This is a genomic window from Pseudomonas sp. G11-1 (assembly GCF_024031555.1).
In the GTDB taxonomy this organism is placed as follows: Bacteria; Pseudomonadota; Gammaproteobacteria; order Pseudomonadales; family Pseudomonadaceae; genus Halopseudomonas; species Halopseudomonas bauzanensis.
In genome coordinates this window covers 56,591-110,469 of the sequence record NZ_QEYQ01000004.1, presented here as the reverse complement: position 1 = coordinate 110,469, position 53,879 = coordinate 56,591, and the positions used below count along the sequence as shown (strand labels likewise).

At 60.5% G+C, this 53,879-nt stretch carries 64 protein-coding genes and 1 pseudogene (2 of these 65 running past the window's edge); 46 read left to right on the top strand and 19 right to left on the bottom strand.

Annotated features, from left to right (window positions below; genetic code table 11):
* A protein-coding gene (locus tag DHB74_RS12850) for a bifunctional 2-methylcitrate dehydratase/aconitate hydratase (RefSeq protein ID WP_499161642.1) crosses the window boundary here: on the top strand, positions 1-1,204 show its 3' portion. Its footprint begins 245 nt before the window's first position; the window shows 1,204 of its 1,449 coding nt (coding positions 246-1,449); its start codon lies beyond the left edge, outside the window; the stop codon is at positions 1,202-1,204.
* An 81-nt stretch (positions 1,205-1,285) separates the two neighbouring features.
* Here DHB74_RS12850 and DHB74_RS12845 read toward each other — a convergent pair whose 3' ends face one another.
* The 5 genes from DHB74_RS12845 to queC form a co-directional block, all read right to left on the bottom strand.
* Positions 1,286-2,047 (bottom strand): slipin family protein, encoded by a 762-nt coding sequence (locus DHB74_RS12845; RefSeq protein WP_499161641.1) that lies wholly within the window; start codon positions 2,045-2,047, stop codon positions 1,286-1,288.
* A 17-nt stretch (positions 2,048-2,064) separates the two neighbouring features.
* Positions 2,065-3,498: an NfeD family protein gene (locus DHB74_RS12840; RefSeq protein ID WP_499161640.1), complete on the bottom strand. Its 1,434-nt coding sequence runs from the start codon at positions 3,496-3,498 to the stop codon at positions 2,065-2,067.
* 109 nt (positions 3,499-3,607) lie between these two features.
* Positions 3,608-4,324 (bottom strand): 7-carboxy-7-deazaguanine synthase QueE, encoded by a 717-nt coding sequence (gene queE / locus DHB74_RS12835; RefSeq protein ID WP_499161639.1) that lies wholly within the window; start codon positions 4,322-4,324, stop codon positions 3,608-3,610.
* The gene (locus tag DHB74_RS12830) at positions 4,321-4,677 is read right to left on the bottom strand and encodes a 6-pyruvoyl trahydropterin synthase family protein (RefSeq protein WP_036991070.1); all 357 of its coding nucleotides are present in this window, start codon (positions 4,675-4,677) and stop codon (positions 4,321-4,323) included. Before DHB74_RS12830 ends, queE begins: the two co-directional genes overlap by 4 nt.
* Positions 4,665-5,372 (bottom strand): 7-cyano-7-deazaguanine synthase QueC, encoded by a 708-nt coding sequence (queC, locus tag DHB74_RS12825; RefSeq protein WP_499161638.1) that lies wholly within the window; start codon positions 5,370-5,372, stop codon positions 4,665-4,667. Before queC ends, DHB74_RS12830 begins: the two co-directional genes overlap by 13 nt.
* 209 nt (positions 5,373-5,581) lie before the next feature.
* Between queC and DHB74_RS12820 the strand changes: the two genes are divergently transcribed.
* The 5 genes from DHB74_RS12820 to DHB74_RS12800 are packed head-to-tail and all read left to right on the top strand — an operon-like array spanning position 5,582 to position 8,393.
* A complete protein-coding gene (locus DHB74_RS12820; RefSeq protein ID WP_499161637.1) occupies positions 5,582-6,007 on the top strand; it encodes a VOC family protein in 426 nt (141 codons plus the stop codon).
* A gap of 60 nt (positions 6,008-6,067) precedes the next feature.
* On the top strand, positions 6,068-6,460 hold the full coding sequence (locus tag DHB74_RS12815; RefSeq protein WP_036991064.1) for a VOC family protein: 393 nt from the start codon (positions 6,068-6,070) through the stop codon (positions 6,458-6,460).
* A gap of 38 nt (positions 6,461-6,498) precedes the next feature.
* Positions 6,499-6,894 carry a DUF1801 domain-containing protein gene (locus DHB74_RS12810; protein WP_036991062.1) on the top strand — a complete coding sequence of 132 codons (396 nt, stop codon included), beginning with the start codon at positions 6,499-6,501 and terminating at the stop codon, positions 6,892-6,894.
* Positions 6,895-6,912: 18 nt separating this feature from the next.
* Positions 6,913-7,569 (top strand): Vat family streptogramin A O-acetyltransferase, encoded by a 657-nt coding sequence (locus DHB74_RS12805; protein WP_499161636.1) that lies wholly within the window; start codon positions 6,913-6,915, stop codon positions 7,567-7,569.
* Positions 7,566-8,393, top strand: coding sequence for an AadA family aminoglycoside 3''-O-nucleotidyltransferase (locus DHB74_RS12800; RefSeq protein WP_074781095.1), 828 nt, complete (start codon positions 7,566-7,568; stop codon positions 8,391-8,393). Before DHB74_RS12805 ends, DHB74_RS12800 begins: the two co-directional genes overlap by 4 nt.
* A 141-nt stretch (positions 8,394-8,534) precedes the next feature.
* On the opposite strand, the gene DHB74_RS12795 is transcribed toward DHB74_RS12800, so the two are convergent.
* A complete protein-coding gene (locus DHB74_RS12795) occupies positions 8,535-10,391 on the bottom strand; it encodes a carboxylesterase/lipase family protein (protein WP_499161635.1) in 1,857 nt (618 codons plus the stop codon).
* Between the two features lie 567 nt (positions 10,392-10,958).
* On the opposite strand from DHB74_RS12795, the pseudogene DHB74_RS12790 reads away from it, so the two are divergent.
* The 4 genes and pseudogenes from DHB74_RS12790 to DHB74_RS12775 all read left to right on the top strand — a co-directional run.
* Positions 10,959-12,668, top strand: a pseudogene (locus DHB74_RS12790) (ribonucleoside triphosphate reductase); the annotation flags it as partial.
* Positions 12,665-12,838, top strand: a complete 174-nt coding sequence (gene nrdD, locus DHB74_RS12785) for an anaerobic ribonucleoside-triphosphate reductase (RefSeq protein WP_074781088.1) — start codon at positions 12,665-12,667, stop codon at positions 12,836-12,838. The pseudogene DHB74_RS12790 and the gene nrdD, both read left to right, overlap by 4 nt.
* A complete protein-coding gene (locus DHB74_RS12780; protein ID WP_499161634.1) occupies positions 12,828-13,433 on the top strand; it encodes an anaerobic ribonucleoside-triphosphate reductase activating protein in 606 nt (201 codons plus the stop codon). Before nrdD ends, DHB74_RS12780 begins: the two co-directional genes overlap by 11 nt.
* Before the next feature lie 313 nt (positions 13,434-13,746).
* Positions 13,747-14,337, top strand: coding sequence for an anti-virulence regulator CigR family protein (locus tag DHB74_RS12775; RefSeq protein WP_499161633.1), 591 nt, complete (start codon positions 13,747-13,749; stop codon positions 14,335-14,337).
* A gap of 15 nt (positions 14,338-14,352) precedes the next feature.
* Here the strand turns inward: DHB74_RS12775 and DHB74_RS12770 are convergent, their stop codons facing one another.
* Together DHB74_RS12770 and DHB74_RS12765 are read right to left on the bottom strand one after the other, a co-directional pair.
* Complete coding sequence (locus DHB74_RS12770) at positions 14,353-14,526, bottom strand: hypothetical protein (protein ID WP_499161632.1); 174 nt, start codon at positions 14,524-14,526, stop codon at positions 14,353-14,355.
* Positions 14,527-14,816: 290 nt separating this feature from the next.
* On the bottom strand, positions 14,817-15,743 hold the full coding sequence (locus DHB74_RS12765; protein ID WP_499161631.1) for a 5'-nucleotidase: 927 nt from the start codon (positions 15,741-15,743) through the stop codon (positions 14,817-14,819).
* Between the two features lie 153 nt (positions 15,744-15,896).
* Here DHB74_RS12765 and DHB74_RS12760 point away from each other — a divergent pair, with 153 nt between their 5' ends.
* Together DHB74_RS12760 and DHB74_RS12755 are read left to right on the top strand one after the other, a co-directional pair.
* Positions 15,897-16,628: a glucose 1-dehydrogenase gene (locus DHB74_RS12760; RefSeq protein ID WP_499161630.1), complete on the top strand. Its 732-nt coding sequence runs from the start codon at positions 15,897-15,899 to the stop codon at positions 16,626-16,628.
* 42 nt (positions 16,629-16,670) lie between these two features.
* Positions 16,671-17,165, top strand: a complete 495-nt coding sequence (locus DHB74_RS12755) for a GNAT family N-acetyltransferase (protein WP_499161629.1) — start codon at positions 16,671-16,673, stop codon at positions 17,163-17,165.
* 50 nt (positions 17,166-17,215) lie between these two features.
* Here DHB74_RS12755 and DHB74_RS12750 read toward each other — a convergent pair whose 3' ends face one another.
* Positions 17,216-17,764 (bottom strand): glutathione peroxidase, encoded by a 549-nt coding sequence (locus tag DHB74_RS12750; RefSeq protein ID WP_499161628.1) that lies wholly within the window; start codon positions 17,762-17,764, stop codon positions 17,216-17,218.
* A 131-nt stretch (positions 17,765-17,895) separates the two neighbouring features.
* Here DHB74_RS12750 and DHB74_RS12745 point away from each other — a divergent pair, with 131 nt between their 5' ends.
* Both DHB74_RS12745 and DHB74_RS12740 read left to right on the top strand, forming a co-directional pair.
* Positions 17,896-18,294, top strand: a complete 399-nt coding sequence (locus tag DHB74_RS12745; protein WP_499161627.1) for a GFA family protein — start codon at positions 17,896-17,898, stop codon at positions 18,292-18,294.
* A gap of 75 nt (positions 18,295-18,369) precedes the next feature.
* Complete coding sequence (locus DHB74_RS12740) at positions 18,370-18,702, top strand: DMT family transporter (protein WP_036991265.1); 333 nt, start codon at positions 18,370-18,372, stop codon at positions 18,700-18,702.
* Positions 18,703-18,717: 15 nt separating this feature from the next.
* Here DHB74_RS12740 and DHB74_RS12735 read toward each other — a convergent pair whose 3' ends face one another.
* Positions 18,718-18,942, bottom strand: a complete 225-nt coding sequence (locus DHB74_RS12735; protein WP_499161626.1) for a DUF2798 domain-containing protein — start codon at positions 18,940-18,942, stop codon at positions 18,718-18,720.
* Between the two features lie 130 nt (positions 18,943-19,072).
* Here DHB74_RS12735 and DHB74_RS12730 point away from each other — a divergent pair, with 130 nt between their 5' ends.
* The 5 genes from DHB74_RS12730 (at position 19,073) to DHB74_RS12710 (ending at position 23,083) form a co-directional block, all read left to right on the top strand.
* Positions 19,073-19,663: a PadR family transcriptional regulator gene (locus DHB74_RS12730; protein WP_499161625.1), complete on the top strand. Its 591-nt coding sequence runs from the start codon at positions 19,073-19,075 to the stop codon at positions 19,661-19,663.
* Positions 19,653-20,465, top strand: a complete 813-nt coding sequence (locus tag DHB74_RS12725; RefSeq protein WP_499161624.1) for a siderophore-interacting protein — start codon at positions 19,653-19,655, stop codon at positions 20,463-20,465. The genes DHB74_RS12730 and DHB74_RS12725 overlap by 11 nt, the downstream gene beginning before the upstream one ends.
* A gap of 12 nt (positions 20,466-20,477) precedes the next feature.
* Complete coding sequence (locus tag DHB74_RS12720; protein ID WP_280165256.1) at positions 20,478-21,803, top strand: MATE family efflux transporter; 1,326 nt, start codon at positions 20,478-20,480, stop codon at positions 21,801-21,803.
* Between the two features lie 175 nt (positions 21,804-21,978).
* Positions 21,979-22,296 (top strand): quaternary ammonium compound efflux SMR transporter SugE, encoded by a 318-nt coding sequence (sugE, locus tag DHB74_RS12715; protein ID WP_499161623.1) that lies wholly within the window; start codon positions 21,979-21,981, stop codon positions 22,294-22,296.
* 43 nt (positions 22,297-22,339) lie between these two features.
* Positions 22,340-23,083, top strand: a complete 744-nt coding sequence (locus DHB74_RS12710) for a pseudouridine synthase (protein WP_499161622.1) — start codon at positions 22,340-22,342, stop codon at positions 23,081-23,083.
* Here DHB74_RS12710 and DHB74_RS12705 read toward each other — a convergent pair.
* On the bottom strand, positions 23,080-24,183 hold the full coding sequence (locus tag DHB74_RS12705; protein ID WP_036991037.1) for a DUF2855 family protein: 1,104 nt from the start codon (positions 24,181-24,183) through the stop codon (positions 23,080-23,082). The genes DHB74_RS12710 and DHB74_RS12705 overlap by 4 nt on opposite strands.
* Before the next feature lie 73 nt (positions 24,184-24,256).
* Here DHB74_RS12705 and DHB74_RS12700 point away from each other — a divergent pair, with 73 nt between their 5' ends.
* The gene (locus DHB74_RS12700; protein ID WP_036991036.1) at positions 24,257-24,910 is read left to right on the top strand and encodes a TetR/AcrR family transcriptional regulator; all 654 of its coding nucleotides are present in this window, start codon (positions 24,257-24,259) and stop codon (positions 24,908-24,910) included.
* Here DHB74_RS12700 and DHB74_RS12695 read toward each other — a convergent pair.
* On the bottom strand, positions 24,889-25,476 hold the full coding sequence (locus tag DHB74_RS12695; protein WP_499161621.1) for a DUF488 domain-containing protein: 588 nt from the start codon (positions 25,474-25,476) through the stop codon (positions 24,889-24,891). The genes DHB74_RS12700 and DHB74_RS12695 overlap by 22 nt on opposite strands.
* A 1-nt stretch (position 25,477) precedes the next feature.
* Entirely contained in the window at positions 25,478-25,690 is a 213-nt protein-coding gene (locus DHB74_RS12690) for a hypervirulence associated TUDOR domain-containing protein (protein WP_499161620.1), read from the bottom strand.
* Positions 25,691-25,838: 148 nt separating this feature from the next.
* Between DHB74_RS12690 and DHB74_RS12685 the strand changes: the two genes are divergently transcribed.
* From DHB74_RS12685 to DHB74_RS12655, 7 genes are all read left to right on the top strand, one after another.
* On the top strand, positions 25,839-26,276 hold the full coding sequence (locus DHB74_RS12685) for a VOC family protein (RefSeq protein ID WP_074781062.1): 438 nt from the start codon (positions 25,839-25,841) through the stop codon (positions 26,274-26,276).
* Positions 26,277-26,291: 15 nt separating this feature from the next.
* Positions 26,292-26,696, top strand: a complete 405-nt coding sequence (locus tag DHB74_RS12680) for a putative signal transducing protein (protein ID WP_036991031.1) — start codon at positions 26,292-26,294, stop codon at positions 26,694-26,696.
* A gap of 42 nt (positions 26,697-26,738) precedes the next feature.
* Positions 26,739-27,917, top strand: a complete 1,179-nt coding sequence (locus DHB74_RS12675) for an efflux RND transporter periplasmic adaptor subunit (protein WP_036991028.1) — start codon at positions 26,739-26,741, stop codon at positions 27,915-27,917.
* Between the two features lie 5 nt (positions 27,918-27,922).
* A complete protein-coding gene (locus DHB74_RS12670) occupies positions 27,923-29,146 on the top strand; it encodes an ABC transporter permease (protein ID WP_036991026.1) in 1,224 nt (407 codons plus the stop codon).
* The gene (locus DHB74_RS12665) at positions 29,139-29,849 is read left to right on the top strand and encodes an ABC transporter ATP-binding protein (RefSeq protein ID WP_036991025.1); all 711 of its coding nucleotides are present in this window, start codon (positions 29,139-29,141) and stop codon (positions 29,847-29,849) included. Before DHB74_RS12670 ends, DHB74_RS12665 begins: the two co-directional genes overlap by 8 nt.
* Before the next feature lie 90 nt (positions 29,850-29,939).
* Positions 29,940-31,970, top strand: a complete 2,031-nt coding sequence (locus tag DHB74_RS12660) for a TonB-dependent receptor (RefSeq protein ID WP_499161619.1) — start codon at positions 29,940-29,942, stop codon at positions 31,968-31,970.
* Positions 31,971-32,036: 66 nt separating this feature from the next.
* The gene (locus DHB74_RS12655) at positions 32,037-32,348 is read left to right on the top strand and encodes a YqfO family protein (protein WP_036991022.1); all 312 of its coding nucleotides are present in this window, start codon (positions 32,037-32,039) and stop codon (positions 32,346-32,348) included.
* 57 nt (positions 32,349-32,405) lie between these two features.
* On the opposite strand, the gene DHB74_RS12650 is transcribed toward DHB74_RS12655, so the two are convergent.
* The 3 genes from DHB74_RS12650 to DHB74_RS12640 all read right to left on the bottom strand — a co-directional run bounded on the left by DHB74_RS12650 (position 32,406) and on the right by DHB74_RS12640 (position 34,561).
* Positions 32,406-33,365: a cytochrome-c peroxidase gene (locus DHB74_RS12650; RefSeq protein WP_051611137.1), complete on the bottom strand. Its 960-nt coding sequence runs from the start codon at positions 33,363-33,365 to the stop codon at positions 32,406-32,408.
* A 150-nt stretch (positions 33,366-33,515) separates the two neighbouring features.
* The gene (locus tag DHB74_RS12645) at positions 33,516-34,004 is read right to left on the bottom strand and encodes a L,D-transpeptidase family protein (RefSeq protein WP_136869097.1); all 489 of its coding nucleotides are present in this window, start codon (positions 34,002-34,004) and stop codon (positions 33,516-33,518) included.
* A complete protein-coding gene (locus DHB74_RS12640) occupies positions 34,001-34,561 on the bottom strand; it encodes an NUDIX hydrolase (RefSeq protein ID WP_051611098.1) in 561 nt (186 codons plus the stop codon). The genes DHB74_RS12645 and DHB74_RS12640 overlap by 4 nt, the downstream gene beginning before the upstream one ends.
* 177 nt (positions 34,562-34,738) lie before the next feature.
* On the opposite strand from DHB74_RS12640, the gene DHB74_RS12635 reads away from it, so the two are divergent.
* The 4 genes from DHB74_RS12635 to purT are packed head-to-tail and all read left to right on the top strand — an operon-like array spanning position 34,739 to position 37,270.
* Positions 34,739-35,347 carry an NUDIX hydrolase gene (locus tag DHB74_RS12635; protein ID WP_285259272.1) on the top strand — a complete coding sequence of 203 codons (609 nt, stop codon included), beginning with the start codon at positions 34,739-34,741 and terminating at the stop codon, positions 35,345-35,347.
* Positions 35,347-35,871: a gamma carbonic anhydrase family protein gene (locus DHB74_RS12630; protein ID WP_036991019.1), complete on the top strand. Its 525-nt coding sequence runs from the start codon at positions 35,347-35,349 to the stop codon at positions 35,869-35,871. The genes DHB74_RS12635 and DHB74_RS12630 overlap by 1 nt, the downstream gene beginning before the upstream one ends.
* Positions 35,871-36,083: a DUF1289 domain-containing protein gene (locus DHB74_RS12625; protein WP_074781051.1), complete on the top strand. Its 213-nt coding sequence runs from the start codon at positions 35,871-35,873 to the stop codon at positions 36,081-36,083. The genes DHB74_RS12630 and DHB74_RS12625 overlap by 1 nt, the downstream gene beginning before the upstream one ends.
* A gap of 5 nt (positions 36,084-36,088) precedes the next feature.
* Positions 36,089-37,270, top strand: coding sequence for a formate-dependent phosphoribosylglycinamide formyltransferase (gene purT, locus DHB74_RS12620; protein ID WP_074781049.1), 1,182 nt, complete (start codon positions 36,089-36,091; stop codon positions 37,268-37,270).
* 99 nt (positions 37,271-37,369) lie between these two features.
* Here the strand turns inward: purT and DHB74_RS12615 are convergent, their stop codons facing one another.
* The gene (locus DHB74_RS12615; protein WP_036991015.1) at positions 37,370-38,653 is read right to left on the bottom strand and encodes an HlyC/CorC family transporter; all 1,284 of its coding nucleotides are present in this window, start codon (positions 38,651-38,653) and stop codon (positions 37,370-37,372) included.
* Positions 38,654-38,686: 33 nt separating this feature from the next.
* On the bottom strand, positions 38,687-39,487 hold the full coding sequence (locus DHB74_RS12610) for a cytochrome C assembly family protein (RefSeq protein WP_036991014.1): 801 nt from the start codon (positions 39,485-39,487) through the stop codon (positions 38,687-38,689).
* A gap of 156 nt (positions 39,488-39,643) precedes the next feature.
* On the opposite strand from DHB74_RS12610, the gene ffh reads away from it, so the two are divergent.
* From ffh to DHB74_RS12560, 10 genes are all read left to right on the top strand, one after another.
* Complete coding sequence (ffh, locus tag DHB74_RS12605; RefSeq protein ID WP_036991012.1) at positions 39,644-41,053, top strand: signal recognition particle protein; 1,410 nt, start codon at positions 39,644-39,646, stop codon at positions 41,051-41,053.
* Positions 41,054-41,225: 172 nt separating this feature from the next.
* Positions 41,226-41,474 carry a 30S ribosomal protein S16 gene (gene rpsP / locus DHB74_RS12600; protein ID WP_036991011.1) on the top strand — a complete coding sequence of 83 codons (249 nt, stop codon included), beginning with the start codon at positions 41,226-41,228 and terminating at the stop codon, positions 41,472-41,474.
* Between the two features lies 1 nt (position 41,475).
* On the top strand, positions 41,476-42,018 hold the full coding sequence (gene rimM, locus DHB74_RS12595; RefSeq protein ID WP_036991010.1) for a ribosome maturation factor RimM: 543 nt from the start codon (positions 41,476-41,478) through the stop codon (positions 42,016-42,018).
* Positions 42,019-42,021: 3 nt separating this feature from the next.
* Positions 42,022-42,771, top strand: coding sequence for a tRNA (guanosine(37)-N1)-methyltransferase TrmD (gene trmD, locus DHB74_RS12590; RefSeq protein WP_036991009.1), 750 nt, complete (start codon positions 42,022-42,024; stop codon positions 42,769-42,771).
* A 32-nt stretch (positions 42,772-42,803) separates the two neighbouring features.
* A complete protein-coding gene (gene rplS, locus DHB74_RS12585) occupies positions 42,804-43,151 on the top strand; it encodes a 50S ribosomal protein L19 (protein ID WP_036991008.1) in 348 nt (115 codons plus the stop codon).
* Positions 43,152-43,251: 100 nt separating this feature from the next.
* The gene (xerD, locus tag DHB74_RS12580) at positions 43,252-44,169 is read left to right on the top strand and encodes a site-specific tyrosine recombinase XerD (protein ID WP_499161618.1); all 918 of its coding nucleotides are present in this window, start codon (positions 43,252-43,254) and stop codon (positions 44,167-44,169) included.
* A 47-nt stretch (positions 44,170-44,216) separates the two neighbouring features.
* A complete protein-coding gene (gene dsbC, locus DHB74_RS12575) occupies positions 44,217-44,936 on the top strand; it encodes a bifunctional protein-disulfide isomerase/oxidoreductase DsbC (protein WP_036991006.1) in 720 nt (239 codons plus the stop codon).
* 64 nt (positions 44,937-45,000) lie between these two features.
* Positions 45,001-46,308, top strand: coding sequence for a homoserine dehydrogenase (locus DHB74_RS12570; RefSeq protein WP_136869101.1), 1,308 nt, complete (start codon positions 45,001-45,003; stop codon positions 46,306-46,308).
* A 77-nt stretch (positions 46,309-46,385) separates the two neighbouring features.
* Positions 46,386-47,792 (top strand): threonine synthase, encoded by a 1,407-nt coding sequence (thrC, locus tag DHB74_RS12565; protein WP_074781001.1) that lies wholly within the window; start codon positions 46,386-46,388, stop codon positions 47,790-47,792.
* A gap of 416 nt (positions 47,793-48,208) precedes the next feature.
* A complete protein-coding gene (locus DHB74_RS12560; protein WP_074780998.1) occupies positions 48,209-48,643 on the top strand; it encodes a CopD family protein in 435 nt (144 codons plus the stop codon).
* Between the two features lie 26 nt (positions 48,644-48,669).
* Here the strand turns inward: DHB74_RS12560 and DHB74_RS12555 are convergent, their stop codons facing one another.
* Entirely contained in the window at positions 48,670-49,149 is a 480-nt protein-coding gene (locus DHB74_RS12555) for a DUF2231 domain-containing protein (protein WP_074780995.1), read from the bottom strand.
* 168 nt (positions 49,150-49,317) lie between these two features.
* Between DHB74_RS12555 and coxB the strand changes: the two genes are divergently transcribed.
* The 5 genes in view from coxB to DHB74_RS12530 are tightly spaced (at most 9 nt apart) and all read left to right on the top strand, a layout consistent with a single transcriptional unit that may run on beyond the window.
* Complete coding sequence (gene coxB / locus DHB74_RS12550; protein WP_235833896.1) at positions 49,318-49,893, top strand: cytochrome c oxidase subunit II; 576 nt, start codon at positions 49,318-49,320, stop codon at positions 49,891-49,893.
* The gene (ctaD, locus tag DHB74_RS12545; RefSeq protein WP_074780992.1) at positions 49,886-52,390 is read left to right on the top strand and encodes a cytochrome c oxidase subunit I; all 2,505 of its coding nucleotides are present in this window, start codon (positions 49,886-49,888) and stop codon (positions 52,388-52,390) included. Before coxB ends, ctaD begins: the two co-directional genes overlap by 8 nt.
* Positions 52,391-52,399: 9 nt before the next feature.
* Positions 52,400-52,744 (top strand): hypothetical protein, encoded by a 345-nt coding sequence (locus DHB74_RS12540; protein ID WP_036990993.1) that lies wholly within the window; start codon positions 52,400-52,402, stop codon positions 52,742-52,744.
* Positions 52,735-53,571 (top strand): cytochrome c oxidase assembly protein, encoded by an 837-nt coding sequence (locus DHB74_RS12535; protein WP_036990992.1) that lies wholly within the window; start codon positions 52,735-52,737, stop codon positions 53,569-53,571. The genes DHB74_RS12540 and DHB74_RS12535 overlap by 10 nt, the downstream gene beginning before the upstream one ends.
* Positions 53,568-53,879, top strand: the 5' portion of a protein-coding gene (locus DHB74_RS12530; RefSeq protein ID WP_499161617.1) for an exopolysaccharide biosynthesis protein. 273 nt of this gene lie beyond the right edge of the window; the window shows 312 of its 585 coding nt (coding positions 1-312); it begins with the start codon at positions 53,568-53,570; the stop codon falls past the right edge of the window. The genes DHB74_RS12535 and DHB74_RS12530 overlap by 4 nt, the downstream gene beginning before the upstream one ends.

Sequence of the window (53,879 nt, the reverse complement as noted above, 5' to 3'; positions counted from 1 at the left end):
TTACCAGCTTGAGCCGGTCCAGGCAGCCTGGAACATCGGCGCCATGATTCGCTGGCTGGACTTCAACGATACCTGGCTGGCCGCCGAGTGGGGGCATCCATCCGATAACCTGGGCGGCATTCTGGCGCTGGCGGATTACCTGTCCCGTCAGGCTGTACTCCAGGGCAAAGCGCCACTGAAGATGCGCGATGTTCTTACCGCCATGATCAAGGCCCACGAGATTCAGGGCGTGATTGCGCTGGAAAACGCCTTCAACCGAGTCGGCCTGGATCATGTGATGCTGGTGCGCATCGCGTCTGCCGCTGTATGCGCTGCGTTGCTCGGCGGGACCGAAGAGGAGGTGCTTGGCGCGGTTTCCCACGCCTGGATTGATGGCTCGGCGCTGCGTGCCTATCGTCATGCGCCGCAGGCTGGGCCGCGCAAGAGTTGGGCGGCCGGTGACGCGACCAGCCGGGGGCTGCGGCTGGCCTTGATCGCCCTCAAGGGCGAGATTGGCTATCCGGCGGCTTTGTCGGCCCCGGTCTGGGGGTTCGAGGATGTGCTGTTCAAGGGCAACAAGCTGCAGTTCACGCAGGGCTACGGCAACTATGTGATGGAGAACATCCTGTTCAAGATTGCGTTTCCAGCGGAATTTCATGCCCAAACCGCGGTTGAATGTGCCTTGGCCTTGTATCCCAAAGTGCGTGATCGGCTCGATCAGATTGATCGGATCAGGGTCGAAACCCAGGAATCTGGCATGCGCATCATCAACAAGACCGGACCGCTGGACAACCCCGCCGACCGGGATCACTGCCTGCAATACATGATTGCCATTCCGCTGATGTACGGTGAGTTGACGGCGAAGCACTATGAGGACGCCGTGGCTGTCGATCCGCGCATCGATATACTGCGCGGCAAGATGGAGGTGGTTGAGAACGCAGCTTTCAGCAAGGATTACTTCGATCCGGCCAAGCGCTCCATCGGCAACGCCATCCAGGTTTACTTCAAGGACGGCGGCAAGACCGAGCGGGTGGCGGTCGAATATCCGCTTGGCCACCGCCGCCGCCGGGCAGAGGGTATTCCGCTATTGCTGGAGAAGTGCGAGGCGGCCATCGCCGGTCATTTCGGGCCGAAGCAGGCGGCGGCGATCCTTGCCGCCTGCGATAGCCAGCAGGCGCTGGAAGAGATGCCGGTGAACGAGTTCATGGATTTGTGGTACCTGTGACCAGGTTTGATGGAGTAAGGACAACGAACCGGGGTCAGATGAAGCAACAGCACGGGATAAGACCCGCGCCATTGCCGTTCCTCAGGAGCCGCGCTCATGGCTCTTGATCAGGTTGTGAATCAGATCTATCGGCAACGGGAAAATGATCGTGGAGGCGTTGTCGGTACTCATGTCTGCCAAGGTCTGTAAATAGCGCAACTGCATCGCTCCCGGCTCACTGGACATGACCCGCGCGGCTTCGACCAGCTTCTCCGATGCCTGCAATTCACCTTCAGCATGAATCACCTTGGCGCGGCGCTCCCGCTCAGCTTCGGCCTGACGGGCAATGGCGCGTACCATCGATTCGTTAAGATCCACATGCTTGATCTCGACGTTCGCCACCTTGATGCCCCATTCGTCAGTCTGGGCATCCAGAATCTCCTGGATATCCGAGTTGAGCTTGTCCCGTTCGGAGAGCATTTCGTCCAGGTCGTGCTTGCCGAGCACCGAGCGCAGTGTGGTTTGCGCCAACTGGCTGGTCGCCTCGGCGAAATTTTCGACCTGAATGATCGCCCGCTCCGGATCTACCACGCGATAGTAGAGAACGGCGTTGACCCGCACGGTCACGTTGTCCTTGGATATGACGTCCTGGGCGGGAATATCCAGCGCAACCACCCGAAGATCTACCCGAACCATTTGCTGGATGCCGGGAAGAATGAAGATCAGACCGGGGCCCTTGACGCCTTGGAAACGACCGAGGAAGAACACGACCCCGCGCTGGTATTCAGGGAGGATGCGGATGGCTGATGCCAGAATGGCAAGCAGTACGATGAGTGGGGCTAGATAGGGTGCAAGTTCGAACATGATGGATTCTCCCGAGGTTATGGGACGCGTTGGTCATTGGTGGGCTTGAGATGCAATGTCAAACCCTCCACTTTCTCGATAAGGACCGGTTGCCCAGCCTGGATCGGCTGATCAGACACGGCATTCCAGCGTTCGCCGCTGACCTGCACATGGCCACGGTAGTACCCAGGCGGAGCGCCTGCCCACGGCTGGAAGTTGTCGGCAGCGATACCGCCTCGTCCTACCATTGTGTCGATGCCACTGGTTGCCGGTAGGCGCCGGAAACGGGCAAGTCGGGTCAGGATCCACAGCATGAAGCCAGCAGCGACGGCAGCGATGCCCCCGATCATCGGCAGCGACACCTGCTGGTGCGTACCGTCCATCAGGATCACCGAGCCGATAATGAACGCAACGATCCCGCCAACACCGAGAATACCGAAGCTGGGGGCGAATGCTTCAGCCATGATCAGTGCTAGCCCGAGTATGATCAGCGCCAACCCGGCGTAGTTGACCGACAGAACCTGGAACGCGAACAGCGCGAGAATGAGACATACCGCGCCGAGAATACCGGGGAACAATTGGCCGGGGTTCGACAGCTCGAAGATGATCCCGTAGAAACCGATGATCATCAGAAAGAAGGCGATGTTGGGGTTGGTGATGACCGACAGCAGCCGGGTCCGCCAGTTCGGGTCCACCTGCTTGATCACCAGATTGGCGGTCTCAAGGGTCTGGCTACCCGACACCATCACGACACTACGGCCGTTTATCTGTTGCAGCAGGTCGTCGACATCGGTGGCGACGATATCCACGACGTTGCGCTCCAGCGCCTGCTGCGCGTTCAGGTTGACTGCTTCGCGTACCGCTTCCTCCGCCCAGTCGGCGTTGCGACCATGGCGTTCAGCCAGGCTGCGGATGTAGGCTACCGAGTCCTCCAGTACCTTGCGCTCCATCGCAGTGCTACCCCGCCGGGGTTCGTCTTCACTCTCCTTGGCATCTGATTCAGTTGCTGGCTCCGGTTTGTCGGCGTTTGGCATCGGGCTCATCTGCACGGGCGTAGCCGATCCCAGATGCGTAGCCGGCGTCATTGCCGCAATGTGGCTGCCATACAGGATATAGGTGCCAGCACTGGCCGCACGAGCACCGGCGGGCGTCACGTACGTGGCCACTGGCACGGGTGAGGCCAGGATGTCACGGATGATCATGCGCATGGATTCCATGAGGCCTCCCGGGGTATCCATGCGGATGACCACCAACCCTGCCTGCTCTTCTTCCGCCTGTTCGATACCCCGTGCCACATAGTCCATCGTTGCCGGGCCGATAGCGCCTTCAACCGTGAGCACGATGGCACTGCGTTGGCTCTGCTGGGCCTGCGTGCTGGTCATCAGGCTGGCCAGCAGAAAGAGCATGCCCACACCGATAAGACTGGCGGCAAAGGCAAGCATGGCGCGATTGTCAGGGAGGTGGGTAGGCATGGCAGTAGCTCCCCGCTGAGCAGTGGGAGGTATTCATGTCAGCCTAGCAGATCATCCGGGGTATGCTCGAAAACGACCGCAAGCCCGGCCTGGTTTTCGACGAGGGGCGTCATACCCCCCGTTCGTTATTCCAGATCAACACATGCAACTGTGGCAGTACCCGGGGCCGATACCAGTGGTCAGTGGTTACCCGCTCCACCAACCAGCGCAACTGGGTGTTCAGCGCATCCAAATCAGTTTCGCGTTCCGGTTGCTCGGGGGTAGCCGGAGCGGTATTGCATGGCTGCAGATACAGCGGCAGGTGCGGATAGTCGGCTGCCAGCGCTCTCGCCCATTGGTAATCCACCTCATCGGCTATCACCAGTTTGAGACTGACATTGGTATCGGCTCCGGCAGCCGCCAGACAGGACTCGAAGCGCTCTCGGCGAAAGGGCATATCGGAGGAGGGCGGTTTGGGGCTGAGGGTGAGGTGATCGAGCTGGTTGAACCAGGTCTGGGCCTTGCTGCCCTGGGTTTCCATGGCGAAGCGGTGGCCTTGCCGATGGCCGAGTTGTAGCAGTTCCTCGAGCGGCTGCAGCGCTGGATTGCCACCGGAGAGAGTTACCAATATCGGCTCGCCGCCACTCAGCTGGTTCACCTCTGTGAGGATTGCTTCGGCATCCATGCTCTGCCAATCCTTCTTGAAGCGAGGCTCCACCGCGTAGAGCGTATCGCACCAGCTGCAACGAAAATCGCAGCCGCCGGTGCGCACGAAAACGGTGGGCAAGCCGATCAGGGCTCCCTCGCCCTGAATCGTGGGCCCGAAGATTTCACTGACCGTGATCATGGCCGATACTCCGCCCAGGTCTTGGGCGTTTCCGAGACGGCCGCTGCAGTCACTTCAGGCCAGCGAGCCTGAGCCCATTCGCACAGGTGCCGAGCCAGACGCTCGGCCGTGGTGCATTCATCTCCCAGCACGTCGTTCAGGTGGCGGTGATCCAGCTCGGCGTCGATGTACTCCTTGAACGCCTTGAGTTCCAGGTAATCCCGGACGAAGCCGTATTGATCAAGGGTCTTGCTCTGCAGCTCAAGCACTACCACGTAGTTGTGGCCATGCAAGCGGGCGCAGGGGTGCCAGTCGGGCATCTGCTTGAGCTGATGGGAGGCGGAGAAGTGAAACTCTTTCTTTATGGTGTACATGACTTCACCCTCGCTACCGCTTCCTGCCAGTACTGCTTGTCTTGATAAGGCGTGAGGTCGGCCATGCCGGCCAGAGCCATGGCTTCGATACGCTCGACGCAGGTGCCGCAGCGGCCGCAATGCAACTCACCCCCTTCGTAGCAGGACCAGGTATCGGCGACCGGTACCGCATAGCGCGCCGTATCACGGGCGATCTCGGTCTTGTCGGTAGTGACATAGGGAGCAAGCAATGCCACTTCTGCCACGCCATCCAGCGCTTTGGTTTGCATCTCGCTGAACAGGCGGATGAAGTCGGGGCGGCAGTCAGGGTAGATGAAATGATCACCGCCGTGGACCGCCAGGGCCACGGTGTCATGCCCGCGGGCGGCGGCCACGCCGAAGGCGATGGTTAGCATGATGGCGTTGCGGTTGGGCACCACAGTCACCTTCATGTTCTCTTCGCTGTAATGCCCGTGGGGCACGGCGATGTCATCGGTCAGGGCCGAGCCAGACAGTTGGCGGCCGATATGGCCGATGTCCATTATCAGGTGGGGTACCGCGAGTCGCTCGGCGGCGAGGCGGGCGGCATCGATTTCCTTGCGGTGGCGCTGACCATAGTCGAAGGTCAGCAGGGTGCCGAGGGATTGCTCCGCCGCCAGCCGATAGGCGAGCGTCACGGAATCGAATCCGCCGGAGCAGATCAGTAATGCGTTCATCAGGTTTCCTTGTTTTGTCCGGGTAGGCTGCGACCGGGTAAAGCGGGGGCCATTGTAACGTCCGGATCGATCTTGTCCAACGTAATAGCAACCGCCAATCCGAGGTGCGGCTCGCTGAGCTGCGGGGTTGTTGTGCAGCACGCGCAGCATTAAGCTCGAGCAAAGGTTATGCGCGGCAACTGCATCGTTAATCTCCAGAGACCTCTGATATGAAAGCTCGAGTCACCGTTATCACGCTTGGCGTGACTGATCTGGACCGCGCGCTTGCGTTCTACCGCGACGGCCTGGGGCTCCATACGGATGGCGTCATCGGCCAGGAATTCGAGCATGGCGCTGTTGCGTTCTTTGACCTTCAGCCGGGGCTGAAATTGGCGGTTTGGCCTCGCAAGAGTATTGCCCATGACACTGGCCTGCCGCTGGAGGGCCCCAGCGCTACCGATATGACGCTCGGTCATAACGTCGCCTCCCGAGCAGAAGTCGATACCGTGATGCAGCAAGCGGAAGCGGCGGGGGCTGCGATCATCAAACCAGCCCAAGACACTTTCTGGGGTGGTTATGCGGGGTATTTCCAGGATCTCGATAGCCATCTTTGGGAGGTGGTATGGAATCCCGAATTACTGCCTGACGGCGACTGACCAGTTATTACCGCCGCTGCATCGGGCGGGCACTCGACTATTCCGTCTGGGAGCTGAGTCATGAGAATCATCATAAACATCGATGTTCCGGAGCTTGAGCCCGCCATCGCATTCTACTGTGGCGCCTTGGGGCTAGCGCACGAGCGTACGCTGGAGAACAGTGTGGCGGAGCTAACGGGTGGATCTTCGATCATCTATCTTCTGCACAATCCCCCTGGCTCAGATGCGACATCCAGCACATCGGAGGTGCGTCGGTATTCCAGGCATTGGACGCCAGTCCATCTGGATTTCGTTGTAGACGATCTCGCTCAAGCAACAGAACGGGCGCTGAAGGCGGGTGCGAAGCAGGAAAGCGAATGCATCGAGTGGAAGCATTCCAGGTGTATCACTTTCTCTGACCCATTCGGTCATGGGTTTTGTCTTATCGAGTTTGACGGAGAAACTTACAGTTAGATTGCATGCGGTTGGATACGGCAAGAGGAGGATATGCCATGGCGATTTCACCCAAACCAAAATCGACGCGCAAGCCACCCGTACCCGCGGACAGTCACGCTGATATCGAAGACTGGATTGAGCAGGTGATGCCGAGGCTGCATCCCATTGTCAGGTATCTGGATGAATTGATCCGCGAGGCAATCCCCGGTCTGCAGTATGCCGTGAAGTGGAGGGAGGCCTACTACGGATTGCCGGAACGCGGGTGGATCATCCAGATGGTTGCCTACGATGTTTCCGTCAATGTGGTGTTCTTCGGTGGCGCCGAGTTTGATGCGCCTCCCCCGCAGGGCGAAGGCTCCCGCTACGTGAAGGTAAGAAGTCTGGAGGAAGCGCAGGTGCCAGAGATGCGCCAGTGGATCCAGCAGGCAGCAAATGTGGCTGGTTGGAAATGACAATATAGCCAGTGGCTATTGAGGAAAAAAAGCGTGCAAGGTCCTGATCCAGATAATAAACATCCGATGCCAGGCTTTCCGCAGGTCTGCTTCATCAAGAACACCATCAGCAACCCGAACATCCTCGTCGGGGACTACACCTATTACGATGATCCGGATGACTCGGAAGATTTTGAGCGGAATGTGCTTTATCACTATCCGTTCATCGGCGACAAACTGATCATCGGCAAATTCTGCGCTATCGCACGTGGCACCCAATTCATCATGAATGGCGCCAACCACAAGCTGTCCGGTATCTCCACTTATCCGTTTCAGATCTTCGGTAATGGGTGGGAAAAGGTCATGCCCAAACCGGAAGAGCTGCCGTACAAGGGCGACACGGTAATCGGCAATGATGTCTGGATAGGCTACGACGCGCTCATCATGCCCGGTGTGCATATTGGCAATGGCGCTATCGTTTCTTCTCGCTCGGTTGTCGTTGCGGATGTGCCTGCCTATACCGTCGTGGGCGGCAACCCGGCCAAACCGCTCAAGCAGCGGTTCGATCCGGAGGTGGTCGCACGCCTGGAATCATTGGCATGGTGGGATTGGCCAATAGAAACGATCACGCAGCATCTTGAGTTGATCGTCTCTGGAAATATAGATGCACTGGCTGACGTTGCGCCCCGCCAATGAAGAACGTGCTCCCTGCCGAAGTTTCAACGCAACTGTCGCAGGTGCTTGATATGGTCGAGCATCACTTGGCGTCTGCGTTCGTGGCTGCGCATCTGTACGGCTCTGCGCTGGATGGCGGTTTGAAACCATACAGCGATATCGATGTGCTGGTTACCGCAGATAGGCGACTTGATGACGCCGTACGGCAGGCGCTGCTGCTTGATTTGCTGACTGTCTCGGCACCGCCCGGCCAAAGCGAAGCTCTCCGTGCGATGGAAGTGACAGTTGTTGTACGTAGCGATGTTGTGCCGTGGCGTTATCCGCCCAGGCGGGAACTGCAGTTCGGCGAATGGCTGCGCGCGGATCTTCTTTCTGGCATTTTTGAACCCGCTGGCGTTGATCCTGACCTGGCCATCCTCCTGACGCAAGCAAGGCGGCACAGCATGGCGCTGATCGGCCCAGCGGCAAAGGAGCTGTTTGATCCGGTGCCGGAAGATGATCTGTATAGAGTATTGCTCGACACTCTGAAATTATGGAATTCCTTCCCGGACTGGGAAGGTGATGAGCGAAATGTCGTGCTTACCTTGGCTCGCATCTGGTTCAGCGCAGCGACCGGAAAGATCATGCCGAAAAATATCGCTGCTGATTGGGTGATGGAGCGTCTGCCCATTGAACACCAGCCGGTACTGCGTGAGGCGCGGCAGGCCTATCTAGGGCAAACTGAGGATCGTTTGGCCTGTCGTGCGGATGAGGTGGCAGAGTTTATTCTGTTCGTAAAGCATAAGGTTATCGAGCTGCTCGGCACCAATGCGAACGCCTCAACCACCGATGGTAATAGCCCATAACGGTACATAGGTGGCACTGGATCTGTATTTTTCCGGTGCCCGGAGGAGTAGGTGCGCGAGTTTGATTGCGGAGTCGCTGCATCGGTATTGTTTCCCCAGCTGCTGTTACACAGCCGGGGAAGTTCTACTCTCCAAGGGATGTTACGGGGTGGAATAGTTCGCGGATTGGCCAAAGATCACCGGCAAGGTGCCGATCTCCAATGGCGTCAAGCCTGCCTCCGCAAGGGCTGCGGCCCAGGCGGCATTGACGCTGGCTAGCGTCAGCTCCTCGGCGGACATACTGACATCGGCCTCTTCTGCGGTGGCGTCAAATACGATGACCTTATTTTGGCCAGGTGCGAGCGTCCAACGACTCCATTCGGGCTGCGATTCGCTGTAGCTGCCGTTGGGATCACCGTCGCGGGCAAAATCTGCCAGATAATTTATCATCGACTCCTGCAGGGCGACCCGCCCTGGCTGGTTCTGCTCGGTAAAGGGCAATTCGAACAGACCTTCACCCGTGCCAAAGAAGAACGAGATATCCGCCGCGTGTCCTGCGCCGTAGATAAAGTTGAAGGGCGAGGGGCCTGATTGGGTGCCCCAACGGAAATCGTAGGCGTAGGTGGCGGGCTGATGCTCGCTGATCACGCGAGCCAGTTGGTCCACATATTTAGCGCGCCAGGCACGACCGCCATGGTAGCCGGTGAGTTCGTAGGTGTCCTTGTCTTTCTGGGTGGGCAGCACCTCGTCCAGGGTTTGGCTGCCTTCGAAGGCGACATCCAGCAAATCCAGCCAGGTCTTGTCCGGCGGCGAGGGCACGTCAGGCAGCGCACCTTTCACGGCAGCGCCGTACAGCGGCATGAAAGACTTCTGTTCGTACTCGTTGGCGCCCAGGATCAGTGGCACATTGTTGAAATCACCACTGGTAAAGCTGGGAATCCAGCCGCCAGCGGGGATCACCGTACCGTCTTCAATGGCACCATAAGCGCTGAGGGAGCTGTAGTTGAAAACGGCCTGGTACAGATCTCTGCCTTCGGCCGCGCGAAGGTACTCGCCCAGTGTGCCGGTGGCTTCCATCTCTTCACGCAACTGCCTGGCCTGGTCACTGGTTATGGGGGAGTCCGGCGTTTGACGGTCCTCCAGCAGGCGGATCAGCCATTCGATATGACTGTTGGCCGAACTGCGAGCGGCAGCGGGGCTGCGGGTGTTCATCGATCCGCTCTGTGACATGGCGCGGTGGAAGAGCCCGGTTGCCTCCGGTGAGGCCATCAGGTTGAGCACGTTGTGAGCGCCGGCGGATTCGCCAGTGATAGTGACGTTACTCGGATCGCCGCCAAAATCAGCGATATTGGTCTGCACCCATTCCAGTGCGCGAATGGTATCCAGAGTGCCGAAGTTGCCGGAGTCGGAGAGCGGGTCGGCGCCATCGGTCTGCACGTCAGGATGGAAGAACCAGCCCAACGGCCCCAGACGGTATTGGACGATCACAACGACCACGTCCGAATGATTGGCCAAAGTGCTGCCGTCATACTGCTTGGCGGTGCCGAAGTTATTTGAGCCGCCATGGATCCAGACGTAGACGGGCAGTGCTTCATCCTCAAAGCCGCTGCGGTTGGGACGATAAATGTCGACAGTCAGGCAGTCCTCATCACCGACCATGTTTGAGGTGCGCTGCCATTGGGTGGTGGTTTCAGCTTGCACGCATTCGGGGCCGCGCTCGCGCGCATCCAGCGTGCCGCTCCAGTTTTGCGGCGGCAGCGGCGCTCGCCAGCGTAGCTCGTCGAGGGGTGGTTGGGCGTAGGGAATGCCGTGCCAAATCAGCGTATCGTCTGTGGCAAGGCCGATAACCTCACCATTGGCGAGCGTCAGTTTGGCGCGATCGCTTGGCTTGTCAGATGAGCTGCCACCACCGCCGAGACAGCCGGCCAACAGTAACGAGCCGGCAGCCAGGGCGACGGCGGTAGCCAGTAGTTGGCGTTGTGGCGAGGTGGAGCGGGCACTACTTGTGCGACTAAACATCATGCTTCTCCTGGATATTATTTTTATGGACAGAAGGCAAGACAGTCCTTGGGATGTGGCTTTTTCAACTAAGCCAGAATCAAGGTAGACGCGAATGATTGTTCATGAAGCTGGATAAGCGAGGGATATAAGGCCACTGATTGATTGGCTATGCTGGACAGGGAATGTCACATCGGGGGATATCGATGGACCACTATAAGAATCTGAGCGGAGATTCGGGTGTGATCGCCTACGAACTCTCACCAGACGCCATTGTTGTGCAATTCAACAATGGTTGGAAATACGAATACACCAGTCATAGTGCTGGCGCCTCCGCCATTGCTACGATGCACCGTCTCGCGCAGGCGGGTAGAGGGCTCAGCGGCTTTATATCCGCCAATGTACGGGATGCTTACGCACGCAAGTTTCGGTAACTGAACACCAATTGACTCGCTGATGCTGTCCGCCCGGTTCTGAGATGAGGCCGGCTTACCCTGCCGGTAGAATTGATCAATATCAAAGTCATCCCCGTATTTGTGCATATATAGTGCGATTCACTCTTGTATGCACAATATGTGGTGGTTTATGAAGACCTTTCTTGACGTTTCAAGCACCATCGACGAATACCTGAATCGCCAGGATTGGCGGGTCAACGCCAATGCCAACCAGGGCTATTCACTGGGTGGATTGATCCTCAATAGTGCCGGCAAGATCATCGCCAACTACTGGCTCAGCCATGTATACCCGGCGGCGATCGGCCACGCCCACCGCGAAGGCGATATTCATATCCATGACCTGGATATGCTCAGCGGCTATTGCGCCGGCTGGTCGCTGCGCACCTTGCTTAACGAAGGACTCAATGGGATACCGGGGCAGATCGAATCGGCGCCGCCAAAACACATGTCCAGTGCAGTGGGGCAGATCGTCAACTTCCTCGGCACCTTGCAGAACGAATGGGCCGGAGCCCAGGCCTTCAGCTCCTTCGATACCTATATGGCGCCATTTGTGCGCAAGGATCGACTCAGTTATGAGCAGGTCCGCCAGTACATGCAGGAGCTTATCTACAACCTGAATGTGCCGTCACGCTGGGGCACCCAGACGCCCTTCACCAACCTGACGTTCGACTGGGTCTGCCCTGAGGACCTGCGCGAGCAAGTGCCGGTGATCGGTGGAGAGGAAATGCCGTTCCGCTACGGCGAGCTGCAGGCGGAAATGGACCTGATCAACCGTGCCTATATCGAGGTGATGAGCCAGGGCGATGCGAAAGGTCGGGTGTTCACCTTCCCGATCCCGACCTACAACATTACCCATGACTTTCCCTGGCACAGCGAGAACGCCGAGCGGCTGTTCGCCATGACCGCCAGGTATGGTCTGCCTTACTTCCAGAACTTCCTCAACTCGGAGCTGCAACCGAATATGGTGCGCTCCATGTGCTGTCGCCTGCAGCTGGATCTGCGCGAGTTGCTCAAGCGAGGCAACGGCCTGTTCGGCTCGGCTGAACAGACCGGATCGCTGGGCGTGGTGACAGTCAACTGTGCCCGTTTGGGCTATCTGCACCGGGGTGACGAGGCGGGGCTTCTGCTAGCACTGGACAGGCTGCTGGAGCTGGGGCGTGACAGCCTGGAGATCAAGCGCCAGGTGATCCAGCAGCATATGGATGCGGGGCTGTTTCCTTATACCAAGCGCTATCTGGGCACCCTGCGCAATCATTTCTCCACCTTGGGCGTCAACGGCATCAACGAGATGATCCGTAATTTCACCGACGATGCTCAGGATATTACCCATCCTGAGGGGCATGCCATGGCCATCCGCTTGCTGGACCATGTGCGTCGGCGGATGACCGAATTCCAGGAGCAGACGGGGCATATGTACAACCTGGAGGCCACGCCGGCCGAGGGCACCACCTACCGCTTTGCCAAGGAGGATCGCAAACGGTTTCCGGAAATCCTGCAAGCCGGCTCGGCTGACCAACCCTATTACACCAACTCGTCACAATTACCGGTTGGTTTCACCAGTGATCCATTCGAGGCACTGCAGCGCCAGGAGCCGTTGCAGCAGAAATATACCGGCGGCACGGTGCTGCACCTGTACATGGCCGAACCATTGGCCAGCGCCGACGCTTGCCGCCGGCTGGTGCAACGGGCGCTGGCCAACTATCGGCTGCCGTACCTGACCATAACCCCGACCTTTTCCATCTGTCCGCATCACGGTTACCTGAGCGGTGAGCATGAGTTCTGCCCACGCTGCGATGAGGACATCCTGCTGAAAAAGCAAGCAACCCAAGGAGCAACAGCATGAACCAGCAAGCCATTACCACATTGCAAAACCACGAACGCGTACGTTGTGAAGTCTGGACTCGGGTCATGGGATACCACCGCCCGGTATCCTCCTGGAACCTCGGCAAGCAGTCCGAACACCAGGAGCGGCAGTTCTTCCATCCACAGGATGCCGCCGCCGGTGGCTGCTGAGTCACTGCGGGTGGGGGGCCTGGTGCCCCTCACCAGCATCGACTATCCCGGTGAGTTGGCTGCAGTGGTATTCACCCAGGGCTGTCCGTGGCGCTGTGTCTATTGTCATAACCCCGAGCTGCTGCCGGCGCGGGGTGATGTTGAAATACCCTGGAGCCAGATAGTCGAGTTTCTCGACAGCCGCCGTGGGCTGCTGGATGCGGTGGTGTTTTCCGGTGGCGAGCCGACCTCGCAGCCAGCGCTGCCGCAGGCCATCAAGCAGGTGCGGGCAATGGGTTTCAAGGTCGGATTGCATAGCGCCGGCAGCTATCCGCGCAAGCTGGAGAAGCTGCTGCCGCTGCTCGACTGGATAGGTCTGGATGTGAAGGCGAAACAGGCGGGGTACGACCTGATTACACGGACCCGCGATAGCGGCGAAGCGGCCTGGCGTAGTGTCGAACTGGTACTGGCCAGCGGGGTAGACCATCAATTTCGCATCACTGCCCACCCCAGTTGGCTGGAGAGCAGCGACGCCCAGTGGGTTCGTGATCGGTTGCGCGCCATGGGGGCTACATCGGTGGTGATTCAGCAGGGGCGGCCACAGACATCAGCTTGAGGCTCGCAGGGCTTTGCGTGCCATCGACCAGGCGAGTCCCAACCCAACCATCAGTCCGGCCAGCATGATCTGTCCCATCGCGATCACCAGTCCTATGGCGGCATTATTCCCATGCACATTGCCAGCGATGCACCCGATCAGTAACAGCCGGTTTGCCCACAGCAGCGGGACCGAGGTGAGGGACAAACCGAAGTATGTTGTTGTTGTCGGTCACAAAGCGCGACGAGGAGGGCTGGAACGAAGCGCTGGTTGGCAGGTCTGATAATCCGAATGGTGCTTGCAGTGTTATAACCAGCTGGAATGAGGATCTGAAATGAAAAGCCGTATCGCGATAGCCGCATTCCTGGCGGCCGGTTTGCTGGGGGCTACGGCTTATGCTGGGCCGCCTGAAGGAAAAGGCCCTGGGCATAACCGGGGCGAGCACGCCGGACAGGCGGGTAAAGGCAACCAAGGGCAGGGGCGAGGCAATCAGGGCAATCGGGGCAATTCTGACCGCCACTCATCCCGCGAAAGCCGCAAGTATCACGATGACCGTGGGCGCTATTCCGGTTACTTCGATGATCGCCGAGACCGCCAGGGGCATTATCGGGACAGGAACAGGGACAGGGACAGGGAAATCATTGGCGATTTGATCGACGCTGGCATTACCGCGGCGCTCGCCAGGCAATATGCACACAGCGCCGGCTTCGATGGCTACTCCTCGCTACCTCCGGGTATCCGCAAGAACCTCATGCGGGGTAAGCCGCTGCCACCGGGAATCGCCAAGAAGGTGCGATCCGGTGCATTTCTTGAGCGCCTGCCACGGTATTCGGGGTATGAGTGGCAGACGGCCGGAACGGATCTGATCCTGGTGTCCATCGCCACTGGGGTAATTGCCGATATTCTCTACGACGTCTTCGACTGACCATCAACCGGCTGTTCAGGGAATGAACAGCCGGTTGATGGTCACTGTCGGTGGGCCGCACATCACCGAGTTCGAGGAACACTTTGCGAGGTGATTGCCGGTAGCGCTATTGACCTCTACCGCCGCCACCAGGGTGATCAGCGAGACCATGGCAAATACTGGCCAGAACGGCCATCTTTTCATTTTCATGGTTGGCCCCTTTATTGTCGGGTGTTATTTGGCACCATGCCGGATTTCTCCATTGCTTCGGAGCTTAGGCGCCCGGTCCAGACCCGGCCTCGTCCATTTGAGGTAGGCGTCGGTCAAAGCCGACCAGCGGTATCAGTGGGGCTGCCCGGCCGATGGCGGCAGTCGCCAGGGGCAGGAACAGGGGAAGGTCGAGGGTCAGAAGTTGGGTGGCAATCTCAAGATCCGGAGCCAGTTAATCCCACGCGGATCGGCTGACCGCGGTGCCACCGGTATCAGTGGCATAGGGCGAATCACCCCAGATTCGCCACTCCAAAGGGAATATGCACCATTGGGATATCCCCCGCTTCCGATTCCAGATGTGAGCGCTGGTCATCGAAGAACATGTGGGGCTTGAGCACGCTGAGTATCCGGTCCTTTCTCATGCCGCCCAGAAAGAACACCTCGTTCGCATTCACGCCCCAATGTTCCAGCGTGGTAATCACGCGTTCGTGGGAAGGCGCATTGCGAGCGGTGACGATGGCGGTGCGCAGGACGCGCTTGTAGTCAGGGGCCGCTTCCACGGCCTGATCTTCCAGGCGCTGCAGGTGCGACAGTTTGCGAAACAGATCCGCCAAGGGCCCTGGAGTGTGGGGAATGTGCGAGTAGGAGGTCTCATGGGCCTGGAAATCCGCCAGTGAACCCGTCTTGAATACCCGCTCCGACGCATCATCGGCAATCACGCCATCGAAGTCGAAGGCGATACGCAACTCCACATCGTCTACATCATCCACCACATGGCTGGGCAGGACAGTGCCGGCCGGGTGGTCATAATCGATGGCTTCCTGGACATCCGCTTCGTTGGCGCTGAGAAACAACGAGGCATTGAAGGCCGGGATATAGGCATAGGGCGACTTGCCTTCCAGGAAGGCGGCGCGGGTGATGTTCAGCCCATGGTGCACGATGGAGTTGAATACCCGCTTGCCAGTAATGGCCGAGTTGCGGGACAGCAGTACCACCTCAACCGGGCATTGCTCCGGGAATTTCTGATTGATACTCAGAAAGCGCCGCACAAAGGGAAAGGCCACGCCTTTGCCCAGCGGAATATGCAAATGCTCTTGCTGGTACGCCCGGTAGGCTTTTTCCCCTTGCTCGCGAAATACCTGATCGGATTCGGATAGATCGAACAACGCGCTGGATGCGACGGCGATCACCAGTTTCTGTTCGATGGGGTAGGACATAGAGGCGATATACCGTCGGCTTGCAAGGGAAGACCATGGTAGCCGATCTGTATCCATTATCAGTAGGTGCTGGAGAAATCTGGCCGTTTTGCTTGACCAGCTTGGGCAAAGCAGCCACAACAACAGGAAGACTCCGATTCAGGTGAAGGAACCATGGATAACGTTGTGATCGTGACGGGTGCGGGGCGGGGCATCGGCGCTGCTACCGCGAGATTGTTGGCGTCCCGAGGGTATGCGGTATGCGTCAATTACCGTTCCGACAATGCAAGCGCGGAGGCCGTGGTGGCGGCCATCAGCGCAACGGGCGGTCGGGCCTTTGCCTGTCAGGCTGATGTCTCGGTCGAGAGCGAGGTGCGTGCGCTATTCGATGCTGCGGAGCAGCGTTTCGGCCCAGTAACGCATCTGGTGAATAACGCCGGCGTGTTGTTCTGCCAATCACCGCTGGCCGAGATGAGCGTCGAGCGTTTTAACAAGGTGCTGACGACCAACGTGACCAGTTGCTTTCTGTGCTCGCGGGAATTCGTGCAAAGGGCGAAATATCCGGGCGCTATCGTCAATGTCTCATCGGTGGCAGCAAGAACCGGCTCACCCTTTGAGTATGTGGATTATGCCGCCTCCAAAGGTGCTGTCGACACGCTGACCAAGGGCTTGTCACTGGAGCTGGCTGCACGAGGTATCCGGGTAAATGGGGTGAGGCCGGGATTCATTCATACCGACATGCATGCCGATGGCGGCGAGCCGGAGCGTGTTGAGCGGCTGGCGCCCCAGATTCCCCTGCAGCGAGGAGGGGAGCCGGAAGAGGTGGCCAATGCCATTGCCTGGCTGTTGTCTGACGAGGCGTCCTATGTGACGGGCTCGTTTATGGACCTGGCCGGCGGTAAGTAGTAAAAAGCAGGCCTTATCAGTGCGCAGGAGCAACTCAGCGTTATGAATATCAGAGAAGCCACGAAGGATGACTTCGATAGCATCTGGCCGATTTTCCACGAGGTCGCTGCGGCTGGCGATACCTATGCATATCCGCGTGATACCACTCGGGAGCAGGCGTTCGCGCTGTGGATGGATTACCCGCGAAAGACCTTCGTCTGCGAAGAAGACGGGCAGATTCTGGGCACCTATTACATCAAGACCAATCAGGCGGGCCCCGGCGATCATGTCTGCAATTGCGGGTACATGGTGTCCTCGGCAGCGCGGGGGCGCGGCTTGGCTTCGGCCATGTGCGAGCATTCCCAGGAAGTTGCCGTCCAGCTCGGCTATCAGGCCATGCAATTCAATTTCGTCGCCTCCAGCAACGGGGGCGCGGTGCGGCTGTGGAACAAGCTTGGTTTCGCTACCGTGGGGCGTTTACCCAAGGCGTTCAACCACCCGTCCCTGGGCTATGTGGACGCGCTGGTCATGTACAAGTGGTTGGATGCACCCCAGTAAGGGCTGATCCGCGGGCGGCGGCAGATCACCACCCGCGGTAGTCGGTCGGCTCAGGCGCCTTTGGCCAGCTCCTGCTCGATCGCAGTGACCAGCCGCGGATCGTCCGCCGCCGTATCCGGTGCGAAGCGTGCAACGACTTCACCGTTACGGTTGATCAGGAATTTCTCGAAATTCCACAACACGTCCGCGGGGTTTTCCGGGTTGACGCCGAAGCCCTTCAGGCGCTCACGGAACGGACCATCACCGATCGCCTGCGGCTGCTGAGCGGTCAACTGGGTGTACAGGGGATGCTGGTCATCACCCAGCACCGAGATCTTCGAAAACAGCGGAAAGTGCACATCATAGGTGGTGGAGCAGAAGTCGCGGATCTCTTCTTCCGTGCCGGGTTCCTGCCCCTTGAAATTGTTGGCTGGAAAGCCGAGCACCTCCAGACCCTGCTCGCGCTTGGCCTGATACAGCGCTTCGAGTCCTTCGTACTGAGGCGTCAGCCCGCATTTGGAGGCAACGTTGACTACCAGCAATACCTTGCCGCGGTAATCGGCCAGGCTGCCGGGCGTGCCATCGATCTTGTTCAGTGGAATGTCATACAGAGCAGTCATTTGTTTTCTCGTTTCTGGTTAGCAATCAGATATCGAAGGTAGCAGAACTTGTCGACGAGCAGCAGCTCACCGTGAAAATAGGCGTGCCGCTTTTGCACTAAGCTCAATGCATCAACAACGGGAGGTGGATCATGGCCTTATCAGGAAGCTGTCTATGCCAGGGGGTGCGCTATGAGATTCAGGGTGAGCTGAAGAATGTATACAACTGCCACTGTTCGATGTGCCGCAAGCTGCATGCGGCGGCGTTCCGGACCAGCGCCAAGATCCGCTCAGCGGACTGGAAAACCCTGCAGGGTCAGGAGTTGATCAGGTTCTACGAGTCGTCGCCGGGTGAGCACAAGGCGTTCTGTTCGGTCTGCAGCTCCGGCCTGTTCACCCGGTTCGATGCCCAGCCTGACGTATACGGCTTTCCGCTGGGCACCCTGGATACCGACCCCGGCGTACAGCCGCAACGCCACGTGTTTGTCGGTAGCAAGGCGCCCTGGTTCGAGATTACCGATGACTTGCCGCAGCATCTCGAACTGGACTGATCAGGGCATCCGGCCCGGGCGGGTCCGTTTATCTGCTGCTATTATCCGGGGCCGATAACGAGAGAGCGCTGGGTGATGAAACACTGGATATTCCTGTCCGTGGCGATTGTCGCCGAGGTGATTGCCACCTCGGCATTGAAAGCCAGTGAGGGGTTCACCAAACCGCTGCCGACTATCGTGATGGCTGTCGGTTACGGCATTGCGTTCTACCTGCTGGCGTTGACGCTACGCACCATTCCGGTGGGCATTGCCTACGCCATCTGGTCCGGTGCGGGCATCGTGCTGATTACGGCAGCGGCATGGTTTCTGTACGGCCAGAAGCTGGATGCGCCCGCGATTATCGGCATGGGCCTGATTGTCGCCGGGGTGGTGGTGTTGAACGTGTTTTCCAAGGCGGTAGCGCACTGACCGGCTGGCTCTGCTTCACTTCTTCTGCAGGCTGATGGCAAAGCGGCTGATTCTGGGTGCGCCAATGATGATCAGGGTGAATGCGATCGGCCAGGCAATATAGGCGGCGCGCCACCAGCGCGACAGGAAGTTTTCGGTGAAGCCCGTGTTTGCCCAGGTGATAATGAAAGTCATGATCGAGACCATATAGATCGACATCAATATCGATGAAACCAGGGGTACGTAACGCGCATTGATCATTTTGCTCTCCACCACAAAAAAGCCCGAAAGTGTAAGCCATGCCGACCGACATTGACATACGCTGACTCGAGATATATCTTACGACTCATATTTGTATCGTAAGATATATTCTGTGTCGAGAGAGAAGGCTATGCAGAAAGAGACCGGCCGGCAAGCACGCCAGCGTGGCAATCCACTCACGCGCGGGCGAAAATTCAGCGCCGATGAGCTGCAATTGACGCTGTTGTGGTTTCTGCGCGATGCACCAGCTCATGGCTATCAACTGATCAAGGGCTTGAGCGAACTGTCCCAGGGGTATTACAGCCCCAGTCCCGGCGTGGTGTACCCAGCGTTGACCCAGTTGCAGGAACGGGGCCTGGCTGAGGTGGAGCAGCAAGGCAAGCGCAAGAGCTACCGCATTTCTCCAGCCGGTCTCGACTATCTGCAGACGCACCACGAGCGGGGTGCGCTGTTGATCGCTACCCTGCGCCATGCGGCGAAAAAGATGCAATGGCTGACCCTGTCCGGCGAAAGCGAGGCCCAGGCGAGCGCCGCTACCGGCTGGTTGCCGGAGTTCATTCAGGCTCGCAGGGCGCTGCGTACCGCGCTGTTGGCCGGCGACGATGCCGACCATACCCAACAGCGCCGCATGGCTGAGATCCTGCAGCGCGCCGCAGCAGACATCCTGAGCGTTTCAGGCAATCCTGATTTCATCCGAGGCGAGGACCACCATGACCAATGACCTGCTGGCGGTACAGAAAGTACGGCACCCGATCAAGATACGTATGCTGGAAGTCAAACGTGTCACCGAATTGAGCCCCGCCATGCGCCGTATCACCCTGACCGGCGAGGATCTCCTCGGATTTCATTCCGCTTCCTTCGATGACCATGTGAAGCTGTTGGTACCGGAGCAGGCAGGCGTCAGCCCCCATATGCCCACCCTGGGCGACAAGGGCCTGGAGTTTGCCGAGGGCGTACCCAGGCCGGAGCTGCGCGACTACACGCCACGCCGCTACGATCCGGTCAGCAACGAGCTGGATATCGACTTCGTGCTGCATCACCAGGGGCCCGCAACGGACTGGGCAACCCATGCCGAACCCGGCCACCTGTTAGGCATTGCCGGGCCGCGGGGCTCCTTCGTCATTCCAACGGCCTTTGACTGGCACCTGCTGGTCGGTGACGAGACCGCCATTCCGGCGATCGGCCGTCGTCTGGAAGAGTTGCCAGCTACGGCCAAGGCGGTGGTGATCATCAAGACGACAACCGAGCAGGCCAGAATCGACTTCGCCTGCGAGTGCGCACTCGATGTGCGCTGGGTAACCGAATCGGGCCCCACAGAGGCCGGAATGGGCGCGCTGGAAGCCGCCGTGCGTGAGTTGACCCTGCCGGAAGGCGAGGGGTATGCATGGGCGGCGGGGGAATACAGTGACATCCGCGCGGTACGCCAGTATCTGTCCGAGGGGTTAGGGCTGGACAAGGGCCGCATTCGCGCCGCGAGCTATTGGCGCCAGTCGCAGGCCAACAGCCACGAGCACTTCGACTGACGTGGCCAGCCATTGAAGAACTTCACTGAAGGCTCCATCGCCAGACACCTGGGACGGTTTTCCCTGCCCATCGTTGTCTCCAGCCTGTTGCAGGTATCCATCCAGCTGATCAATGGCCTCTGGGTAGGTAACCTGCTGGGCAGTGCGGCCTTTGGTGCGGTGACGGTTGGCACCATCCTGATGATGGTGGTGTTTGCCTTTGTCATGGGCGTCAACCAGGCGACCCTGACAATCTTCGCCCAGCTGCGTGGTCGGGGGGATACGGAGGCGGTCCACGCTTACCTGAGCACCTTTGCCATTATTCTCGTGCTGTTGTCGGCGCTGATCGGCATTGCTGGCTATGTGTTTGCCGATGCGCTATTGGCGCTGCTCAATACGCCCCCGGCGATTATCGATGAAGCACGGCTATATCTGCAGATCACCTTCGCCGGCACCCTGCTGTTGGTGGGCTACAACTTCATCAGTACGGTCTTGCGCGCCTTCGGCGATAGCCGTACGCCGCTGTACTTCGTGCTGTTGGCCACGCTGTTGATTATCGTGCTGTCGCCCCTGTTTATCGGTGTGTTCCAGTGGGGCATTGCCGGGGCGGCCAGCGCGGTGATTGCGGCCCAGGGCGGCGCTTTCCTGTATAGCCTGGTGCATCTGGCGCGCAAATTTCCCGGCCATGGTTTCCACCTGCGGCTACCGCAGTGGCTGGAGGTACGAACCATCCTGCGACTGGGTATCCCATCCGGCGCGCAGATGGTGGTGATCCACGCTGGGACCACGGTGATTCTGTCGCTGGTGAACAGCCTCGGCGCCCATGCGGTCGCAGGCTTCGGTGCTGCCCAGCGGCTGGATCACCTCATCTTGCTGCCGGCGGTCGCATTGGGTACGGCGGTCACCGCAATGGCCGGGCAGAATATCGGCGCGCGGCACTGGCCGCGGGTAGCGCAGATCACCCGGGCCGGCATCGTCTACAACACGAGCATCATGTTGCTGTTGGCCAGCGTGCTGTATATCTGGGCGCAGCCGCTGGTCAGGCTATTCATCCAGGACGAGGCCAGCGTGGCCTTTGGCACCCACTATCTGAAGACCATCGCCTTCTTCTACCCCTTTATCGGGCTGAATTTTGTCTTCAATAGCGTGGTGCGCGGGGCGGGGGCGATGTTCCAGGTGCTGGCGCTGAATATCATCTCCCTGTGGATACTGCGGGTGCCGCTGGCTTACTGGGCTACCTCGGTCTACGGCGAAACCGGCGTGGCGCTGGGTATTGGTCTCAGTTTCATGCTCAGTGCGGGCTTTTCCTTCGCCTACTATCGGTGGGGACGCTGGCGGGACAAGCGACTGTTCAAGTGAGACTTGCACCGGTCAAACGGCCCTTGGTCCGCAGCTGCTAGCTGCCGGTGACCAGTGGTGTATAATCGCCCCAGCGCGGCGGCTATCGGCTTGCAGCGCTCTGCTATTCAAAGCGTGAGGACGACCTCACCGCTACTGTTCAAACGGGGACGGCCCCAGTCAGGAGATCTATCTGATGAATTGGGCCATCCTTGTTGTTGCTGGTCTGTTTGAAATTGGTTGGGCCGTGGGCTTGAAGTACACCGAAGGCTTCACCCGTCTGTGGCCGACGCTGGGTACGGTTGCTTCCATGGCGGTCAGTGTCTGGTTGCTGGGTATAGCCATGAAGGCGTTGCCGATAGGTACGGCCTATGCGGTGTGGGTCGGCATCGGCGCGGTGGGTACGGTAATGCTGGGTATCCTGCTGTTCGATGAGCCGGCGAATCCCATGCGGCTGATCAGCCTGGTATTGATCGGCGCCGGTATCCTGGGGTTGAAGTTGGCCACCGCCTGAGTGCATCTACCTTGCTGTCGCCATGTCATGAGCGCCTTTGCCATTGAGTCTGTCTACCGATAATCCGCTCACTGAAATCTACCGCGACTCGTGGTTGTTGGCAGTGCACAAGCCGGCTGGACTGCTGGTGCACCGCAGCCCGATTGATCGCCACGAAACGGAGTTCGCGCTGCAATATGCTCGCCGCCTCAATGGTGGCGAGCATGTCTATCCGGTGCATCGGCTGGATCGGCCAACCTCCGGTCTGCTGGTGTTTGCCCGTGATGCGGCAACGGCCAGTGTGCTGGGCAAGGCGCTGATGGCTGGCCAGGTGAGCAAAACGTATCTGGCCATGGTGCGCGGCTGGGCGCCGGAGCTGGGGCTGATCGACCATCCGTTGCGTGAACACGCTACTGATCGGCGCTGCAAGGATGAGCCGCAGCCACTGCGTGAGGCGTCGACGCGCTATCGGCGTCTGGCCACCACCGAGATTCCAGTCGAGATCGAAGGGTATCCCAGCAGTCGTTACAGCCTGCTGGCGCTGTATCCCGAAACCGGGCGCAAGCATCAGCTGCGCCGGCATATGCAACACATCAGCCATCCCATTCTTGGCGATACCAATTACGGGCGCACCCGCCACAACCACTACTTCGCCGAACGTTTCGGTTACAGCCGGCTGATGCTGGCTGCCACCGCAATGGCCTTTGTGCACCCGGTTACCGGCGCGCCGCTGGAGCTGCGCTGCCCGCCGGAGCCGAGTTTCCTGCAGGTGCTATCGCTCTTCGGTGAGGATGTTCCGCTGGCTTAGTCCAGGGTCACCACGTGCCCGTCAATCGGTGCGATGCGGCCATTGACCAGGGTATCGATCAGCGGTTGTGCTGCCTCCAGGCCATGATGGGTTTCCAGCCGCAGCCAGGGTGACTGGCTGTCGCTGACTCGCTTGATGAAGCTCAACTGCGCTTCATTGAAACGCCGGGTCACTTCTGCCGGGCCCCAGTCAGCATTGCGCTTGCGAATCTGGTTCGGGGCGAAGTAGCTCTGCGGTTGCGGGCCCTTGAGAACCAGCTTCTGCTCGCTGATATGATCCTGGCTGTGCGCCGAGCCGGCGTAGCAGTCATGTACCAGCGATTGTTCAAAGTGTGCATGCACGCGCTGGCGCAGCTCGGCATTGCCGGAAAAATCCACATACAGCGTCGGGATCGACGCATCCAGTGACTCCAGCTGGTCGTAGGTGACGCTCTGCTGATAACAGCCGAGGCCATCCACGTAGGCCTGGTTGCTGGCCGAGGTGATGCCCACCACTTCAATGTCCTTGCCCTCCAGGCAGAACACGGTGCCAAAGGCGGTCTTGCTGGAGGCGCTGGACACCAGTACGCGTTTGGCGCCGAAGAAACCGTTGTCTTCCAGGTAGTCGGCCAGCATGAACGAGGTGATGAACAGTGGCCGCAGCAGCATCTGATAGTCTTCGTTCTCCGGGCGGTAGGCCGCATCGGTGCGGTTACGCTGGTACTGGTTGTAGGCCGAGGTCAGCTCCAGGCGATGGGCGCTGCCATCATAGAAGCCGCGCTCGGTGACGCGCACCGGTTCGACCACCAGGTGCGTCGCGATTGGCCAGTAGCCGTAAAAACGCTCACCAATCTCCAGACCTTCCACGGTGGTGCTGACCACCTCGGCAAAGCCCCAGGCGGGCATGTGTCCCCAGGCTGCATCATCGGTAGGGAAGAAGTCCCAGTAACGCAGGTGCGGCGTATCACCGAAGGCGGCATAGGTGATGTTGTTGGTGGTCAACGCCAGGCGGTCGATCTTCAGCAGCGCCTGCCCGGCTTGCAGTTCACCGAGGGTTTGGGTGACGATGCGGGTACGCGCGAGATCGCTCTTGTCTGTTTGCAGGCTATGGATCTGGGTCATGATGAACTCCGGTAGACATAATGTGGATAGATAAACTGTACGCCAGCCAACGACTGGCCTGGTTCGGATAAGCATGAGCAACAAGACACCCCCGGTAAGCCGCAGTAAACCGCTGAAACGGCCCACTCAGGCCCGCGCACGCTTCACCGTGCAGGCGATATTCGATACCTATGTTCGGATTTGGCAGCGCGACGGCTGGGACAACCTGACCACCCGGGCGGTGGCGCTGGAAGCCGGCGTGGCCATCGGCACGCTGTATGACTACTTCCCGAGCAAGGAAGCGTTGCACTCAGCCTATGTGCGCCACTGCATCGAGACGCTGATCCAGGCGGTGGAGCAACAGGTGGTGCAACCGGCTGAGCTGGGCTGGCAACAGCGGATACGCCTGTTGATTCAGTTGCTCAGCGGTATGCATGAACTGTCCTGGTTCCATCCGGATATGCTGGCGCTGGAGCCCCGGGTCGCCGAGCAGAAACACCAGCAGCGCGCCTGCGCCGAGTTTCTCGCCATGTGGCGCCGGGTGTTCGACGCCTGTACCGATCTGCCACAGCAGCCCGCCGACAGCCTGGTCGAAGCCCTGCATCTGGCGGTGTGGGGTGGCCGCCGCTATGCCATGCAGTTGCGGCTGGACGAGATGCAGATGCGAACCTGGGCCGGAGAAATGGAGGCCATCTGCATCGCGCGACTCGCCCAGGAGCAAGCAAATCAGAATTCCAACTGCTGCTGAATGCCCTGGCTCCGTTCCCTGGCATTGAGTGGCTCGCCCCGGGTGGCATCGTAGGTCAGTCGACCTTGATATAGGCGAGCTGGGCGAGTGTATGGGTGTTCATCGCAGTGCTGTTCGTCCTGGATATGCATGACCCGGGTGCCGCCCACCATCAGTACATCGGATACCAGCGAACGGTGGCAGCGCCACCAGAGCACTTCCGCGCACATCATGCTGGTCCGGCGGCGTACCGCCAACTGCTGCAGTCGCTCCAGGCCGATGGCAAATTCGCGGCTGGCGGTATGGTCCGCGTAACCGCGGAACGATGCATTGCGCCAGGCCACGTTGACCGAATCGGCCGCGGCCCGTCGCCGGCCACCCAGTTCGGTGATCAGTTGATAGTCGATACCCGCCTCGTTCAGGCTGGCGCGCAGGGCCTCCTGGCCGAACTGCGGCAGGCGGCGGGAGCCGGGGAAGCGCCGGACATCGGCGATGGCTTCGATCCGGTAGTGGTGGAGCAGGGCGATGAACTCTTCGATTGAGCGGGTCGAGTGGCCAATAGTCCAGATGGTCTCTGCCTGGGCCATGTCACTTGATCCTGGTCAGGGCATCTTCTCGGTGCAAGGCGATGTGATCGGTCTTGTCGCTCTTGATCTCGTACTGCGGTGAGTCTTCGCTCGCTCTGCGTGGATGGCCTTTGTAGGTGGTGTCCGAGGTATGCACTTTGATGATGGTGCCGCTGACCCGCCCAGCCTCGGAATTCCAGCTGACGTGATCATCGATCTTGAACTTCTGACTCATGATCTCTCCCTCAATAGCCTGTTACCTCTGTGACCAGCGGCAGAAGGGAAGGTTTGTGCGGAATTGTCGGCAGTTGGCAGGCTGCCGGTGGAAAAGCTACTCTTGGTCCGGTGTCATCCAATCCACACAGCACACCGGAGGTACCGATATGGAGACGCAAGAATTGCACCGTGGACGGCTGATCGACCATGTTCAACTGGTCGTCCGGGATCTGTCCGCTGCGCAGGGGTTCTACACCGCCATTGCCGATGTATTGAATATCCCCATCGGCGGCAGTGGCGATGGTTTTTTCTGGATCGATGAGCTGGTGGTGTCGGCAACCGACTCCGAGGCGGCGCTGGGCGAGTTGACCGGCCGTCAGCATCTGGCCTTCCAGGCGCAGGACCGTGCCATGGTCGACGCCGTTTACCGTGCTGCACTGGCCAACGGTGGGCGGGACAATGGGGCGCCGGGGTTACGCCCTTATCATCCCAACTATTACGCAGCGTTCATGCTGGACCCTGACGGTAACAATATCGAAGCGGTTTACCATGGGGAGGCCCGACGCAGTGCGCCCTCGGTGCACATCACCTTTGATGCCGAATAGAGCCGAGCCAAGGCCATGCTGGTAACCGTCTCCCGCTACAGCTTCCCTTACGAAGCCCATATCGCCCGCGCGCGGCTGGAGACGGAAGGTATTCCCGCCTTCGTCGCCGATGAGCACACCATCAATATGCAATGGTTGTATTCCAATGCGCTGGGCGGCGTGCGGCTGCAGGTGCCGGAGCCGTATGCGCAGGCCGCCCAGGCGATCCTGGCCGAAGATCGTGAACCGGACCTGATCGAGCAGCAGGGGGAAGAGACGAAGGTCTGCCCGCACTGTGGTAGCACCAACACGGAATACCACCAGATCGGACGGCGCTGGGCCTTTCTCGTCTTCATCGGTATCCACTTTCCGCTGTTCCCGGTGCAGGACGGGATCAAATGCCGGGATTGCGGCAAAATATCAGCGCAGTCCGATCTGTAATATATTGATTGCTCACATTTCTCTGCGGCAAGGATCTGCGTTGTGCCCACCCAGTCACGCTGGTTGCTGATCGTATTACCTGTTCTGCTGCTGGCCGTATGGCTCGGCTGGCGCCACTGGCAGGGGCCTGAAGTATCCGGCTATCGGCTGGAAATGCGGCCGCTGGTGCAACGGGTGGTGGCCAGTGGCGAGGTGGACAGTCAATCGTTGGCCCAGGTGGGCAGCGAGATAACCGGTGTGGTGAAAGCGCGGCATGTGCGCGAAGGCGATCGCGTTCAGGCTGGGGACCTGCTGCTGGAGCTGCGCGACGACGAGCAGCAGGCGCGGTTGCGGGAAGCCGAAGCCGCTTTGCAACAACTGGTGAGTTCCCAGCGGCCCCAGGCCCAGGCGGCGCTGCGCGAGGCACAGAATAATCTGGCCCAGGTCACCCGCGAGCGGGAGCGGCGGGATGAGCTGTTCCAGCGCCAATTGATCTCCGCCGAGCAGCGCGAGCAGGCGCGCCAGGCGGAAATCAGCGCGCGGGTTGCCCGTGATCGCGCGCAACTGGCCGCCAGCGCCGCTGCTTCCGGTGGCAGCGATGAGCAGGTATTGCAGCAACGCCTGGCCGCAGCCCGCGCGGCGCTGGAGCGCACGCAGATTCGCGCGCAGGTGGATGGCGTGGTGCAGGTGCGCGACGTCGAGCCGGGTGATCTGGTGCAACCCGGCAGCACCTTGCTGCAGATTGCCCGAACCGACAGCCGCGAAATCATCGTCCCGCTGGATGAAAAGGATCTGGGCCCGGTCGCTGTCGGCCAGCCGGCGGTAATCATCGCCGATGCGTTTCCCCTTGAGGCGCTGGCAGGGGAGGTCAGCTTTATCGCACCGGCCATCGATACCAATCGCGGCACCATCGATATTCACCTGGATCTGCAGCGGCCAGCGGACTTTCTGCGCCAGGGCATGACGGTCTCGGTGGATATCCGTACCGGCAGACGCGACCAGGCGCTGGTGGTGCCCAACGATGCGCTGTTCAGTCGCCAGGGCCAAGAGGCCGAAGTGTTGCGCTGGACCGCTGATCGGCAGGTGGAGCGGGTGCCGGTGCAGCTTGGTCTGCGCGGCACCGGCCTGACCGAAATTACCGAGGGGCTGAGCGCGGGTGATGTCGTGCTGGCGGACCAGGCGGCGGAAGGGAAGCGGATATGGGTACGTATTGAGCCGATGCTGGTCGGCGACAGGGAGTAACGAGGATGCGACCGTTGCTGGCCAGCGCCTGGACCGAGTGGCTGATCGCGCTGCGCTTTCTGCTGGATAATCGCATGCAGACCCTGCTGATCCTGTTCGGCATTACCGTGGGCTCGGCGGTGATTGTATTCATCACTGCACTGATTACCGGGCTGCAGGAGAACGTGATCGAGCGCACCCTGGGTACCCAGGCGCACATCCGCATTCTGCCGCTGGATGAGTTCAACCGCCTTGCTCCGCTGCCGGATGATGCCGTATCGCTGGTGCTGGAAAGCCCGCGGGCCCAGCGCCTGCGCTCGATCAGCAACTGGCAGGATGTGGTGGCGGTGCTGGATCAACATCCGCGGTTGCCGGCGGTGTCGCCGGTGGTCAGCGGCCCGGCATTGGCGCTCAGCGGCGTGGCCCGCGCCTCGGTGGCGCTGATCGGTATGGACCCGGAGCGCTATGAGCGCATCATTCCGGTCAGCGATGACCTGATTGCCGGGGCATTTCGCGTGGGCGCAGGCCATGCGGTGATTGGCAGCGAGCTGGCCGGGGATCTCGGGCTGGATGTCGGCGACAAGTTGCGACTGGATGGCGGCGACGGCCGGGAAGCGGTGGTCGATATCGCCGGCATTTTCGAACTCGGCGTGCGTGAGCTGGATGCGCGCTATGTGTATCTCGACCTGAAACAGGCCCAGACCCTGCTCGCGCTGCCGGGGGGAGTGACGGTGATCGATACCCGGGTGGATGAGATCTTTGCCGCCGATGAACTGGCCAGGCGCATCGAACGGCTGACCGGATTGCAGGCCGAAAGCTGGATGCAGACCAACGGCCAACTGCTCAATGCGCTGACGTCCCAGAGCATGACGACCGAGATGATCCGCGTGTTCGTCGGCATTTCCGTGGCCTTTGGTATTGCCAGTGTGCTGGCGGTCAGCGTGGTGCAGCGGACCCGGGAAATCGGCATTCTACGCGCAATGGGCAGCCCGCGAGGGCAGATTCTGCGGGTGTTTCTGCTGCAGGGCGGATTACTCGGGCTGATCGGTTCCGGCATCGGTGGCGCGGTGGGTTGGGGGCTGGTGCAGATATTCAACATCTTCGGGCCGGGGTTGTTCTGGGTGCCAGTGGAGCCGGCGCTGGTGCCGGTGGCAATGCTGATCGCCACCCTGGCCGGCGTGTTGGCGGCAGCGGTGCCGGCCCGCCGTGCTGCCCGTTATGATCCGGCGGTGGCGATCCGTTATGTCTGATGAAGTGTTGCGTCTGCAGGGTATCGGCAAGACTTTCAACCAGGGTACGCCACTGGAAAGCACCGTGTTGCGGGATATCGACCTGCGGCTGGGCCGCGGCGAGCTGACGGCGCTGATCGGTCCGTCCGGCTCCGGCAAGAGCACCCTGCTCAATCTCATCGGCTTGCTGGATGTGCCCAGCGCCGGGGAGCTCTACCTGCAGGGCCGGCCAACCCGCGATAGCGATGACACAACCCGCACTCACCTGCGCAACCAGGCGTTGGGTTTTGTGTTTCAGTTCCACCATCTGATTTCCGCCTTCAGCGTGCTGGAAAACGTGCTCATGCCGTTGATCATCCGCAGTGGCCGCCCTTCGGCAGACGCCGTTGAACTGGCGCGCAGCCTGTTGCGTGAGGTTGGGTTGGAGGACCTGGCCGACAAGAAACCGACCGAGATTTCCGGTGGTCAGCAACAGCGGGTGGCAATTGCCCGCGCGCTGATTACCCGTCCGCCACTGCTGCTGGCCGATGAACCCACCGGCAACCTCGACAGCAAGACCGCCGCCAGCGTGTTCGAACTGTTCCGGCGGATCAACGAGCAATTCGGCTGCTCGATTCTGGTCGTCACCCATGACCCCCGTCTGGCCGCCAGCTGCCCGCGTACCGTGCAACTGGTCGATGGCCGCATCGTCAGCGATGAATTGAACAAACCACCCTCCGGCTAAAATAAAAACTTGATTGTTATAATATAACGAATAATACTTCCGCTCCTTCGCGGCCTGTAGTGGGTCGGTTCGTTCGATAGGGGAGGGATAATGGAAAAATCAGGTTACTGGTGGCTTGGCGCGGTTGCGCTGGCGGGACTGTCGGCGCCAGCGTCGGCGGCGGATGAAGCGGCAGCATTGCCGGATACCATCGTGCGGGCATCCGCCCTGAACAGTCAGGTGGGGGAAATGAGCTCGGCCAGCGTCGTACTGCAGGGCGAAGAGCTGACCCGGCGCCGGTCGGCAACCCTGGGCGATACGCTGTCCAGTCAGCCGGGCATTCATTCCAGTGGTTTCGGCCCGGGCGTGGGGCGGCCAGTGATTCGCGGCCTGGAAGGCAGCCGGGTCAAGGTGCTGAGTGATGGAGTAGACGTGCTGGATGCGTCCACCAGCAGCCCGGACCACGCCATTACCAGTGAGATGCAGTTGCTGGAACAGATCGAAGTGATCAAGGGACCGGCCACGCTGATGTACGGTGGTGGTGCGATCGGTGGGGTGGTCAACCTGATCGATCGCCGCGTGCCGACCTATGTGCCGGAGCGCGGGGTGGAAGCGGATCTGGAAGTGCGCGGCAACACGGTGGCGGATGAGCGCGCCGGTGCCTTCGGCATCACCGCTGGTGCCGGCCAGTTTGCCGTGCGGCTGGAAGGTAGCAAATTGGAAGCCGATCCTTATGACATCCCCGGCACGCCTTCCAAACAGGAAGGCGCATTCAACGAGTCCGATTCCGCCGGGCTGGGCCTGAGCTGGATTGGTGAGCGCGGTTACCTCGGTCTGGCCTACAGCGAGCAGAACCGCGAATACGGTCTGCTTGCCCATGAACACGCCGATTGCCATACCCACGGCCCCGATTGGCACTGCGGCGGCCATGGGCACGACCACGATCATGACCACGATCACGGGCATGAGCATGGCGCTGCCTATATCGACATGCAGCAGCAACGCTGGGACCTGCGCGGCGAGTACCAGGAGCCCTTCGCCGGCTTCGACCGGGTGCGCCTGCGTATGGCCCATACCGATTACAGCCACCGGGAAATGGAAGGCAGCGAGGTGGGCACCCGCTTCGAGAATCAGGGTAGCGAAGCGCGCCTGGAGCTGACCCACAAGCCCGTCGCCGGCTGGCGCGGCGTGCTGGGTGGGCAGACCTCCCGACGTGATTTCTCCGCCCTGGGTGAAGAGGCCTACGTGCCCGCCACCCTTACCGCCAACCATGCGCTGTTCCTGGTAGAGGAGCTGGAATTGGGCAACTGGCGCTATGAATGGGGTCTGCGTCACGAGTGGCAGAATATCGACGTGAAACGCAGTGCCCGTGATGCATCCCACCGGGGCACCTCCGTCTCGGCCGGTGCCACCTGGCGCTTCGTGCCGGAATATGCCCTGTTCGCCAATCTGTCCCGCTCGCAGCGGCTGCCCACCGCCGAGGAGCTGTATGCCATGGGGCCGCATGCCGCGACCCGTACGGTGGAACTGGGCAACGCCAACCTGCAGGAGGAAACCGGTTACAACATGGAGATCGGCCTGCGTAAGCTCAGCGGCAGACTGACCTACAGCCTGAGCGCCTTCCGCAATCAGGTGGATGACTTCATCTACGCCGCCGATGCGGGCTACGATCCGGGTGGCGATTATCGGGTAGTCGAGTACCAGCAGAACGATGCGGTGCTGCAGGGGCTCGAAGGCAGCTTCGGTATCCAGGCCACCGAGAGTCTGCAGCTGACCTTGTTTGGCGATACCGTGCGCGGCAAGCTGCGTGACGGTGGCGGCAACCTGCCGCGTATACCCGCCGACCGCTATGGACTGCGGCTGGAGCAGCGGCTGACCAGCCACATGGATGCGCAACTGGAAGGTTATCGGGTGCGTCGCCAGGGTGATACTGCGGCCTATGAAACCGACACTGCCGCCTACACCATGCTCATGGCCGGGCTGAGTTACCACGGCTACAGCCAGAACGGCATGAACTACCTGTTGTATGCGCGGGCCAACAACCTGCTGGATGAGAAGGCGCGTCAACACACTTCCTTCATCAAGGATGAAGTGCTGTTGCCGGGACGTAATCTGACCGTAGGTATGCGCCTCAGCTTCTGATATTGATTGAGCGACGTGCTCCGGGCTGCAACACTGACACCAGTGTTTTCAGCCCGGAGTCATGCCATGTATAAGCTCTGCTTTTTTGTCCCTGAATCCCATCTCGAGCCGGTCAAGGCGGCGGTTTTTGCCGCCGGGGGCGGGCGTATCGGCGATTATGAGCATTGCTGCTGGCAGGTGCTGGGGCAGGGGCAGTTCCGGCCTGGGCCGGGCGCCGATCCCTTTATCGGCAAAGCCGGTGAGCTGGAGCAGGTGCCTGAGTATCGGGTGGAGCTGGTATGCGCGGACGAGCTGATCGTGGCCGCCGTAGCGGCGCTCAAGCAAGCTCACCCCTATGAAGAGCCGGCCTATGATGTGTGGCAGTTGGCGGATATCTGACTTGCCGGCATAAAAAAGCCGCGCCCCGGATGGGACGCGGCCTGGTTTCGGCCGAGATTATTGCTTGATGCCGAACGGCTGGGGCCGCGGTGTGTCGTTGGTCGACGGCGGTAGTATCGGCATGGTGAAGGTCGGCTGATCACCGGTCAGTGTCTTCAGGAAGGCGACCACGTTGTCGATTTCCTGTTCATCCAGCTTACGACCCAACTGCAGGCGCGCCATGACGTCCGTGGCCTCTTCCAGGGTCCAATAGGCCCCGTCATGGAAGTAGGGGTAGGTCAACTCGACGTTACGCAGTGTCGGCACCTTGAAGGTGAAACGGTCCGCATCCTTGCCGGTGACCGCCGCACGGCCTTCCGCCGGATTGGAGGTCTGGTAGGGTTCGACCACGCCCATGCGCTGGAAGGACGTGCCGCCCGCGGCCGGGCCGTTGTGACAGGCTACACAACCGATGGACTTGAAGGTGTTGTAGCCGGCCAATTCCTGTTCGGTGATGGCCTTGTCGTCACCCTTGAGCCATTGGTCGAAGCGCGAGTTGGGCGTGACCAGGGTTTCCTCGAATACCGCGATGGCGTCGGTGATGTTGTCGATGGTCACGTCGGCGCTGCCGTAGACTTTGGCGAATTCCTCCCGATACTGCGGAATGGAGTTGATCACATCCACTGCCAGCACATGGCTGGAGGCCATTTCCATTGGGTTGGCGATGGGTCCACCGGCCTGCTCCTGCAGGTTGGCGGCACGGCCATCCCAGAATTGCGCCACGCTCAGGCTGGAATTCAGCACGGTCGGCGAGTTGATCGGGCCTTGCTGCCAGTTGTGGCCAATGGAGGTCGGCAGGTTGTCACTGCCCCCGGTACTCAGGTTGTGACATGAATTGCAGGAAATGAAGCCGGACATGGACAGGCGCGGATCGAACCACAGCTTCTTGCCCAGCTCGACCTTCTCCGGTTCGGTAATGGTGGCGGGCTCGATGGGCTTGATCAGTTCAGTGCTCAGTCGGTCGGCATGCGCCTGCATGCTGAAACCGAACCCGGTGGCGATGGCGATAGTGAGTAGCTTCTTCACGGATAATGCTCCTTGATGCGTAGCACGACAGGCATGGTTCTGTGGCCATGCTCTTGATGTGGCTAGTGTCGCTGAGAGGAGCGTGAAGGGTGTTGATCTGTATCAAGGTCTTATTTCAACGAGGGTGCCGTCTGGGGCCAGCTCCCAGAGTTCCCGCATGCTGCGATTGTCCAGCGCGATGCAGCCATTGGTCCAGTCGAGCCCGGTGAAGAACCACTCGGGGTACTCCTCATCCACCGGTGTGCCGTGAATCATGATCATGCTGCCGGGGTCCACGCCGCGCTTCCAGGCTTCGGCGCGATCCTTGAGGTTGGGGTAGTCCAGATGCAGGCTGAGGTTGTAGCTGGGGCTGTGGTGACGCCAATCGATGCTGTAGATGCCTTCCGGAGTGCGGTTATCGCCGCGTTCCTGTTTATGACCGACCGGCTGTTTGCCCAGCGCGATCCGATAATGCCGTATCACCTGGCCGTCACTGATCACTTCCAGTCGGCGTTCCTGTTTATGGATCAGCAGTTTCTCGATGATCACGGTATCCGCCAGACAGCTACCGGCGAGCAAACCGAGCAGCAGCGCCGCCCACCAGCGACTCATGGATTGACGCCGTCGGCTAGACGCTGGGGCCAGACGATATCGCGCATGCGCACCGGGAACTCCTGGGTCGGGTAATCGAGGAAATACTGTTTCAGCGTTTTACCGATGGTCGGAAACGCCAACTGCTCCCAGGGAATTTCCGCCTCGCTGAACAGTCGGACTTCCAGGCTCTCTTCTCCGGCGGAGAAATCCATGTCGGCCAACTGGCCGCGGAAAAACATGTAGACCTGGTTGATGTGGGGCAGGTTGAACAGCATATACAGTTGCTGCTGCGCCACCCTGGCGCGTGCTTCTTCCCAGGTTTCCCGCAGCGCGGCCTGTTCGGTGGTCTCGCCGTTCTCCATGAAACCCGCCGGCAGCGTCCAGAAGCCATGGCGTGGTTCGATGGCGCGCCGACATAGCAATACATGTCGCTCATGGGTGACCAGGCAGCCAGCGACGATGCGTGGATTCTGATAATGAATGACCTGGCAATGCCCGCAGACGTAGCGTGGGCGGGTGTCTCCCTGCGGGATGGCTTCGCTGACGGCGTGGCCGCAATGGCAGCAGAATTTCATGTTCCGGCGACTCCCGGCTGAACAGTTTGATAGCTATCTTGCTGCGCAATTGCCGAAGGGTAAAGAGGCGCAGCCGCTTCAATGTAACGGCTATGGGATACTATTCAGGTATCGGCGGGGCGCTGGCCCGGTAATGATGATCATGACATGATGGGTAAAAACAACGAGGTAGGTTGCATGCTGGACAAAGTGCGCGAGCGGGTCCCGGAATATCGCCCGCGATTGGTTGAGGCTGCCGGTTTGCCGGAAGCCGGTGTGCTGGTGCCGGTAACGTGCGTGGATAACGAGCCCGAGATCATCCTCACCCTGCGCTCCAACAGCCTTTCAACCCATTCGGGCGAGGTGGCTCTACCCGGTGGTCGGCGTGACCCGGGGGATGTGGATCTGTCTTATACCGCGCTGCGTGAAGCCCACGAGGAAATTGGCCTGCTGCCGGATCTGGTCGAGGTGGTCGGGCCGCTGGGCAGCCTGGTGTCGCGCTTCGGCATCAAGGTCACCCCCTATGTCGGCATCGTGCCGGATGTATTCGACCTGCGGCCCAACGAGAGCGAAATCCAGGAAGTCTTCCGCGTACCGGTCAGCTTCTTCCTCGGCGACAACCGCGAAATGACCCACCGCATCGATTACGAAGGGCGCAGCTGGTATGTGCCCAGCTACCGTTATGAAGGTTTCAAGATCTGGGGGCTCACGGCATTGATTCTGGTGGATCTGATGAACGTGGCGTTCGACGCCCGCATCCCGCTGCGCACCCCGTCCAAAGACGCAATTCCGATCAAGGAGCAATAATGAAATATCGACTGGGCGATGACCGGGTGGAAATGGCCGATGATGCCTGGATCGCCGATACGGCGGTGGTGATTGGCAAGGTGCGTCTGGAGGCAGGCGCCAGCGTCTGGTTCAACGCTGTGCTGCGGGGCGACAACGAGCTGATCCTGATCGGCGAGAACAGCAATGTGCAGGACGGGGCGGTGATGCATACCGATCCCGGTGCGCCGCTGACCCTGGGCAAGGGCGTTACCGTTGGCCACAAGGCGATGCTGCACGGCTGCACCGTAGGTGATTACAGCCTGATCGGCATCAATGCCGTGGTGCTCAATGGCGCCAAGATCGGCCGCAATTGCATCATCGGTGCCAACGCGCTGATTCCCGAGGGCAAGGAGATTCCCGATGGTTCGCTGGTCATGGGCTCACCGGGCAAGGTGGTGCGCCAGTTGAGCGAGCAACAGCAGCAGGCGATCGCCGCGGGCGGCGCCCACTATGTGCACAATGCCCAGCGCTACCGCCGTGATCTGCAGCCGCAGGATGACTGATGAGCGCTGAGCAACAACCGGTCAGGTCCCCCTGCGTGTACGTCTGCTGTCTGGATGACAATGACATCTGCACCGGCTGCCAGCGCAGCGGGGCGGAAATCACCGAGTGGGGACGTGCCACTGATGAACGGCGCCGGGAAATCCTGCGTCTGTGTGAACGCCGGGCCCGCGAGCAGGGCGTCTGGATGAATATTGGAACTGTGAAAGGATAATCGGCATGCCCCGCATAGGAACACCACTGACCGGGAGTGCTACCCGTGTACTGCTGCTTGGCTCCGGCGAGCTGGGCAAGGAAGTGACCATCGAACTGCAGCGCCTGGGCTGCGAAGTCATTGCCGTTGATCGCTACGCCAATGCTCCGGCCATGCAGGTGGCGCACCGCAGCCACGTGATCAACATGCTGGATGCCGCCGCGCTGCGTCAGGTCATCGAGCTGGAGCGGCCGGCTTATATCGTGCCGGAGATCGAGGCCATTGCCACCGCGGCGTTGGTCGAACTGGAAACGGAAGGGTACACCGTCATCCCCACGGCCCGTGCCGCACGGCTGACCATGGACCGGGAGGGCATTCGCCGGCTGGCCAGTGAAGAACTGAAGCTACCGACCTCACCCTATCGCTTTGCCGAGGGTCATGCGGATTATCTGGCGGCGGTCCGCGAGATCGGTCTGCCCTGCGTGGTCAAGCCGGTGATGAGCTCCTCGGGCAAGGGCCAGAGTCTGCTGCGCAGTGAACAGGATATCGAGGCGGCTTGGGAATATGCCCAGTCTGGCGGCCGCGCCGGAGTGGGGCGGGTCATTGTCGAGGGTTTCGTCGATTTCGATTACGAGATCACTTTGCTGACGGTGCGGCATGCTGCTGGCACCAGCTTCTGCGCGCCCATAGGCCATCGCCAGGAAGGGGGTGACTATCGTGAATCCTGGCAGCCGCAGCAAATGAGCGAGCAGGCGCTGGCACAGGCTCAGCAGGTGGCGCGCAGCATCACCGATGCGCTGGGCGGTCGCGGTGTGTTCGGTGTTGAGCTGTTTATCAAGGGTGACCAGGTGTGGTTCAACGAGGTGTCGCCGCGCCCACACGACACCGGCCTGGTAACGCTGATCTCCCAGGACCTGTCGGAATTCGCCCTGCATGCCCGCGCCATTCTCGGGCTGCCGATTCCGCAGATCCGTCAGTTCGGTCCTTCGGCCTCGGCGGTCATCATGGCTGAAGGCTGCTCCGAGTCAGTCGGCTATGCCAATCTGCAGCAAGCGCTCAGTGAACCGGACACCCAGTTGCGGCTGTTCGGCAAGCCCGGGGTGGACGGATTGCGGCGGATGGGTGTGGCGCTGGCGCGGGATACGGATATCGAACTGGCGCGGGCCCGGGCCCGCCGCTCGGCGGAGGCGGTGCAGGTCGAGCTATAGATAGAAGCTGTATAGATAGAGGCTGCACTTTTCATCTGGGGGCAGCCTTGGCCGCGAACGAGCTCTCGCCGTCTTGAGCACGGCCGGAGTCTCTGATTATCAAGCCTCCGGCGTTTCCCGCGGACGCGGCTGCACCTGCCAGATGCGCACGCTCTTGACCATGTTGTCCTTGGTCTGCAGGATTTCCATGCGGTATTGACCAACGCTCAGGCCCACACTGTTTTCCGGGATGCTCTCCAGGCGCTCTGTGATCAGGCCGTTGAGCGTCTTGGGGCCATCCTCGGGCAGCTTCCACAGCAATTGGCGGTTGATCGCCCGCAGGGCCACGCTGCCATCAATGACATGACTGCCGTCCGCCTGGGGGTGGATATCATGATTGGCGGGCAGCAGATCGGTGGTGAATTCGCCGACGATCTCTTCGAGAATGTCTTCCAGGGTCACCAGTCCGATCACGTCACCATACTCATCCACCACAAAGCCGATGCGTCGCTTGTGCTTCTGAAAATTCAGCAACTGGGTGTGCAGTGGAGTATTTTCCGGAATGAAGTACGGGTCCTTGCAGCAGGCGATCAGGTTTTCCTTGGTCAACTCGTTGCGGCTGAGCAGGCGGGCAATGTGACGCATGTGCACCAGGCCGGTGACGTTGTTGATGTCGCCGCGAAATACCGGTAGTCGGGTATGGTGACTGGTGCGCAGCTGGTCAAGGATCAGCGGCATCTCATCGTCCAGATCGATGCCATAGGCCTCGTTGCGCGGCACCATGATGTCATTGACCGTCATCTTCTCCAGATCGAGGATGCTCAGCAGCATGTTCTGGCGCTTGCGGGTGATGCCCAGGCTGGCCTCGTTCACCACGGTGCGCAGTTCCTCGGCGCTGAGCTGGCCGCCATCGCTGCTGTTCGGGTTGACTCCCATCAACCGCAGCAAGGCATTGCTTATCGAGCTGCATAGCCAGACCACCGGGTAGAGCACCCGTTGCAGCATCTGGAGGATGATGCTGACGCGAAAGGCGATCATCTCTGGGTGCAACGCCGCCAGGGTTTTAGGCGTTATTTCGCCAAAAATGAGGATGACAATCGTCAGGGCAATGGTGGAAATGGCGATGCCGGCATCGCCCCATAACCGTACCGCGACCACGCTGGCGATGGAGGCTGCAAGAATGTTGACGATATTGTTGCCAACCAGAATGGTGCCCAGCAGGCGGTCGGGGCGGCTGAGCAGTTTCTCGGCCCGCTGGGCTGAGCGATTGCCCTTCTTGCTGACGTGTTTGAGGCGGTAGCGGTTGAGGCTCATCATGCCCGTTTCCGAGCTGGAGAAGAACGCCGAGAGGACGATGAGCACAGCCAGTATCAGTAGGAGAGCACCGATATTTGTATCATTCACGGGCAGCCCCGGTACGGTTGGTGAGTGTTGCCATCACATCGGCAGAATGAATTCGCTGACCAGTTTGCTGCCGAAGAATGCCAGCATCAGCAACAGGAAACCGCCCAGGGTCCAGCGGATCGCGAAGCTGCCGCGCCAGCCGCGAAAATGTCTGCCCCATAGCAGAATGCCGAACACCACCCAGGCCAGGCAGGACAGCAGGGTCTTGTGCGCCACGTTCTGGGCAAACATGTTGTCGAGGAACACGAAGCCGGACAGCAGCGACAGGGTGAGCAGCACCTCGCCACAGAGCACGAACTGGAATAATAGCGCTTCCATGGTCTGCAGCGGCGGGAAGGTGCGGTTGAAACGCACCGGATTACGATGCTTGAGCTGGTTGTCCTGAACGGCCAGCAAGCCGGCCTGGAAAACGGCGATGGTGAAAATGCCGTAGGCCAGGATCGACAGCATGACGTGGATCATCAACGCCGAATGGCCAGGAATGACTGCTGCGCCATGGGACGGAAACAGCCAGGCCAGCAGGTCGGTGATCAGCGCCAGCGGGAAGAGTCCGATCAACAGGCTGGTGACCGGTGCGCGCAGGCTGAATATCAGGGTGACCGCCAGTACCAGCCAGGCGATTAACGAGGATACATGGAAGAAGCCGAACGACAAGCCATTGCCGGTGAAGATCTGGACATAGAGACCACCCGCGTGGCACAGCAGGGCGACCAGGCCGATACCGCGCAGCAAACCGGGGCTGGCACTGCGCCGCCGCATCAGGCAACGAATCTGGTAAAGCGTACCGCCAAGATAGAAAGCAGCGGCAAGCAGGCTGAATATCGGTGCTGTCATACGTCCTTGAAAATGCCTATCAATTAGAAGTGGAGTGTCGCACAAGCCGCGTTGAGGATAAAGCGCTTGCTGCATCCATACCAACCCCAATGTATACTGGCCGGCCAGTACGCCTCAACCCGTCACGGGGTACGCGGGGCAAAGGAGAATTCATCGATGTTTGAAAATCTTACCGAACGCCTCTCGGCGAGTCTGGCGGGGGTCACCGGCCGCGCCAAGCTGACCGAGGACAATATCAAGGACACCTTGCGCGAAGTACGCATGGCGCTGCTTGAGGCTGACGTCGCCCTGCCGGTGGTCAAGACCTTCGTGGACCAGGTGCGTGACCGTGCCGTGGGCCAGGAGGTGTCCCGCAGCCTGTCGCCGGGACAGGTGTTCGTCAAGATCATCAAGACCGAGCTGGAAGCGGTCATGGGCCAGGCCGAAGGGCTGAACCTGGCGGTGTCGCCGCCGGCCGTCATTCTGATGGCGGGCCTGCAAGGTGCCGGTAAGACCACCAGCGTCGCCAAGCTGGCCAAGACTCTGCGCGAACGCCAGAAGAAGAAGGTCATGGTGGTCAGTGCCGACGTTTACCGTCCGGCCGCCATCAAGCAGCTCGAGACACTGGCCACGGAAGTGGATGTCACCTTCTTCCCGTCGGATCTGAGCCAGAAGCCGGTCGCCATTGTCGAAGCGGCCATGCGTGAAGCGAAGAACCGCTTCATGGATGTGCTGATTATCGATACCGCCGGCCGTCTGCATGTCGACGCCGACATGATGGACGAGATCAAGGCGGTACATGCGGCAGCCAAGCCCGCCGAGACGCTGTTCGTGGTGGACGCCATGACCGGTCAGGACGCCGCCAACACGGCCCAGGCGTTCAACGAGGCGCTGCCACTGACCGGGGTGATCCTGACCAAGGTCGACGGTGACGCGCGTGGTGGTGCTGCGCTGTCGGTGCGGCACATTACCGGCAAGCCGATCAAGTTCCTTGGTGTCGGCGAGAAGACCGATGCCCTCGAGCCTTTCCATCCGGACCGGGTCGCCTCGCGCATCCTCGGCATGGGTGACGTGCTCAGCCTGATCGAACAGGCCGAGCAGAAGCTGGACAAGGACAAGGCCGAAAAACTGGCCAAGAAGCTCAAGAAAGGCAAGGGCTTCGATCTGGAAGATTTCCGTGATCAACTGCAGCAGATGCGTGGCATGGGCGGGCTGGGCTCGATGATGGATAAATTGCCGATGATGGGCAAGATCAATCCCGCGCAGATGGAAACCGCCCAGACCCAGGCGGAAAAGCAGTTCAAGCAGATGGAAGCGATCATCAACTCGATGACGCCCGCCGAACGGCGTAACCCCGACATCATCAGCGGCTCGCGCAAGCGCCGTATCGCGGCCGGCTCCGGTAGCCAGATCCAGGATATCGGCCGGGTGATCAAGCAGCACAAGCAAATGCAGAAGATGATGAAGAAGGTCAGCGGCAAGGGCGGCATGGCCAAGCTCATGCGCGGTATGGGTGGCATGGGCGGCGGCGGTGGTGGTGGCATGCTGCCGCCGGGCGGCGGCATGGGCGGAATGCCCCGTTTCTGACGGGTTGCGCCGGCCGGGTTCGGCCTTGAAGTCGTGCCCGTCGGCCCGCTAGCGGGTCGGGGCACAAAAGAGTTTCATTTGTTTGCGATATTCCGTAGAATACGCGACCTTTCGGGCTAGATGCTCGTAATGAATTTGTGAGTCTTACTCAAATACAGGAAATGATGTCCACATGGTAACCATTCGTCTTGCTCGTGGTGGCTCCAAGAAGCGCCCTTTCTATCACCTGACTGTTGCCAACAGCCGCAATGCCCGCGATGGCCGCTTTGTTGAGCGCGTTGGTTTCTTCAACCCGGTTGCTGCCGGTGGCGAGCCTCGCCTGTCCGTTAACCAGGAGCGCGTAAGCTACTGGCTGGGTCAGGGCGCACAGCCGTCCGAGCGCGTTGCCTCCCTGCTGAAGGAAGCTCAGGCCTCTGCCTGATATGACACGCCAGCCTGAGCCGGCTGGATCGCCTCTGGTGGTCCTCGGCAAGATCGTATCGGTTCATGGCATACGCGGAGCGGTGAAGGTGTATTCGCACACCGACCCGCTGGACAACGTGCTCGACTACCCCGAGTGGACTCTCCGCAAGGGTAGTGCGCAGCAATCGGTGTCCGTCGTTGCGGGACGTGTTCAAGGGCGCATTCTGGTGGTTCAGCTCAAGGGGCTGGATGACCGGGACAAGGCGCTTGAACTGGTGGATTGGGAAATCTGCGTGCCGCGAGCTGAATTGCCGGCGTTGGAAGACGGCGAGTTTTACTGGCATCAGCTGGAAGGACTGCAGGTAGTGACCCTTGAGGGTCAGCTGCTCGGTCGTATCGACCACCTGCTGGAAACCGGCTCCAACGATGTCATGGTGGTAAAGCCCTGTGCGGGCAGTCTGGATCAGCGCGAACGGCTGTTGCCGTATCTGCCGGATCTGTACGTAAAGCACATCGACCTGGCGGAAGGTGTCATGCAGGTCGATTGGGATCCGGAGTTCTGACCGGTGTGGGCCGGTGTGGTAACCCTGTTTCCCGAGATGTTCACGGCGCTGACCGAGCACGGAGTGACCGGCAGGGCCGTCAAGCGAGGGCAACTGACCGTCGAGTTCAGTAATCCTCGTGAGCATGCCCATGATCGTCATCGCACGGTCGATGACCGGCCCTTTGGCGGTGGTCCGGGCATGTTGATGAAAGTCGAGCCGTTGTTGGAGGCCATTGAGGCCATCCGGCAAAAGGCGCCTTCAAGCCCAAGGGTGATCTATCTGTCGCCCCAGGGTCAGCCGCTGACGCAGCAACGGGCCGAAGAGCTGGCCCAACTGGACAGTCTGGTCCTGCTGTGCGGCCGCTACGAAGGCATCGACGAACGCATTGTCGAGACCTGTGTCGACGAGGAAATTTCCATCGGCGATTACGTACTGTCCGGCGGTGAGCTGGGAGCCATGGTGCTCCTGGATGCGGTAACCCGACTGATTCCCGGCGTGCTTGGGCACGTGGATTCAGCGGCAGAGGATTCCTTTTCGGAAGGGTGGCTGGACTGTCCACACTACACCCGGCCGGAAGAGTTTGCGGGGCAGCGCGTACCGGAGGTGCTGCTCAGTGGTAATCATGCACTGATCCGGCGCTGGCGTCTCAAGCAGTCCTTGGGCAGAACCTGGCAACGACGCCCGGAGCTGCTCGCAGAACTGACGTTGAGCAAAGAACAGCAGCAACTGTTGGCGGAATACATCCGCGAACAGGAAACCGATAACCATTGAAGCAAGTCCGGCGGCTTGTAGGAGTTTTAGAAATGTCCAACATCATTGCCCAGCTCGAAGCAGAGCAGATGACCCGTGAAGTTACCCCGTTCGCACCGGGTGACACTGTCATCGTCCAGGTTAAAGTGAAGGAAGGCGATCGTCAGCGTCTGCAGGCCTTCGAAGGCGTGGTTATCGGCAAGCGTAACCGCGGCCTGAACTCCGCTTTCACCGTCCGCAAGATCTCCAGCGGTGTCGGCGTCGAGCGTACCTTCCAGACTTTCTCGCCGATGGTTGACAGCATCACCGTCAAGCGTCGCGGCGACGTGCGCAAGGCCAAGCTGTACTACCTGCGCGCCCTGTCCGGCAAGGCAGCCCGCATCAAGGAAAAACTGTCCTGATCGGACGTTTTACCTGCAAACAGAAAACCGCCTCCGGGCGGTTTTTTGTTGCCTGCGACAAAAGCCTTTATGATGTCCGGCGACCTTGCTCGAGACCTGCATGAATACGCCTGACCCCAGCCCACCCAGTGACGATGATCTGCGCGCTATTGGCCGCTACCTGGACAGTCTGTGGCTGGAGCGTGGCTTGGCCGCGCATACGTTGGAGGCCTATCGTACCGACCTCCATCTGCTGGCCGGCTGGCTCGCGGGGCGGGGTGGCCTGTATGGAGTCAGCCGGGGGGATCTGCTGGAGCATCTGGCCTGGCGGATCAATGCGGGCTATCAGGCACGCTCTACTGCGCGTTTGTTGTCCTGTCTGCGCGGCTTCTACCGCCATGCGTTGCGGGAAGGATTGATAGGCGAGGACCCGACGCTGGATATCGCCATGCCGCAGCTGGGCAGGCCGCTGCCCGAGTCGCTCAGCGAGGCGGATGTGGAGGCGCTGTTGGCGGCGCCGGATGTGACCGACAGCCTCGGCCTGCGGGATCGTTGCATGCTGGAGGTGCTCTATGCCTGTGGGTTGCGCGTCAGCGAGCTGGTGGGATTGCGGCTGGATCAGCTGAATACGCGTCAGGGCGTGCTGCGGATCATCGGCAAGGGCAGCAAGGAGCGGTTGGTGCCGCTGGGTGAGGAGGCGCTGGTCTGGATCGAGCGCTACTGCGAGGAGGCGCGGCCGGCGCTGCTCAAGGGCAAGCCCAGTGATGTGCTGTTTCCCAGCCAGCAGGCGCGGCAAATGACCCGCCAGACCTTCTGGCACCGGATCAAGCTGCATGCGCAGCAGGCCGGCATTTGCACCGCGTTGTCGCCTCACACCCTACGCCATGCCTTTGCCACGCACCTGCTCAACCATGGTGCCGATTTGCGGGTAGTGCAGATGCTGCTCGGTCACAGCGATCTGTCCACCACCCAGATCTACACCCACGTTGCCCGACACCGGCTGCGCGACCTGCATGCCAGTCATCATCCCCGTGGGTGAGAAAACCGTTTCATGATAAGCTTGCCTGTCATCAAGAGGATTGATCAATGCGACTGAAACATCTGACAGCCGGTCTGCTCGCCCTGTGCGCTACCCAGGTCTGGGCTGATGCGGAACAGAGCATCCGGCAGAGTCTGGATAAGCTGAGCTTTCCCGTGGCGGTGTCGGCGATTTCCGAGACGCCGGTCAACGGTCTGTATCAGATCCAGTTGGATAACGGTCGCGTACTGTACGGCAGTGCCGATGGCAAATATCTGGTGCAGGGCGCGCTGATTGCCGTCAATGACGGGCAACCGCGCAACCTGACCGCTGAAGTCGAGGCCAAGGCCATCGGCGAGGTGATCAATGGTATTTCGCGCGAGGATCTGGTGATCTTCGCTCCCAAACAGCCGAAAACCCATATCACTGTATTCACCGATGTGGATTGCGGCTACTGCCGCAAGTTGCACGAGGAAATCGGTGACCTGAACGAGCTGGGTATCGAAGTGCGCTACGCGGCCTTCCCGCGCGCCGGTCTTGACAGCAAGACGGCAGAAGTCATGGGCTCGATCTGGTGTGCAGACGACCGCCAGGCCGCGATGACCCGAGCCAAGCAGGGCAAGTCGATAACGCCGGTCACCTGCGAAAACCCGATCGCCGAACAGTATCAGCTGGGCGCGCAGGTCGGTGTGCAGGGTACGCCGGCAATCTTCATGGCCAATGGGACGCTGGTGCCCGGCTACAAGCCGGCACAGGCACTGGCGCAAGAGGCCATTGCCAATCAATAACAGCTCATCACTGATGGGCTGATCAACGCAGTTATTACAACATAGAGAAACGTGGGGGCTTGGTTTGAAACCGGTCAAAGTGGGTATATGTGGTCTGGGCACCGTCGGCGGTGGCACCTTCAATGTTCTGCAGCGCAACGCCGAGGAGATTGCCCGCAGGGCAGGCCGGGCGATCGAGGTGACCCATATTGCCACCCGGCACCCGAACCCTTCCTGCAATGTTGGTGACCATGTACAGGTGTGCGATGACGCCCTGGCGCTGGCCAGCAACCCGGATATCGATGTCATTGTCGAGCTGATCGGTGGTTACGACCTGGCGCTGAAGATCGTCATGCAGGCGATTGCCAATGGCAAGCATGTGGTCACTGCCAACAAGGCGTTGATCGCTGTGCATGGCAACGAGATCTTTGCTGCGGCCCGCGACAAGGGCGTAATGGTCGTGTTCGAGGCCGCGGTGGCTGGCGGCATCCCGATCATCAAGGCGCTGCGCGAAGGCCTGGCGGCCAACCGTGTCCAGTGGCTCGCGGGGATCATCAACGGCACCGGCAACTTCATCCTTACCGAAATGCGCGACAAGGGACGTACCTTTGCCGATGTGCTGGCTGAAGCTCAGGCGCTGGGCTATGCCGAGGCGGATCCGACCTTTGACGTGGAAGGCATCGATGCCGCGCACAAGCTGACCATTCTGGCGTCGCTGGCGTTCGGTATCCCGCTGCAGTTCGACAAGGCCTACACTGAAGGCATTACCAAGCTGACCACCGCTGATGTGAACTACGCCGAAGCCTTCGGCTACCGCATCAAGCACCTGGGTATCGCCCGGCGCACCGCTGATGGTGTCGAGCTGCGCGTGCACCCGACGCTGATTCCGGCGGACCGTCTGCTGGCCAATGTACATGGCGTGATGAACGCGGTGATGGTCAACGGCGATGCGGTCGGCTCGACCTTGTATTACGGCGCCGGTGCCGGTGCGGAACCCACCGCGTCCGCGGTGGTGGCGGATATCATCGATGTGGCCCGCGCCATGGCCACTGAGCCGAGCAGCCGGGTGCCGCATCTGGCCTTCGGTGCCGACACGCTGTCTGATCTGCCCGTATTGCCAGTGGGTGACGTAGAAACTGCCTACTATCTGCGGCTGCAGGCACAGGACCGCCCTGGCGTTCTGGCGCGAGTGGCAAGCATCCTGTCCGAGCGTGGCATCAATATCGAATCGATCATGCAGAAGGACGTCGAGGAACAGGACGGTCTGGTGCCGATCATCATCCTCACTCACCGGGTCCGCGAGCAGAGCATGAACGACGCCATCGCCGCCATGGAAGCTCTGGATGAAGTCGCCGGACCGCTGATGCGAATCCGCGTAGAACAATTGGACTAAACCGAGCTGGGAGTGGAGAGCCGACGTGCTGCCAGCGTCAGGCTCCTGCTTCAAGCCAAAACCTGAAGGGTTTTGTAATGCGTTATATCAGCACTCGCGGCCAGGCGCCGGCTCTGAATTTCGAAGACGTGTTGCTGGCCGGCCTGGCCAGCGATGGTGGCCTGTATGTGCCGGAGAACCTGCCGCGCTTCACCCAGGAAGAGATCGCTTCCTGGGCCGGCCTGCCGTACCACGAACTGGCTTTCAACGTGATGCGTCCGTTCGTTGCCGGCAGCATTGCCGATGCCGACTTCAAGGCGATCCTCAAGGATACCTACGGCGTGTTTGCCCACAATGCGGTGGCGCCGTTGCGTCAGCTGGATGCCAACGAATGGGTGATGGAGCTGTTCCATGGCCCGACCCTGGCATTCAAGGATTTCGCCCTGCAGTTGCTGGGCCGCCTGCTTGATCACTTCCTGACCAAGCGTGGCGAGCGCGCGGTGATCCTCGGCGCTACGTCCGGTGACACCGGCTCGGCCGCCATCGAAGGCTGCCGCCGCTGCGAAAGTGTGGATATCTTCATCCTGCATCCGCACAACCGGGTATCCGAGGTGCAGCGCCGGCAGATGACCACTATCCTCGGCGACAACATCCACAATATCGCCATCGAAGGCAACTTCGACGATTGCCAGGAGATGGTCAAGGCCAGCTTCGCCGATCAGGGCTTTCTCAAGGGCAACCGGCTGGTCGCAGTCAACTCGATCAACTGGGCGCGGATCATGGCGCAGATCGTTTACTACTTCCATGCTGCCCTGCAGCTGGGCGGCCCGCAGCGCTCCATGGCGTTCTCGGTACCGACCGGCAATTTCGGCGATATCTTCGCTGGCTATCTGGCGCGCAACATGGGTCTGCCGATCAGCCAGTTGGTAGTGGCTACCAACCGCAACGATATCCTGCACCGCTTCATGAGCGGCAACCGCTACGACAAGGACACCCTGCATCCGTCGCTGTCGCCATCGATGGACATCATGGTGTCGTCCAATTTCGAACGCCTGCTGTTCGACCTGCATGGCCGCAACGGTGCGCTGGTCAAGGAGTTGATGGACAACTTCAAGCAGACCGGCAAGCTGACCGTGGAGGATGAGCGCTGGACCGAGGCCCGTCGTCTGTTTGATTCACTGGCAGTAGACGACGCAGCTACCTGCGCGACCATCGCCGACGTCTATCGCGATTGTGGCGAATTGCTCGACCCGCACACAGCCATCGGGGTTCGCGCTGCCCGTGAATGCCGGCGCAGCATGGCCACGCCGATGATCACCCTGGGTACCGCGCATCCGGTCAAGTTCCCGGAAGCCGTGCGCAAGGCCCAGGTGGAGGAACCGCATCTGCCGGCGCATCTGGCAGATTTGTTCGAGCGTGCCGAGCGTTGCAGTGTGTTGCCCAATAGCCTGACCGACATCCAGCAGTTCGTGGCGGCCCACGGCAATCGGGGCAAGCCGCTGTAACACGCAGCCGTACTTGCCCGGGCTAGTAGCGTGCCTGCTCTGCAGAGGGGCACGCTGCAGGCCCGCAGGCGTAGCGCAGGTGCGCTACACCCCGTTTAAAACGGTGCGCTTTAAATGGGCGCATTGGTTGGCGAAAGGCTGGTCCGCTTTTCGGGTTGTCGAGCACCTGCTCGACGACGGGGCAGCAGAACACTGGGTATGGCCGTGGTTCCTCACTACCGCTATGACCTCACGCCCCGATGGACTCTCCATCTTCTGAAACTTTCTGCAACGCCCCACGCCAATTTCACTGGCACTAACCGCTGCCCTTCGTTGTCCGACATCTCAGGGAGGCTTTGAACAAGTCCAAGTCGTCTCCCCAGCCTCGCTCCCCGGCCAGGTTCACTGACTCGCGAGATGACAGGAGTTGACTCGGCATGCTCTGGTTTCTGGTGCTGCACATCATTGCGCTGGTGTTCTGGGTGGCTTCGTTGCTGTATCTCCCGGCCTTGATTGCCGGACACGAAGCCCGACGCTCGCCGGTAGAAGTGCGCGTCAATCCCCACAATTCCATCGAACGCTTCGTTTTCACCCGGATTGCCACCCCCGCTGCGCTATTGGCGATCATCGCTGGCACCTTGGTATTTGTGGTTGATGGCACCGTGGATGGCTGGCTGGTGGCCAAGCTGACGGTGGTGACCGCGTTGGTGGTCTGCCATGTCCTGGTCGGGCTGCTGGTGTTGCGCATGGAGCAGAAGGAAGATCGTCCCCTGCGAGGCTGGTGCATCACCGTGGCGGTGGTCTGCTGTGGGCTTTTCTCGTTGATTCTCTGGCTGGTGTTGGCCAAGCCGGCCGTGGAGCTGCCGCTATGAGCGAAATATCGCGGCAGCTCAACCATTCATTCCGGCTGGGCCGGCTCCGGCGCTTCTTCAAAATCAACCCCGACGGCATGGTCATAGACCAACTGACCACCGAGCAGGCTGGTAGCGCCAATGGCCAGGCCGCTCAGCACCGACAGGAACAGTCCCCAGGGCAGGATGGCCGCCTCGGCTTCGCCAATGCGCATCAGCCAGTTCAGCGACGCCAGCGACAACAGCATCACTGCCAGCACAGCATGACACCAGGCGGTGATCAGCCGGCGGATCTGCGGCACGATCAACAGGTCCAGCAAGCCGACGGTGCCAGAGACCCAGCCGCCGAGCGTACCCACGCCGGCCAGCCAGAGCCCGGCCCTGGCCCAGAATTGATCGCCGGTAAGCACAAAGCCGATATCGGTGCCGATCAGCCCGATCAGCGCAGCGACGGGGAAGTGAATGAGCATGGGATGAATCGGGTGACCGCCAATCGACATTTTGCTGGCGATGGATTCGGACATCATGGGAAAGAACCTCCTGAACAACCAAACCGGCCACGTATTGGCCGGAGCTCTGCGTCAAGCCTAGCAGCCTGGGCCGGTCTCGGCCTGCTGAGTGGCTGCACTGGCCCATACTCGGCGCTGGACCCTGCCGGACCCTCTGCTGCCGGCGCGGCTGGATTGTGGTGGGCCATGGCCGGATTTTCCGTGGTCACCCTGGTGGTCGTGGTGTCGTTATGGCTGTATGCGCTGCGCCGCCGGCCGGGTGAGGTGTCGGATGAACAGGCCCAGCGAATCCAGAATCGCTGGGTCATCGGTGGTGGGCTGATTCTGCCGATTGCCAGTATCACCGCGTTGCTGGCCTTCGGTATTCCCATTGGCCATCGCATGCTGCCATTGCCATTGGCCGAGGAAGAGCCTCTGCGTATCGATGTCACCGCACGGCAATGGTGGTGGGATGTCAGCTATCCCGCCAGTGGCATCCGCCTGCGTGATGAATTGCATATCCCGGCGGGTATGCCGGTGGATCTGCATCTGACCAGCGAGGATGTGATCCACTCCTTCTGGGTGCCGCGACTGGGGGGCAAACTGGACATGCTGCCGGGGCGGACCAATGTGTTGCGCCTGCGGGCCGACGAGCCGGGCCTGTATTACGGTCAATGTGCAGAGTACTGCGGTACCGGTCATGCGCACATGAAATTCACTGTGCGGGCCCACGCGCCGGGCGAGTTCGACGCCTGGCTGGAAGGAGCGACGGTCGATGAGTGAGCAGCAGAAACACAGTGCCCAACTGCACGAGCAATTTGACCGGGTATGGGGCAACCTGCCGGGCTTCGGTCAACTGGCGGCGGTCAACCACACCTCGGTGGGGCTGCGGTTCGTTGTTACCGGGTTGTTCTTCTTCCTGGTCGGCGGCGTACTTGCCATGCTCATGCGGACGCAGTTGGCCTTGCCAGAGCAGGAGATCATCGGTCCCGAGTTGTACAGCCAGCTGTTTACCATGCACGGCACCCTGATGATGTTCCTGTTCGCCATCCCGATTCTGGAAGGGGTGGCGATGTATTTGATCCCCAAGATGGTAGGCGCCCGCGACCTGGCATTTCCCCGGCTTGGCGCCATGGGCTATTACTGCTACCTGTTCGGCGGGTTGATCATTCTGTCGAGCCTGGCCCTGAGCATTGCGCCGGATTCCGGCTGGTTCATGTATACACCGTTGAGCAGCAGCACTTTTTCACCGGGGCCGGGATCGGACTTCTGGTTGCTGGGCATCACCTTCGTCGAGATCTCTTCGATGACGGGGGCAATCGAGCTGGTCATCTCGATTCTACGCACCCGTAGCAATGGCATGAGCTTGCGGCGGATGCCGATCTTCTGCTGGTACATCCTGGCCATGGCGCTGATGATCGTGTTCGGTTTCCCGCCGCTGATTCTCGGCAGTATCCTGCTGGAGCTGGAGCGGGCGGCGGGTCTGGTGTTCTTCGAAGTAGCCGGCGGCGGTGATCCGCTGCTGTGGCAACACCTGTTCTGGCTGTTCGGCCATCCGGAGGTATACATCATCTTCCTCCCTGCGGCCGGTATCGTTTCGACCCTGATTCCGGTCTTCGCCCGGCGGCCCATTGTTGGCTATCGCTGGATAGTGCTGGCGGTCATTGTCATGGGCTTCATCAGTTTCGGGTTGTGGGTGCACCATATGTTCACGGTCGGCATACCGCAGCTGGCCCAGGCATTCTTTTCCATGGCCAGCATGCTGGTGGCGATCCCCACGGCGATTCAGGTATTTGCCTGGTTGGCCACCCTGTGGACCGGGCGGGTGGTGTGGAATCTGCCGATGCTGTGGATTCTCGGGTTTCTGATCATCTTTGTCGCCGGTGGCCTGACCGGGGTGATGCTGGCGCTGGTGCCCTTCAACTGGCAGGTGCATGACACTCACTTCGTGGTGGCGCACATGCATTACGTGCTGGTGGGCGGCATGCTGTTCCCGCTGATCGCCGGGCTCTATTACTGGCTGCCCCATGTGTCCGGCCGCATGCCCTCGGATATGCTGGGGCGCTGGGCTTTCTGGCTGGTATTCATCGGCTTCAACATGACCTTTCTGCTGATGCACCTCACGGGGCTGCTGGGCATGCCGCGCCGGGTCTACACCTACGAGGCCGGACTGGGCTGGGATTGGCTGAATCTGCTGTCGTCCATCGGTGGTTTCGTCATGGCCATCGGCATTGCCATGTTCCTGCTGGATATCTTCCTGCACTTTCGCTTCGGCCGCCGCGCACCACGTAATCCCTGGGGGGCGGATAGCCTGGAATGGGCGGTCGCCATGCCGGTGACCACCTATAACTTCATCAGCCTGCCGGATATCCGCAGCCGCCATCCACTCTGGCACAACCCGCAATTGCCCTTCGAGATAGAGGAGGGCAAGCATGCCATGGCAGTCATTCGCCACGGGCGGCGGGAGACCTGGGGTTCGGACGCGGTTACCGGGCGTGTGCGGGAGGTAGTGCACCTGCCGAGCCACTCCTGGATTCCGCTGCAGGCCGGGGTGGTGCTGGCCATTGTCTGCCTCAGCCTGCTGCTCAAGACCTACTGGCTGGCATTGGGCGCGACGCTGGTGGCCGCCTTCATCATGCTGCGCTGGAGCTGGGTCAATGGCGCTCATCCGGACATGGCGCCGGTGCGGGACGACGACCCAAGCGATCCGCCGCTGCACTCACGCACCCATGATGGTCCCGGCCGCTGGGGCATGCTGGTGACGTTGATGGCCAACGGCTCGTTCTACGCCTCCCTGTTGTTTGGCTGGTTCTACTTGTGGACGGCCTCTCCGCAATGGCAGGCGCCGGAGCAGGGGCCATTGGCGCTGATGCCGCTACTTGCCAGCGGGGTGCTGCTCAGTCTGGCGGTAGTCGTTTATCAGTGGCTGACGCAGCGGCTGCGCCGGGGTGTCACTCGTCATTTGCAGGGCGGCCTATGGATAAGCGCGGGGATCGGGTTGATTCATGTGGCGGTGCTGGTATGGCTGATGCTGGCTGCGGAGCTGACGCCTACCCAATCGGCCCACGATTCGGTCCTGGCGGTAATGCTTGGCTATCTGTTATTCCACGGGGCTCTGTCGGCAGTTGCGACGGCGATGCAGGCCGTACGGGTGCGCTTTGGCTACGTCAGTGCGCAGCTGCCCTACGAGCCGTTGGTGCTGCAGCCGTTCTGGAGTTACACGCTCGGCGTATTCTGGCTCAGCTTCGCTGCCTTCATTTTGCTGCCGATGGCCTGGTAAGGAGCGCCCATGACTTTTCCGCCCTGGCATCCCATCCACCTGATCACCGGCCTGACAGTATGGGCTATCTGGTTCGTGGTGCTCTATGGCGGGCTTTCAGTAGCCTGCGAAGTGGTGCCGCCGGACCCGACCCGGGGGCCGCTGAACTGGCTCAACGCGTTGCTCTGGCTATCCACTCTGGTGGTAGTCGGCGTGCTCGGCTGGGCTGCCTGGCATTGCGCTCGTGGCACTCCCGAGAACACCCAGCCGAACCGACGTTTCGTCGCCCGGACCTCGGCCGGGCTTTACTTTCTATCCGCCTTCGCCACGTTGGTAGTGGCGGTACCAGTCTGGTTTCTGCCGCCATGCATATGACCTATCGCATCCCATGCGCCATGGCCCTGGTCCTGCTGACGCTCAGTCCCAGGGCCATGGCGCACAGCCCCCTCGACAGTGACGGCTCCGACCTGATTAGTGCGCTGATCAGTGTTGGCATGCTGTTGACGTTCTGGCTGCTGTTCCTGGTTGGCCAGTTGCGGCGCCCGACACGCTGGTGGCAGTCGCTGTGCTTTCATCTGGGGTCAGCGATATGCCTGTTCGCCATCGCCGGCCCGCTGGATGAATGGGCTGAGACCAGCGCCTCGGCTCACATGACCCAACACATGTTGTTCATGGTGGTGATCCCGCCGCTGTGGGTACTGGCCCAGCCACTGGCACAGATGATCAGCAGCGGCGGCCAGCTGGTTCTGCTGTTCTATCGCGGGCTGTTGAAACTCGCGCACTGGCCGATGGCGATGGCCTGGTTGCACGGGCTGATCCTCTGGTTCTGGCACATGCCGTACTTCTATGTTCTGGCGCTGGAGAACCCCTGGTGGCACGCGGTGGAACATCTGATGTTCATTCTTTCCGCCGGGCTGTTCTGGTGGTCGGTGTTACAGAGCCGCCATTCGGGCGGACCGTGGGCGCTGCTTGCCCTGTTATTCACGCTGATGCATACCGGGGTGTTGGGCGCGATTCTCACCTTCGCCCAGGCGCCTTTCTACGGCGACGCCCGCGACCTGCAGGACCAGCAGCTCGCCGGACTCATCATGTGGGTTCTCGGTGGTCTGCCCTATATCGCGGCATCGGCGTGGATCGGCCTGCGCTGGTATCGGCAGCTGGATCGCACGATGCGGTTGGGCGCCGGGGAGGACAATGCATGAAGCAGCAACCGAGCAGTCTGGAACAGTTGCTCGACCGCATGGACGAAGCCGGGGAAGGGGAGGAGGCGGTGTCGCTGGATAAGCTGATGGAAACCATCGGCAAGCGTTCCTTCGGCCCGATATTGCTGCTGATCGGTCTGATTCTCATATCACCGCTGAGCGGCATCCCCACGCTGCCTTCGACCATGGGGGTGGCGGTTTTCCTGATCGCGGTGCAGATGCTGGTACTGCGTAAACACATCTGGCTTCCGGGGTGGATTCTGCGTCGCAAGATCGGGCAGCAGAAACTCGCCAAAGCGTCGCAATGG

Bases quoted from the DNA above. Each gene is read 5' to 3' on its own strand.
- DHB74_RS12845 (WP_499161641.1), bottom strand. From the start codon at position 2,047: ATGTTCGAACTTGCACCCTATCTAGCCCCACTCATCGTACTGCTTGCC.
- DHB74_RS12840 (WP_499161640.1), bottom strand. From the start codon at position 3,498: ATGCCTACCCACCTCCCTGACAATCGCGCCATGCTTGCCTTTGCCGCC.
- queE (WP_499161639.1), bottom strand. From the start codon at position 4,324: ATGATCACGGTCAGTGAAATCTTCGGGCCCACGATTCAGGGCGAGGGA.
- DHB74_RS12830 (WP_036991070.1), bottom strand. From the start codon at position 4,677: ATGTACACCATAAAGAAAGAGTTTCACTTCTCCGCCTCCCATCAGCTC.
- queC (WP_499161638.1), bottom strand. From the start codon at position 5,372: ATGAACGCATTACTGATCTGCTCCGGCGGATTCGATTCCGTGACGCTC.
- DHB74_RS12820 (WP_499161637.1), top strand. From the start codon at position 5,582: ATGAAAGCTCGAGTCACCGTTATCACGCTTGGCGTGACTGATCTGGAC.
- DHB74_RS12815 (WP_036991064.1), top strand. From the start codon at position 6,068: ATGAGAATCATCATAAACATCGATGTTCCGGAGCTTGAGCCCGCCATC.
- DHB74_RS12810 (WP_036991062.1), top strand. From the start codon at position 6,499: ATGGCGATTTCACCCAAACCAAAATCGACGCGCAAGCCACCCGTACCC.
- DHB74_RS12800 (WP_074781095.1), top strand. From the start codon at position 7,566: ATGAAGAACGTGCTCCCTGCCGAAGTTTCAACGCAACTGTCGCAGGTG.
- DHB74_RS12795 (WP_499161635.1), bottom strand. From the start codon at position 10,391: ATGTTTAGTCGCACAAGTAGTGCCCGCTCCACCTCGCCACAACGCCAA.
- nrdD (WP_074781088.1), top strand. From the start codon at position 12,665: ATGAACCAGCAAGCCATTACCACATTGCAAAACCACGAACGCGTACGT.
- DHB74_RS12775 (WP_499161633.1), top strand. From the start codon at position 13,747: ATGAAAAGCCGTATCGCGATAGCCGCATTCCTGGCGGCCGGTTTGCTG.
- DHB74_RS12770 (WP_499161632.1), bottom strand. From the start codon at position 14,526: ATGAAAATGAAAAGATGGCCGTTCTGGCCAGTATTTGCCATGGTCTCG.
- DHB74_RS12765 (WP_499161631.1), bottom strand. From the start codon at position 15,743: ATGTCCTACCCCATCGAACAGAAACTGGTGATCGCCGTCGCATCCAGC.
- DHB74_RS12760 (WP_499161630.1), top strand. From the start codon at position 15,897: ATGGATAACGTTGTGATCGTGACGGGTGCGGGGCGGGGCATCGGCGCT.
- DHB74_RS12755 (WP_499161629.1), top strand. From the start codon at position 16,671: ATGAATATCAGAGAAGCCACGAAGGATGACTTCGATAGCATCTGGCCG.
- DHB74_RS12750 (WP_499161628.1), bottom strand. From the start codon at position 17,764: ATGACTGCTCTGTATGACATTCCACTGAACAAGATCGATGGCACGCCC.
- DHB74_RS12745 (WP_499161627.1), top strand. From the start codon at position 17,896: ATGGCCTTATCAGGAAGCTGTCTATGCCAGGGGGTGCGCTATGAGATT.
- DHB74_RS12740 (WP_036991265.1), top strand. From the start codon at position 18,370: ATGAAACACTGGATATTCCTGTCCGTGGCGATTGTCGCCGAGGTGATT.
- DHB74_RS12735 (WP_499161626.1), bottom strand. From the start codon at position 18,942: ATGATCAATGCGCGTTACGTACCCCTGGTTTCATCGATATTGATGTCG.
- DHB74_RS12730 (WP_499161625.1), top strand. From the start codon at position 19,073: ATGCAGAAAGAGACCGGCCGGCAAGCACGCCAGCGTGGCAATCCACTC.
- DHB74_RS12725 (WP_499161624.1), top strand. From the start codon at position 19,653: ATGACCAATGACCTGCTGGCGGTACAGAAAGTACGGCACCCGATCAAG.
- sugE (WP_499161623.1), top strand. From the start codon at position 21,979: ATGAATTGGGCCATCCTTGTTGTTGCTGGTCTGTTTGAAATTGGTTGG.
- DHB74_RS12705 (WP_036991037.1), bottom strand. From the start codon at position 24,183: ATGACCCAGATCCATAGCCTGCAAACAGACAAGAGCGATCTCGCGCGT.
- DHB74_RS12700 (WP_036991036.1), top strand. From the start codon at position 24,257: ATGAGCAACAAGACACCCCCGGTAAGCCGCAGTAAACCGCTGAAACGG.
- DHB74_RS12695 (WP_499161621.1), bottom strand. From the start codon at position 25,476: ATGGCCCAGGCAGAGACCATCTGGACTATTGGCCACTCGACCCGCTCA.
- DHB74_RS12690 (WP_499161620.1), bottom strand. From the start codon at position 25,690: ATGAGTCAGAAGTTCAAGATCGATGATCACGTCAGCTGGAATTCCGAG.
- DHB74_RS12685 (WP_074781062.1), top strand. From the start codon at position 25,839: ATGGAGACGCAAGAATTGCACCGTGGACGGCTGATCGACCATGTTCAA.
- DHB74_RS12680 (WP_036991031.1), top strand. From the start codon at position 26,292: ATGCTGGTAACCGTCTCCCGCTACAGCTTCCCTTACGAAGCCCATATC.
- DHB74_RS12670 (WP_036991026.1), top strand. From the start codon at position 27,923: ATGCGACCGTTGCTGGCCAGCGCCTGGACCGAGTGGCTGATCGCGCTG.
- DHB74_RS12665 (WP_036991025.1), top strand. From the start codon at position 29,139: ATGTCTGATGAAGTGTTGCGTCTGCAGGGTATCGGCAAGACTTTCAAC.
- DHB74_RS12660 (WP_499161619.1), top strand. From the start codon at position 29,940: ATGGAAAAATCAGGTTACTGGTGGCTTGGCGCGGTTGCGCTGGCGGGA.
- DHB74_RS12655 (WP_036991022.1), top strand. From the start codon at position 32,037: ATGTATAAGCTCTGCTTTTTTGTCCCTGAATCCCATCTCGAGCCGGTC.
- DHB74_RS12650 (WP_051611137.1), bottom strand. From the start codon at position 33,365: ATGCAGGCGCATGCCGACCGACTGAGCACTGAACTGATCAAGCCCATC.
- DHB74_RS12645 (WP_136869097.1), bottom strand. From the start codon at position 34,004: ATGAGTCGCTGGTGGGCGGCGCTGCTGCTCGGTTTGCTCGCCGGTAGC.
- DHB74_RS12640 (WP_051611098.1), bottom strand. From the start codon at position 34,561: ATGAAATTCTGCTGCCATTGCGGCCACGCCGTCAGCGAAGCCATCCCG.
- DHB74_RS12635 (WP_285259272.1), top strand. From the start codon at position 34,739: ATGCTGGACAAAGTGCGCGAGCGGGTCCCGGAATATCGCCCGCGATTG.
- DHB74_RS12630 (WP_036991019.1), top strand. From the start codon at position 35,347: ATGAAATATCGACTGGGCGATGACCGGGTGGAAATGGCCGATGATGCC.
- DHB74_RS12625 (WP_074781051.1), top strand. From the start codon at position 35,871: ATGAGCGCTGAGCAACAACCGGTCAGGTCCCCCTGCGTGTACGTCTGC.
- purT (WP_074781049.1), top strand. From the start codon at position 36,089: ATGCCCCGCATAGGAACACCACTGACCGGGAGTGCTACCCGTGTACTG.
- DHB74_RS12610 (WP_036991014.1), bottom strand. From the start codon at position 39,487: ATGACAGCACCGATATTCAGCCTGCTTGCCGCTGCTTTCTATCTTGGC.
- ffh (WP_036991012.1), top strand. From the start codon at position 39,644: ATGTTTGAAAATCTTACCGAACGCCTCTCGGCGAGTCTGGCGGGGGTC.
- rpsP (WP_036991011.1), top strand. From the start codon at position 41,226: ATGGTAACCATTCGTCTTGCTCGTGGTGGCTCCAAGAAGCGCCCTTTC.
- rimM (WP_036991010.1), top strand. From the start codon at position 41,476: ATGACACGCCAGCCTGAGCCGGCTGGATCGCCTCTGGTGGTCCTCGGC.
- rplS (WP_036991008.1), top strand. From the start codon at position 42,804: ATGTCCAACATCATTGCCCAGCTCGAAGCAGAGCAGATGACCCGTGAA.
- xerD (WP_499161618.1), top strand. From the start codon at position 43,252: ATGAATACGCCTGACCCCAGCCCACCCAGTGACGATGATCTGCGCGCT.
- dsbC (WP_036991006.1), top strand. From the start codon at position 44,217: ATGCGACTGAAACATCTGACAGCCGGTCTGCTCGCCCTGTGCGCTACC.
- thrC (WP_074781001.1), top strand. From the start codon at position 46,386: ATGCGTTATATCAGCACTCGCGGCCAGGCGCCGGCTCTGAATTTCGAA.
- DHB74_RS12560 (WP_074780998.1), top strand. From the start codon at position 48,209: ATGCTCTGGTTTCTGGTGCTGCACATCATTGCGCTGGTGTTCTGGGTG.
- DHB74_RS12555 (WP_074780995.1), bottom strand. From the start codon at position 49,149: ATGATGTCCGAATCCATCGCCAGCAAAATGTCGATTGGCGGTCACCCG.
- coxB (WP_235833896.1), top strand. From the start codon at position 49,318: ATGGCCGGATTTTCCGTGGTCACCCTGGTGGTCGTGGTGTCGTTATGG.
- ctaD (WP_074780992.1), top strand. From the start codon at position 49,886: ATGAGTGAGCAGCAGAAACACAGTGCCCAACTGCACGAGCAATTTGAC.
- DHB74_RS12540 (WP_036990993.1), top strand. From the start codon at position 52,400: ATGACTTTTCCGCCCTGGCATCCCATCCACCTGATCACCGGCCTGACA.
- DHB74_RS12535 (WP_036990992.1), top strand. From the start codon at position 52,735: ATGCATATGACCTATCGCATCCCATGCGCCATGGCCCTGGTCCTGCTG.